The sequence below is a fragment of the Mesorhizobium sp. M1348 genome, assembly GCF_040317925.1.
Lineage (GTDB): Bacteria > Pseudomonadota > Alphaproteobacteria > Rhizobiales > Rhizobiaceae > Mesorhizobium.
This window is the reverse complement of the sequence record NZ_JAMYLH010000028.1, coordinates 1-57,671: the sequence shown is the minus strand read 5'-3', so window position 1 is coordinate 57,671 and position 57,671 is coordinate 1. Positions and strand designations below refer to the sequence as shown.

The 57,671-nt window shown below is 61.2% G+C and carries 46 protein-coding genes and 16 pseudogenes (1 of these 62 running past the window's edge); 50 read left to right on the top strand and 12 right to left on the bottom strand.

Translation table 11 applies throughout. The features are described from left to right. The 3 genes from NKH13_RS29240 to NKH13_RS29230 form a co-directional block, all read left to right on the top strand. Positions 1–38: the 3' end of a hypothetical protein gene (locus NKH13_RS29240; protein ID WP_352916150.1), read on the top strand. It extends 370 nt beyond the left edge of the window; the window shows 38 of its 408 coding nt (coding positions 371–408); its start codon lies off the left edge, out of view; its stop codon occupies positions 36–38. Between the two features lie 331 nt (positions 39–369). After that, entirely contained in the window at positions 370–717 is a 348-nt protein-coding gene (locus NKH13_RS29235; protein WP_352916194.1) for an SNF2-related protein, read from the top strand. Beyond that, complete coding sequence (locus tag NKH13_RS29230; protein WP_352916148.1) at positions 710–880, top strand: SNF2-related protein; 171 nt, start codon at positions 710–712, stop codon at positions 878–880. Before NKH13_RS29235 ends, NKH13_RS29230 begins: the two co-directional genes overlap by 8 nt. Before the next feature lie 83 nt (positions 881–963). On the opposite strand, the gene NKH13_RS29225 is transcribed toward NKH13_RS29230, so the two are convergent. The 3 genes from NKH13_RS29225 to NKH13_RS29215 all read right to left on the bottom strand — a co-directional run bounded on the left by NKH13_RS29225 (position 964) and on the right by NKH13_RS29215 (position 4,278). After that, positions 964–2,181, bottom strand: a complete 1,218-nt coding sequence (locus NKH13_RS29225; RefSeq protein ID WP_352916145.1) for an MFS transporter — start codon at positions 2,179–2,181, stop codon at positions 964–966. Positions 2,182–2,238: 57 nt separating this feature from the next. Then, positions 2,239–3,675, bottom strand: coding sequence for an RNA polymerase factor sigma-54 (rpoN, locus tag NKH13_RS29220; protein ID WP_352916142.1), 1,437 nt, complete (start codon positions 3,673–3,675; stop codon positions 2,239–2,241). A 69-nt stretch (positions 3,676–3,744) separates the two neighbouring features. After that, the gene (locus tag NKH13_RS29215; RefSeq protein WP_352565984.1) at positions 3,745–4,278 is read right to left on the bottom strand and encodes a peroxiredoxin; all 534 of its coding nucleotides are present in this window, start codon (positions 4,276–4,278) and stop codon (positions 3,745–3,747) included. 734 nt (positions 4,279–5,012) lie between these two features. On the opposite strand from NKH13_RS29215, the gene NKH13_RS29210 reads away from it, so the two are divergent. The 32 genes and pseudogenes from NKH13_RS29210 to NKH13_RS29055 form a co-directional block, all read left to right on the top strand. Then, a complete protein-coding gene (locus NKH13_RS29210) occupies positions 5,013–5,177 on the top strand; it encodes a hypothetical protein (RefSeq protein WP_352565982.1) in 165 nt (54 codons plus the stop codon). A gap of 388 nt (positions 5,178–5,565) precedes the next feature. Then, positions 5,566–5,811, top strand: a complete 246-nt coding sequence (locus tag NKH13_RS29205; protein WP_352565980.1) for a hypothetical protein — start codon at positions 5,566–5,568, stop codon at positions 5,809–5,811. Positions 5,812–5,955: 144 nt separating this feature from the next. Next, positions 5,956–7,158, top strand: coding sequence for a cytochrome P450 (locus tag NKH13_RS29200; protein ID WP_352509199.1), 1,203 nt, complete (start codon positions 5,956–5,958; stop codon positions 7,156–7,158). A gap of 92 nt (positions 7,159–7,250) precedes the next feature. Continuing rightward, positions 7,251–8,540 carry a cytochrome P450 gene (locus NKH13_RS29195; protein WP_352916138.1) on the top strand — a complete coding sequence of 430 codons (1,290 nt, stop codon included), beginning with the start codon at positions 7,251–7,253 and terminating at the stop codon, positions 8,538–8,540. Further along, positions 8,524–8,667 (top strand): annotated as a pseudogene (locus NKH13_RS29190) (ferredoxin); the annotation flags it as partial. The gene NKH13_RS29195 and the pseudogene NKH13_RS29190, both read left to right, overlap by 17 nt. Positions 8,668–8,835: 168 nt before the next feature. Then, complete coding sequence (locus tag NKH13_RS29185) at positions 8,836–9,681, top strand: SDR family oxidoreductase (protein ID WP_352916191.1); 846 nt, start codon at positions 8,836–8,838, stop codon at positions 9,679–9,681. After that, a complete protein-coding gene (locus tag NKH13_RS29180) occupies positions 9,681–11,024 on the top strand; it encodes a cytochrome P450 (protein WP_352483746.1) in 1,344 nt (447 codons plus the stop codon). The genes NKH13_RS29185 and NKH13_RS29180 overlap by 1 nt, the downstream gene beginning before the upstream one ends. Positions 11,025–11,178: 154 nt before the next feature. Further along, positions 11,179–12,171, top strand: coding sequence for a polyprenyl synthetase family protein (locus tag NKH13_RS29175; RefSeq protein ID WP_352916188.1), 993 nt, complete (start codon positions 11,179–11,181; stop codon positions 12,169–12,171). A gap of 146 nt (positions 12,172–12,317) precedes the next feature. Then, a complete protein-coding gene (locus tag NKH13_RS29170) occupies positions 12,318–13,868 on the top strand; it encodes a hypothetical protein (protein ID WP_352916135.1) in 1,551 nt (516 codons plus the stop codon). Beyond that, on the top strand, positions 13,865–14,767 hold the full coding sequence (locus NKH13_RS29165; protein WP_352916132.1) for a terpene synthase family protein: 903 nt from the start codon (positions 13,865–13,867) through the stop codon (positions 14,765–14,767). The genes NKH13_RS29170 and NKH13_RS29165 overlap by 4 nt, the downstream gene beginning before the upstream one ends. A gap of 84 nt (positions 14,768–14,851) precedes the next feature. Further along, positions 14,852–15,901: a type 2 isopentenyl-diphosphate Delta-isomerase gene (gene fni / locus NKH13_RS29160; RefSeq protein ID WP_352916129.1), complete on the top strand. Its 1,050-nt coding sequence runs from the start codon at positions 14,852–14,854 to the stop codon at positions 15,899–15,901. Positions 15,902–16,237: 336 nt separating this feature from the next. Then, positions 16,238–16,567 (top strand): helix-turn-helix domain-containing protein, encoded by a 330-nt coding sequence (locus tag NKH13_RS29155; RefSeq protein ID WP_502895940.1) that lies wholly within the window; start codon positions 16,238–16,240, stop codon positions 16,565–16,567. Then, positions 16,542–17,799: pseudogene (locus NKH13_RS29150) on the top strand (type II toxin-antitoxin system HipA family toxin). The gene NKH13_RS29155 and the pseudogene NKH13_RS29150 overlap by 26 nt, the downstream one beginning before the upstream one ends. Before the next feature lie 483 nt (positions 17,800–18,282). Continuing rightward, the gene (gene nifH, locus NKH13_RS29145) at positions 18,283–19,176 is read left to right on the top strand and encodes a nitrogenase iron protein (RefSeq protein ID WP_352706820.1); all 894 of its coding nucleotides are present in this window, start codon (positions 18,283–18,285) and stop codon (positions 19,174–19,176) included. 98 nt (positions 19,177–19,274) lie between these two features. Continuing rightward, positions 19,275–20,777, top strand: coding sequence for a nitrogenase molybdenum-iron protein alpha chain (gene nifD, locus NKH13_RS29140; RefSeq protein ID WP_352916126.1), 1,503 nt, complete (start codon positions 19,275–19,277; stop codon positions 20,775–20,777). Between the two features lie 128 nt (positions 20,778–20,905). After that, the gene (gene nifK / locus NKH13_RS29135; RefSeq protein ID WP_352916123.1) at positions 20,906–22,447 is read left to right on the top strand and encodes a nitrogenase molybdenum-iron protein subunit beta; all 1,542 of its coding nucleotides are present in this window, start codon (positions 20,906–20,908) and stop codon (positions 22,445–22,447) included. A gap of 56 nt (positions 22,448–22,503) precedes the next feature. Then, the gene (gene nifE, locus NKH13_RS29130) at positions 22,504–23,994 is read left to right on the top strand and encodes a nitrogenase iron-molybdenum cofactor biosynthesis protein NifE (protein WP_352916121.1); all 1,491 of its coding nucleotides are present in this window, start codon (positions 22,504–22,506) and stop codon (positions 23,992–23,994) included. A gap of 9 nt (positions 23,995–24,003) precedes the next feature. Beyond that, positions 24,004–25,386, top strand: coding sequence for a nitrogenase iron-molybdenum cofactor biosynthesis protein NifN (gene nifN, locus NKH13_RS29125; RefSeq protein WP_352916118.1), 1,383 nt, complete (start codon positions 24,004–24,006; stop codon positions 25,384–25,386). Further along, complete coding sequence (gene nifX / locus NKH13_RS29120; RefSeq protein WP_352916115.1) at positions 25,352–25,849, top strand: nitrogen fixation protein NifX; 498 nt, start codon at positions 25,352–25,354, stop codon at positions 25,847–25,849. The genes nifN and nifX overlap by 35 nt, the downstream gene beginning before the upstream one ends. A gap of 17 nt (positions 25,850–25,866) precedes the next feature. Continuing rightward, positions 25,867–26,346 (top strand): NifX-associated nitrogen fixation protein, encoded by a 480-nt coding sequence (locus NKH13_RS29115; RefSeq protein ID WP_352916112.1) that lies wholly within the window; start codon positions 25,867–25,869, stop codon positions 26,344–26,346. 26 nt (positions 26,347–26,372) lie between these two features. Then, positions 26,373–26,568, top strand: a pseudogene (locus NKH13_RS29110) (CCE_0567 family metalloprotein). Further along, a pseudogene (locus tag NKH13_RS29105) lies at positions 26,565–26,768 on the top strand (ferredoxin family protein); the annotation flags it as partial. The pseudogenes NKH13_RS29110 and NKH13_RS29105, both read left to right, overlap by 4 nt. Before the next feature lie 47 nt (positions 26,769–26,815). Then, a complete protein-coding gene (locus NKH13_RS29100; RefSeq protein WP_352916109.1) occupies positions 26,816–27,535 on the top strand; it encodes a response regulator transcription factor in 720 nt (239 codons plus the stop codon). A 607-nt stretch (positions 27,536–28,142) separates the two neighbouring features. After that, the gene (locus tag NKH13_RS29095) at positions 28,143–28,514 is read left to right on the top strand and encodes a universal stress protein (RefSeq protein ID WP_352916106.1); all 372 of its coding nucleotides are present in this window, start codon (positions 28,143–28,145) and stop codon (positions 28,512–28,514) included. A 703-nt stretch (positions 28,515–29,217) separates the two neighbouring features. Further along, positions 29,218–29,265: pseudogene (locus tag NKH13_RS29090) on the top strand (hypothetical protein); the annotation flags it as partial. Between the two features lie 58 nt (positions 29,266–29,323). Beyond that, positions 29,324–29,467, top strand: a complete 144-nt coding sequence (locus NKH13_RS29085) for a hypothetical protein (protein ID WP_352916199.1) — start codon at positions 29,324–29,326, stop codon at positions 29,465–29,467. 478 nt (positions 29,468–29,945) lie between these two features. Then, positions 29,946–31,178, top strand: a complete 1,233-nt coding sequence (locus tag NKH13_RS29080; protein ID WP_352916103.1) for a TlpA disulfide reductase family protein — start codon at positions 29,946–29,948, stop codon at positions 31,176–31,178. 222 nt (positions 31,179–31,400) lie between these two features. Next, a pseudogene (locus NKH13_RS29075) lies at positions 31,401–31,870 on the top strand (NifX-associated nitrogen fixation protein). A 25-nt stretch (positions 31,871–31,895) separates the two neighbouring features. Further along, entirely contained in the window at positions 31,896–32,099 is a 204-nt protein-coding gene (locus NKH13_RS29070; protein WP_352916100.1) for a CCE_0567 family metalloprotein, read from the top strand. Then, complete coding sequence (fdxB, locus tag NKH13_RS29065; protein ID WP_352916097.1) at positions 32,096–32,413, top strand: ferredoxin III, nif-specific; 318 nt, start codon at positions 32,096–32,098, stop codon at positions 32,411–32,413. The genes NKH13_RS29070 and fdxB overlap by 4 nt, the downstream gene beginning before the upstream one ends. A gap of 65 nt (positions 32,414–32,478) precedes the next feature. Continuing rightward, on the top strand, positions 32,479–32,763 hold the full coding sequence (locus tag NKH13_RS29060; protein ID WP_352916185.1) for an exopolysaccharide production repressor protein: 285 nt from the start codon (positions 32,479–32,481) through the stop codon (positions 32,761–32,763). 10 nt (positions 32,764–32,773) lie between these two features. Continuing rightward, positions 32,774–33,177: pseudogene (locus NKH13_RS29055) on the top strand (pyridoxal-phosphate dependent enzyme); the annotation flags it as partial. A 79-nt stretch (positions 33,178–33,256) separates the two neighbouring features. Here the strand turns inward: NKH13_RS29055 and NKH13_RS29050 are convergent. Continuing rightward, positions 33,257–34,153: an IclR family transcriptional regulator gene (locus NKH13_RS29050; protein WP_352916094.1), complete on the bottom strand. Its 897-nt coding sequence runs from the start codon at positions 34,151–34,153 to the stop codon at positions 33,257–33,259. Between the two features lie 659 nt (positions 34,154–34,812). Here NKH13_RS29050 and NKH13_RS29045 point away from each other — a divergent pair. Beyond that, a pseudogene (locus NKH13_RS29045) lies at positions 34,813–35,160 on the top strand (transposase); the annotation flags it as partial. Between the two features lie 12 nt (positions 35,161–35,172). On the opposite strand, the gene NKH13_RS29040 reads toward NKH13_RS29045, so the two are convergent. Continuing rightward, positions 35,173–35,424: a transposase gene (locus tag NKH13_RS29040; RefSeq protein WP_352916182.1), complete on the bottom strand. Its 252-nt coding sequence runs from the start codon at positions 35,422–35,424 to the stop codon at positions 35,173–35,175. 522 nt (positions 35,425–35,946) lie between these two features. On the opposite strand from NKH13_RS29040, the gene NKH13_RS29035 reads away from it, so the two are divergent. From NKH13_RS29035 to istB (NKH13_RS28995), 9 genes and pseudogenes are all read left to right on the top strand, one after another. Then, positions 35,947–36,585 (top strand): tyrosine-type recombinase/integrase, encoded by a 639-nt coding sequence (locus tag NKH13_RS29035; protein WP_352916091.1) that lies wholly within the window; start codon positions 35,947–35,949, stop codon positions 36,583–36,585. A 1,190-nt stretch (positions 36,586–37,775) separates the two neighbouring features. Next, positions 37,776–38,492 (top strand): Rossmann-like fold-containing protein, encoded by a 717-nt coding sequence (locus NKH13_RS29030; protein WP_352916088.1) that lies wholly within the window; start codon positions 37,776–37,778, stop codon positions 38,490–38,492. A gap of 89 nt (positions 38,493–38,581) precedes the next feature. Further along, positions 38,582–40,285, top strand: coding sequence for a GMC family oxidoreductase (locus tag NKH13_RS29025; protein ID WP_352916086.1), 1,704 nt, complete (start codon positions 38,582–38,584; stop codon positions 40,283–40,285). A gap of 81 nt (positions 40,286–40,366) precedes the next feature. After that, complete coding sequence (locus tag NKH13_RS29020) at positions 40,367–40,810, top strand: aminotransferase class III-fold pyridoxal phosphate-dependent enzyme (protein ID WP_352916179.1); 444 nt, start codon at positions 40,367–40,369, stop codon at positions 40,808–40,810. Beyond that, positions 40,804–41,695, top strand: a pseudogene (locus tag NKH13_RS29015) (IS256 family transposase); the annotation flags it as partial. The gene NKH13_RS29020 and the pseudogene NKH13_RS29015, both read left to right, overlap by 7 nt. 213 nt (positions 41,696–41,908) lie before the next feature. After that, positions 41,909–42,790 (top strand): IS1380 family transposase, encoded by an 882-nt coding sequence (locus NKH13_RS29010; RefSeq protein WP_352916083.1) that lies wholly within the window; start codon positions 41,909–41,911, stop codon positions 42,788–42,790. After that, positions 42,759–43,250, top strand: a pseudogene (locus NKH13_RS29005) (transposase). Before NKH13_RS29010 ends, NKH13_RS29005 begins: the two are co-directional and overlap by 32 nt. A gap of 392 nt (positions 43,251–43,642) precedes the next feature. Continuing rightward, positions 43,643–45,188, top strand: a pseudogene (istA, locus tag NKH13_RS29000) (IS21 family transposase). Between the two features lie 18 nt (positions 45,189–45,206). Beyond that, entirely contained in the window at positions 45,207–45,983 is a 777-nt protein-coding gene (gene istB, locus NKH13_RS28995) for an IS21-like element helper ATPase IstB (protein WP_352916080.1), read from the top strand. Between the two features lie 244 nt (positions 45,984–46,227). Here the strand turns inward: istB (NKH13_RS28995) and NKH13_RS28990 are convergent. The 3 genes and pseudogenes from NKH13_RS28990 to istA (NKH13_RS28980) all read right to left on the bottom strand — a co-directional run bounded on the left by NKH13_RS28990 (position 46,228) and on the right by istA (NKH13_RS28980) (position 49,700). Beyond that, positions 46,228–47,561, bottom strand: a pseudogene (locus NKH13_RS28990) (ISNCY family transposase). 9 nt (positions 47,562–47,570) lie between these two features. Further along, on the bottom strand, positions 47,571–48,443 hold the full coding sequence (gene istB, locus NKH13_RS28985; RefSeq protein ID WP_352916077.1) for an IS21-like element helper ATPase IstB: 873 nt from the start codon (positions 48,441–48,443) through the stop codon (positions 47,571–47,573). After that, positions 48,440–49,700, bottom strand: a pseudogene (istA, locus tag NKH13_RS28980) (IS21 family transposase). The gene istB (NKH13_RS28985) and the pseudogene istA (NKH13_RS28980) overlap by 4 nt, the downstream one beginning before the upstream one ends. A gap of 735 nt (positions 49,701–50,435) precedes the next feature. Between istA (NKH13_RS28980) and NKH13_RS28975 the strand changes: the two are divergent. Beyond that, a complete protein-coding gene (locus tag NKH13_RS28975; protein WP_352916074.1) occupies positions 50,436–50,633 on the top strand; it encodes a GMC oxidoreductase in 198 nt (65 codons plus the stop codon). 462 nt (positions 50,634–51,095) lie between these two features. Here NKH13_RS28975 and NKH13_RS28970 read toward each other — a convergent pair whose 3' ends face one another. Then, positions 51,096–51,593 carry a DUF3830 family protein gene (locus NKH13_RS28970; protein ID WP_352916071.1) on the bottom strand — a complete coding sequence of 166 codons (498 nt, stop codon included), beginning with the start codon at positions 51,591–51,593 and terminating at the stop codon, positions 51,096–51,098. A gap of 781 nt (positions 51,594–52,374) precedes the next feature. On the opposite strand from NKH13_RS28970, the gene NKH13_RS28965 reads away from it, so the two are divergent. Further along, a complete protein-coding gene (locus tag NKH13_RS28965) occupies positions 52,375–52,866 on the top strand; it encodes a hypothetical protein (protein WP_352916068.1) in 492 nt (163 codons plus the stop codon). A gap of 77 nt (positions 52,867–52,943) precedes the next feature. Here NKH13_RS28965 and NKH13_RS35750 read toward each other — a convergent pair. After that, positions 52,944–53,557 (bottom strand): annotated as a pseudogene (locus tag NKH13_RS35750) (IS110 family RNA-guided transposase); the annotation flags it as partial. A 285-nt stretch (positions 53,558–53,842) separates the two neighbouring features. Next, positions 53,843–54,049 carry a hypothetical protein gene (locus tag NKH13_RS28955; RefSeq protein ID WP_352916197.1) on the bottom strand — a complete coding sequence of 69 codons (207 nt, stop codon included), beginning with the start codon at positions 54,047–54,049 and terminating at the stop codon, positions 53,843–53,845. Positions 54,050–54,079: 30 nt separating this feature from the next. On the opposite strand from NKH13_RS28955, the gene NKH13_RS28950 reads away from it, so the two are divergent. Beyond that, on the top strand, positions 54,080–54,574 hold the full coding sequence (locus NKH13_RS28950) for a helix-turn-helix domain-containing protein (RefSeq protein WP_352916066.1): 495 nt from the start codon (positions 54,080–54,082) through the stop codon (positions 54,572–54,574). Between the two features lie 140 nt (positions 54,575–54,714). Continuing rightward, a pseudogene (locus NKH13_RS35745) lies at positions 54,715–54,893 on the top strand (ISL3-like element ISAzs13 family transposase); the annotation flags it as partial. Positions 54,894–54,980: 87 nt separating this feature from the next. Here NKH13_RS35745 and NKH13_RS28945 read toward each other — a convergent pair. Next, positions 54,981–55,254: pseudogene (locus NKH13_RS28945) on the bottom strand (IS3 family transposase); the annotation flags it as partial. Between the two features lie 720 nt (positions 55,255–55,974). On the opposite strand from NKH13_RS28945, the gene NKH13_RS28935 reads away from it, so the two are divergent. Beyond that, positions 55,975–57,303 carry an aspartate aminotransferase family protein gene (locus NKH13_RS28935; RefSeq protein WP_352916064.1) on the top strand — a complete coding sequence of 443 codons (1,329 nt, stop codon included), beginning with the start codon at positions 55,975–55,977 and terminating at the stop codon, positions 57,301–57,303. Positions 57,304–57,671 lie beyond the last annotated feature (368 nt).

The following is a 57,671-nucleotide window of genomic DNA, read 5'->3' as shown; positions in this document are numbered from 1 at the left end:
GGTCCGGCCGCTGCGCAGTGAGCGGCGACCACGGGTGAACGGTTATGTGCCCGACCTGTTTGCAATCAATGTCCCAACGACAGCCTCGCTCATTGGCGAGGCGAAACGAAAGCCGACCTGGAAAACGAACATAGCCGAAAGCAGATCAACGCATTTCTCCCTATCTTGCTCAGACACCGAAGGGCATCTTTGTGCTGAGCGTTCCTCTGCCGGCGTCCATGGCCGCTCGACGTCTACTCGTCGAGCTCAAAGCTCCCTTTCAAGATGCTCGAACACAAGCCGTCGTCATTGACGGCCTGGGAGTGAAGCAATGTTGAAGGTGCAGAATCGGCAAGTCTCGATGCCAAGCGCTCGGCATTCTCACATCAACTGGACGCTTTCAACGCCATAAGGGACCTTCCCTACGCAGCGATATTTCATGAGCAGGGGCTAGGAAAGACAAAGATCGGCCTAGACCTTGCGCTCTCATGGCTCTCACGCGACCTCGTTGACTCTGTGCTCATCATCACGAAGAAGAGTCTGATTGAGAATTGGCGGACCGAAATCGGCAGCCACAGCGACCTGCGCCCGCGCATCATCGGGCAGGACCGGAACGCGAACTTCTATGCCTTCAACAGTCCCGCGAGGATTTATCTCGCGCATTATGAGGTTCTAGTTTCTGAGAGAAAGCGGCTGGGAGCTCTTTCTCAAAACCTGCAGGGTAGCGGCCTTGCTTGACGAGGCGCACAAAATCAAAAATCCCGAAGCTGAAATCAGCTTGGCGCTGCACACACTATCACCAGGTTTTGTACGACGGGTCATTATGACTGGTACGCCGCGGCGAAGGTCGCTATGGCCCGGAGGTGAAGCCGGCGAGGCGCTTGCGCTGGTCCATGCGTAATCATGCAGAGGATCGCGCCGCGCCGTGCATGCGATTGCATCTCTCGTCCCGCTGCGCTGCTGAGACCTCTTCTGTCAGGCGGTCTAGGTTTCGCGCTTCGGGCCGAGCAGGAACACTGTCAGGGCGGCGAGGAACGTGGCAACAGCACTGTAGGCAATGGCACTGGTAATCCCGGCATTGTCCACCAATAGTCCGCCGAAAATCGCGCCGGCTGCGATTGCCACTTGGAACGCTACGACCATCAGCACACCGGCGCTTTCGGCCTGCTCGGGAGCGGCGCGCCACACCATCCACGTCTGCAATCCCACCGGCACTGCGCCGAAGGCAAAGCCCCAGGCGGCAACTGCAACCGCCGAGGCCGAGGCCGATGCTCCCGCCGTCAGCAGCGAAACAGCGGCAATCGCTATGAGCAGCGGTGCAAGGGCCGCGACTGCCTTGAGACTGTACTCGGCCAGCAGCCCGCCGGCCAAATTGCCGAAGAATCCGCCGATGCCAAAAGCAAGCAACACAAGCGAGATCGTCTCGACATCCAGCGCGGGAACCTTCTCGAGGAAGGCGCGGATATAGGTGAAGCCGGCGAAGTGGCCGGAAGCGACCAGCAGGACGACCAAAAGCGCGACCTTGATCGTCGGAATCTTGGCCACATCCAGCGGGCTGCGGAAGCTAGCCACTCCAACCGGAGGCAGCCTCGGAATGGTTATGAGTTGCACCAGCAGTGTAGCGGCGCCGACGACTGCGGCGACCATGAAGGCGCTTCGCCATCCCCAGATATCGCCGACATAAGCGCCGATTGGAGCTGCGCAAACGGTAGCAACGGAAACGCCGGTGAGGATGATCGACATGGCGCGCGGCAGGAGGTGGCTTGGAACGAGCCGCATCGCCAGTGCTGCCGACATCGACCAGAAGCCTCCGAGCGCTATGCCGAGCACGACGCGTGCCGTCAGGAGTACTGCCAGCGACCACGCGCCGGCCGCCAGAACGTCCGACAGGATTAGCAGCAGCGTCATCGCCCACATGACGATCCTGCGGTCCAGGCGCTTTGTGATGATGGCCAGCGTCGGCGCCGAGATCGCCCCGACGATAGCGGTCGCCGTCATCGCCTGTCCAGCCGCACCCTCGGTGACACCGAGATCATGCGCGAGGGGCGTGAGGAGGCTGACGGGCAGAAACTCTGCCGTCACCAGCCCGAAGGTGCCCAAGGAAAGCGAAATGACCGCGCCCCATGCGGGACCAGACGGTTGGTCGGGCTTTTCTGGGTCGTGCAGAACAGCGTCCATGACGCCTGCCGCGGATCGGGTCATGAACGAAGTCTCCACTTTGGATGCACTGCAACATGAGGTTGGCTGCCTTGACCCACATTAAAGACACAAGCGCATTTCGCGGCGGCGTTGCACGGAGGAGGGGATGTTCATTGCTTCGCGATATTTTGTGACGGTGCGGCGCGCAACATCGATGCCGGTTTCCTTCAGCCGGACAGCGATGTCATCGTCGGAAAGCACGTCGCCGGGAGATTCTGCGGCAATCATCGCTTTGATCCGATGGCGGACAGCTTCGGCGGAGTGCGCATCGCCGCCTTGGCAGGACGCGATCGCGACGGTGAAAAAATACTTCAGTTCAAAGACTCCGCGCGGGGTAAGCATGTACTTGTTCGAGGTCACCCGGCTTACCGTCGACTCGTGCACGCCGATCGCGTCAGCGACGGTTCTGAGATTGAGAGGCCGCAGGTGGGCGACGCCATGTTCCAAAAAGGCATCCTGCTGGCGCACGATTTCAGCCGCAACCTTAACAATCGTCTTGGCGCGCTGATCGAGGCTGCGGATTAGCCAGTTCGCGTTTTGCAAGCATTCGTTGAGAAATGCTTGATCTTTCGAATTTTGGACAGTTTGACGCGACACTTCGGCATAGTAGGTCTGGTTGATCAGCAGCTTGGGCAGTGTGGCCGGATCAAGTTCGATCTGCCACCCGCCTTCCGGCGAGGGCGTGACCCAGACGTCGGGTATGATTGATTCAGACGCACCGGATTGGAATCGGTTTCCAGGCTTGGGATCGAGCGCCCGAATCTCATGCATCATGTCGAGAAGGTCGTCTTCATCGACGCCGCAATGCTGCTTCAGTGCCTGAAAATCGCGTCGCGCAAGCATTTCAAGATTGGCAACCAAAGCTGCCATTGCCGGGTCAAACCGGTCTCGCTGGCGCAACTGGATTTCGAGGCATTCTCCGAGAGTTCGCGCAAAAATTCCCGGTGGATCAAATTGCTGCAAGGTTCCGAGAACCCGTTCTACAACAGCCTCACGGACATTCAGGCTCTCGGCCAGCTCCAAAAGGTTTGCCCGAAGATAGCCAGTGTCTTCCAGATCGGCGGCAAGCTGGCCAGCGATCAGCCGCTCCTGTGGTGTGAACGCAGTGAGGGCGATCTGACGAGCGACATGGTCGTGCAATGTCTCCGCGAGGCTGGCAAACTCGTCGAGGGAAGGGCCATTACCCGGCGGGTTGTTGGTCGTGTTGCGAAGTGATTTCCATTGCCCGAGCCGTTCAGGCGACCCGGCCCCGGTCGGTCCGTCAACGGCGTTTGCGCGTGGGCCGACAGGCTGATCCGCTCCCGAAATCGAAACATCGCCAAAAGGCCCGCCATCGTTTGACGCAGATTCCAAGAGCGGGTTCTTCTCGATTTCCCGCTCGACGAACTGATGCAGTTCAGTATGCGCCAGTTGCAGCAAGCGAATCGACTCAATGAGTTGAGGCGATGCGACCATGGATTGCTTCTGGCGCTGAAGCAGGCTTGCTGAGGATTGCATGGCGAGCGCGATAATCCTGTCGAGGAGCCTCTTGGGGCGGGCAATGGCACGAGTGAGACGTTTTCTAGGTCATGCGGCGGCTTTCAGCGTTTCGAGAACGTTTTGCGGGGATGAGACGCGATAGGGGTCGGCCTCGCAGTTGTCGGAGAAACCTTCCTCCTCGAACCACTGCTCCACCACGCCATTGTTGATCAGGGCGGCGTAGCGCCAGGAGCGCATCCCGAAGCCGAGATTGTCCTTGGCGACCAGCATGCCCATCTTGCGTGTGAACTCGCCTGAGCCATCGGGGATGAGCTCCACCTTCTGCAGGCCCAAGGACTTCCCCCACGCATTCATGACGAAGGCATCGTTGACGGAGACGCAGTAAATCGCGTCAATTCCCTCCTTCTCAAACTCATCATAGAGCTCTTCGAAATTGGGCAGTTGGTAGGTCGAGCAGGTCGGAGTGAAGGCGCCAGGCAGCGAGAACAGGATGACGCGCTTGCCGGCAAAGTAGTCGTCAGATGTCTTTTCTTCCCAGCGATATGGATTTGGGCCCTGGACTGACTCATCGCGAACACGCGTGAGAAAGGTGACGAAGGGAACCTTCTTTTGAACGGTCATCAACTTGCTCCTGAGGAAAAAACTGGCGCGCTGGATTCTGGTAGAGGCTGGCGCAATACCGAGCAAAGGCTCGTATGCTGGGCATGAAATGAGGCCCTCGCGGCTCGCACCCCCCTTTTTCATCCCGATGTAGGGGAACGTCTTGGCTGCTGGTCTTCGTCACCCGAACGCCATCGATCTGAGCAAGTGGAGGCTGTCGAGCCGCTGGGGCAATCTTTCCACGGCTATGGCGCCGGAAGCGGCATCCAACGCTCGCGCTCGTGCCCGGGACAAAGTGATAGCGGGCCCGAAGTAGCCAATATCGAACGCGTGTGGAGGCCTCAAATGTGACTTCACGCAAGAGACCCGCGTTACTGAGCTGGTTCGGCGTATTGTCGAAGTTTGCCAGTGACCCGCCGACCTTGGCTTCGGTGGCTCTTTGATGGGGCTGTTGGGCACTCACATGCTGATCAGAACCGGTAGACGGCAATTGCGCGAGCGCCATGTGTTGGCGTGCCGGCATCGGACCAGCCGTGCGCAAAGCGGCTACCGAGGAGGGACCTCCGGAGGAGATGATGTACCGATGTTCAGCGGGAACAGGCACCGTCTCCTCAGGCCACGGTCTAGAGCTTCGCGTGTCGGGCATGGCGCAAGTCGCTTTCATCGTGTTTTGATGGGCTCTGACCAGGAGCAGCAAGCGGCGTGCCATTTCAAATAGAGATGCTTTTGGAGCGATCCTTTTTCTTGGGAGGACCGTGTCTTCAAGACCGGGCGCGCCCTATAACCGCCTCGTCAGCACGCTCGACAAGGGTGCTGTATGGTGCGGATATGCGGCGCTTCCGCACCGGCTGGACAAAGACGAACCGAAAGCCGAGCCGATGCCCTACCTCACACCGGCGAGCACTGCAGCGATTTCGTAGCGTCTGCCGCAAACGTGTTCTTGCGTGCGCAGGCTCGGCTTTCGCGAACATGCGCCTGTCGCAGCAACCATGAGCGCGCGCTTCGGCAAGCGCCTGACTCCGTGAGGATCGAATTCCCCAATCGTGTCTATTTGCCACCCTCTTATGTTCGAAACTGGACCAGAATGTCGCAAGCCCGACCTAAAGGTCGCCGAGGCGTACTATCCGACACTGTTCTGTCCCCTTTGTTGGCCCGCGACACCGGCCTATTTCGCCGAGCTCTTGTCTGGCCTCAGGCTAACCCGATGAAAAGCAATCACAATTTTTTCTTCTGCTGGGTCGGCCAAATTGGCACGAGTTTTGAAGCTCCTTCGTTGCGGGCCGGGAGCTGCCGACCGACCTTCCTTTCGTGGATGGCACCGCGATCGATGGAACGAAGAAAGAAAAGCAAAATGTCAAATCCGCATCAGATAGCATTCTATGGGAAGTGGGCCTCGGCGAAACCGCCCCCTACCAAACAGGCTCGCCGCCCTTGTCGACCCTTGCGCAGGAAATCTTGATGGCCGGCTGCGACTCAAAGGCCCGCCACACTCGCCTTATCCTGAACTCGAAGGCGCAGGATAACGTTCTGCATCTCGCCGCGCGGTATGCCTAGGCAGTTACACGTTGGCCGACCTTGATAATCGAATCGGGCTACGCTGCGGAGGACGTCGTCTACATGCCTTCCTAAGCCATTCGCGGCCCGCAGCGCCTGCCGGTCACCTCCCGCCCTTCCATCGCTTAGAGATCAAGTGCCACCATGTCCGAACAACCCTTGCCGACGCTGCCGATGTGGCGCGTCGATCACATCGAGCCCTCGCCCGAGATGTTGGCGCAACGCGCCAACGGTCCGATCCACCGCGTGCGCTTCCCGTCCGGGCACGAAGGCTGGTGGGTGACAGGCTACGATGAAGCCAAGGCGGTGCTGTCCGACGCGGCGTTCCGGCCCTCGGGAATGCCGCCGGCGACATTCACCCCGGATTCGGTGATTCTCGGATCGCCGGGGTGGTTGGTCTCGCACGAGGGGGGCGAGCATGCCCGGTTACGCACGATCGTGGCGCCGGCCTTCAGCAACCGCAGGGTGAAGCTGCTCGCGCAGCAAGTCGAGGTGATCGCCGCGCAGTTGTTCGAGACACTGGCGGCCCAGCCTCAGCCCGCCGACCTGCGGCGCCACCTCTCCTTTCCACTTCCGGCCATGGTCATCAGCGCGCTGATGGGCGTGCTCTACGAGGATCACGCCTTTTTCGCCGGGCTGTCCGACGAGGTGATGACGCACCAGCATGAAAGCGGCCCGCGCAGCGCGTCGCGCTTGGCCTGGGAAGAACTGCGCGCCTACATTCGCGGCAAGATGCGGGACAAGCGCCAGGATCCTGGCGACAACCTGCTGACGGATCTGCTCGCGGCGGTCGACCAGGGCAAGGCGACCGAGGAAGAGGCGATCGGCCTGGCGACGGGCATGCTGGTGGCGGGGCACGAGAGCACCGTCGCGCAGATCGAATTCGGCCTGCTGGCCATGTTCCGCCATCCGCAACAGCGCGAACGCCTGGTCGGCGATCCATCCCTGGTGGACAAGGCGGTGGAGGAAATCCTGCGCATGTACCCGCCGGGCGCGGGCTGGGACGGCATCATGCGCTATCCGAGGACCGACGTGACCATCGCGGGCGTGGATATTCCTGCGGAGAGCAAGGTGCTGGTCGGCCTGCCGGCGACGTCGTTCGATGCGCGCCATTTCGACGACCCGGAAATCTTCGACATCGGACGCGACGAAAACCCGCACCTGGCGTTCTCCCATGGGCCGCACTACTGCATCGGCGCGGCGCTGGCCAGGCTGGAACTCAAGGTGGTGTTCGGTTCGATCTTCCAGCGCTTTCCCGCGCTGCGCCTGGCCGTGGCGCCCGAAGAACTGAAGTTGCGCAAGGAGATCATCACTGGCGGGTTCGAGGAGTTCCCGGTGCTCTGGTGATGCGGACGCCGCCGGGAATCGCGATCTTCTCCGCAATTTGCCGGCGCGCCTGGCGCGCGCCGGTCAGATCAGCCAGCCAACAGGTAACCAAGATGGACGTGCAAGAAACCACGGCAGCATGCCGGGACGCCTTCGCCGAACTGGCGTCGCCAGCGTGCATCCACGACCCGTATCCGTTCATGCGGTGGTTGCGCGAGCACGATCCGGTGCATCGCGCGGCGTCGGGCCTCTTTCTGTTGAGCCGCCACGCCGACATCTACTGGGCGCTCAAGGCCACGGGCGATGCTTTTCGGGGGCCGGCACCAGGCGAACTGGCACGCTATTTCCCGCGTGCGGCGACCAGCCTGTCGCTAAGTTTGCTGGCGTCCACTTTAGCGATGAAGGAACCTCCAACGCATACGCGTCTGCGCCGGCTGATCTCGCGCGATTTCACCATCGGCCAGATCGACAACCTGAGGCCGACCATCGCTCGCATTGTCGCAGCGCGCCTGGACGGCATGGCGCCCGCACTGGAGCGCGGGGAGGCAGTGGACCTGCATCAGGAATTCGCGCTTGCCTTGCCCATGCTGGTTTTCGGCGAACTGTTCGGCATGCCCCGGGACGACATGTTCGCGCTCGTCGCCGGAATCAGCGCCATTCTGGAAGGTCTAAGCCCGCACGCCAGCGATCCCCAACTCGCTGCGGGGGACGCGGCCAGCGCCAGGGTGAAGGCCTACTTCGGCGACCTCATACAGCGCAAGCGCACCGATTCCCGCCACGACATCATGTCAATGCTGGTCGGCGCACACGACGACGATGCCGAGATGCTGTCGGATGCGGAATTGATCAGCATGCTCTGGGGCATGCTGCTGGGCGGCTTCGCCACCACTGCCGCGGCCATCGGCCATGCGGTCCTGGCGATGCTGGCGTATCCCGAACAGCGGCACTGGCTGAAGGGAGATGCCGTGGGGGTGAAGGCATTCGTCGAAGAAGCCCTGCGCTACGACGCGCCCGCCATGTTCAGCTCCATTCCGCGTATCGCCCAGCGCGACATCGAACTGGGCGGCGTGGTGATCCCGAAGAACGCGGACGTGCGCGTTCTGATCGCGGCCGGCAATCGCGACCCGGACGCCTTCGCCGATCCCGACCGCTTCGATCCCGTGCGGTTCTACGGCACCAGTCCTGGCATGTCGATCGACGGGAAGATCATGCTGACCTTCGGGCACGGCATCCACTTCTGCCTGGGTGCGCAACTGGCCCGAGTGCAGTTGGCCGAAAGCCTGCCGCGGATCCAGGCGCGCTTCCCCACGCTGGCATTGGCCGAGCAGCCGACCCGGGAGCCCTCCGCGTTCCTTAGGACGTTCCGCGCGCTGCCGGTCCGGCTGCATGGGCAGGAGGGCTGAGATGCGCGTCCTGGTCGATCAGGATCTGTGTGGAACTACCGGGCAATGCGTGCTGACGCTGCCGGGCACCTTTCGCCAGCGCGAACCGGACGGCGTGGCCGAAGTGTGCGTGGCGACGGTCCCGCACGCGCTGCACGCCGCCGTGCGGCTTGCGGCCAACCAGTGCCCGGTCGCCGCCATTCGGGTCATCGAAAGCGACGCCGGCCATGACGAGCGCGCCAGCGCCGACCCGACGCCTTCTCCGGCGCAGGCCCAGCGGCATGCCGCGAAAGACCAATGCAATTCAGGAGACACGATGGGACGGTTTGAAGGCAAGGTGGCCGTGGTGACCGGCGCTGGCGCCGGCATCGGCAAGGCATGCGCTCTCGCCATCGCGCGCGGGGGCGGCAGAGTGGTGGTGGCCGACATTGATGGCTCCGCGGCCATAGCCTGCACCGCGCAGATCGCGGCCGAAGCAGGCCACGCGCTGCCCATAGCCATGGATATCGCCGATGCGCAGGCGGTGGCAGCGCTGTTCGAGACGGCGGAGCAGCACTTTGGTGGGGTCGACCTGCTGGTGAACAACGCGAGCGCCATGCATCTGACCCCGCGAGACCGCGCGATTCTCGACCTGGACCTGGCGGTTTGGGATGAGACGATCGCGACCAATCTGCGTGGCACGCTGCTCTGCTGCCGGCAGGCCATCCCACGGATGATCGCCCGTGGCGGTGGCGCGATCGTCAACATGTCGTCGTGCCAGGGGCTCAGCGGTGATACCGCGCAGACGTCCTACGCCGCCTCGAAGGCGGCGATGAACATGCTGTCGGCCTCGCTCGCCACCCAGTACGGTCACTCGCAGATCCGCTGCAACGCGGTTGCGCCGGGTCTTATCATGACCGAGCGTCTCCTCGCCAAGCTGGACGAGTGCATGCAACGGCATCTACGCCGGCACCAGCTCCTGCCGCGCGTCGGCCGCCCCGAGGACGTCGCCGCGCTGGTGACGTTCCTGCTCTCCGACGATGCTGCGTTCATCACCGGCCAAGTCGTGTGCATCGACGGCGGCATGCTGACGCATGTGCCGACATATGCCGATGGTGGCAACAGCCGCGCCGCGCGGCCAGCCGGCGACACCGCCGAAGCGGACGCTGCGCCAGGGAGGTGATGGACATGCTGCTCAACCCGCTCAACCGTCGGCGCCGGCTGCGATACGACATCCCGGTCATGCCCGGCGCTTTCCCCCTGGTCGGGCATCTTCCCGCCATAGTCTGCGACCTGCCGCGCCTGCTGCAGCGCGCGGAACGGACGCTGGGCAGTCACTTCTGGCTGGACTTCGGTCGTGCCGGACACCTGATGACCTGCCTGGATCCGGATGTGATCGCATTGCTCCGGCACAAGCACGTGTCCTCGGCGCTGATCGCAGAGATCGCGCCCGAAATCCTTGGCGGAACGTTGGTCACTTTGAACGGTAGCGCGCACCGGCAGGCGCGCGATGGGATCAAGGCGGCGTTCCTGCCCAGGGGGCTGACCGAGGCCGGCATTGGCGAGCTGTTCGAGCCCGTCATCCGGGCGCGGGTGCAGGCGTGGCGCCATCGCGGTGAAGTAACTATCCTGCCCGAAACCGGCGACCTGATGCTCAAGCTCACCTTTAGTCTCATGGGCATCCCCGCCCAAGACCTGCCGGAATGGCATCGCAAGTACCGGCAACTGCTGCAGTTGATCGTCGCGCCCCCGGTCGACCTGCCCGGAACGCCCTTGCGGCGCGGCCGCGCCGCCCGCGACTGGATCGACGCGCAGTCACGCCAGTTCATCCGCGACGCGCGCGCGCATGCCGCGCGCACCGGGTTGATCAACGACATGGTGAGCGCCTTCGATCGCAGCGACGATGCGCTCTCCGATGACGTCCTGGTCGCCAATATCCGCTTGCTGCTGCTTGCCGGTCACGAGACCACCGCCTCGACTATGGCCTGGATGGTGATCGAGCTGGCGCGGCAGCCTGAGCTGTGGGACGCCCTGGTCGAGGAGGCGCAACGCGTGGGCGCGGTGCCGACCCGGCACGCGGACCTGGCGCAGTATCCGGTTGCCGAGGCGCTGTTCCGCGAGACGCTGCGCATGCATCCGGCGTCCTCGCTCGTACCGCGTCGCGCGACGCAGGAATTACAACTCGGCCAGCGGCGCATTCCCGCGGGCACAAGTCTATGCATCCCGCTGCTGCATTTCTCGACCTCGGCGCTGCTGCACGAGGCGCCTGATCAGTTCCGCCTGGCGCGGTGGTTGCAACGCACCGGGCCGATCGGGCCGGTGGACATGCTGCAGTTCGGCAGCGGCCCACACGTCTGCATGGGCTACCACCTAGTATGGCTGGAACTGGTGCAGTTCAGCATCGCCTTGGCGCTGACCATGCACAAGGCCGGGGTGCGGCCGCGGTTGCTGAGCGACGCCGAAAAAGGCCGGCGCTATTACCCGACAGCACAACCCTCCATGAAAATCCGCATCGGATTCTCGTGAGCTGGCATCGCATACCCCGTGTGGCGAGGCAGCGGCGCCGGCGACGCGCGGCATTGCTGCACTCGGCGCGCGCGCTCGGTGCGACGCCGGCAACACTGCATCGGCTCGCCGCTCGCCGTGGCCGTCTGCTGTCAGGTACAAGGACATGAACGACATGCAGACCGGTTCCACGCTACACGACCACGGAACTGGCGTTCCCGCGCTCGGCGGATTGGGCGCGCAGGCGCGCGGCGCATCCGGCAGGCTGCTGCCGGAGATCTGGATGCAGGACGGCGCAAAACGGGTCGAACAGGCGCTGGCGCGTCTTCTCTGCGCCGAAGACGACGGTGAGACCGAGCTGATGGCGGCGATGCGCTACGCCACCTTGAATGGCGGGAAGCGCACCCGCGCCTTGCTCTGTATGGCTGCCGGCGCACTGGCCGACACGCCGGCGCACACGCTCGACGACGTCGGCGCCGCCATCGAGATGATGCACGCCTGTACCCTGGTCCACGACGACCTGCCCGCAATGGACGACGACGTGCTTCGCCGCGGCCTTCCGACCGTGCACGTCAAGTTCGGCGAAGCCACTGCGATCCTGGTCGGCGATGCGCTGCAGGCGCACGCCTTCCTGACCCTGGCGAGCCTGGATGCGCCGGGCGACAACCGTATCGCGCTCGTGCGCGAACTGGCGCAGGCGGTGTCCGCCGAGGGTGCCGCAGGCGGGCAGGCCATGGATCTGTCGCTGGTCGGAAAGCACGCCGAGCTGGACAGGATCGTGGCGATGCACCGGATGAAGAGCGGAGCACTAGTGCGCGCGTCCGTTCGCATGGGCGCGCTATGCGCCATCGCGGAGGATGCCGCGCACGCTGGGCTGTACGGTGCGCTCGATCGCTACACCGCCTGTTTCGGGCTGGCGTTGCAGGTGATCGACGACATTCTCGACGCGACAGCGGATACCGCGACGCTTGGCAAGACCCCCGGTAAGGACGCGGCGGCGCAGAAGCCGACTTGCGCGTCGATCATGGGGCTGCAGGCAGCGCGCCAGTTCGCGCTAGATTTGTTGCGCGACGCCGGGGAGGCCATCGTCCCGCTGGGGCCGCGTGCGGAACGGTTGGCGCAGATGCTGCAGCGGGCCAACGTGTATCTGTCCGCGCCATACGCATGAGCGCGCCCGTCCGCATGGACTCGCCCTATGCTGCTGCGACCGGTCGGCGGGCGATGCATGCTGCTCTTTGTCCGAGTCCGCGGCGCCGATCGCAGCGGTTGCCCGATCCTGGTCCTCGCCAACCGTCTGCAGAAGGAACATCCCGCGTGAACGCGCTGTCCGAACAGATCCTTTCCGAATTGCGCCACCTGCTGAGCGAGATGAGCGACGGCGGCAGCGTCGGTCCGTCCGTCTACGACACGGCGCGAGCTCTGCAGTTCCACGGCAACATCACCGGTCGGCAGGACGCATACGCGTGGCTCATCGCGCAGCAACAGGCCGATGGCGGATGGGGAAGCGCGGACTTCCCGCTGTTCCGCCATGCGCCCACGTGGGCGGCGTTGCTGGCATTGCAGCGTGCCGATCCTCTTCCCGGCGCTGCCGACGCAGTCCAGGCTGCAACCCGGTTCCTCGAGCGCCAGCCCGATCCCTACGCGCATGCGGTGCCGGAAGACGCGCCGATCGGCGCGGAGCTGATCCTGCCGCAGTTGTGCGGCGAGGCCGCATCCTTGCTGGGCGGCGTGGCGTTTCCGCGCCACCCGGCGCTGTTGCCGTTGCGGCAAGCGTGCCTGGTCAAGCTGGGGGCGGTGGCGACGTTGCCGAGCGGACATCCGTTGCTGCACTCCTGGGAAGCCTGGGGGACGTCGCCGACCACCGCATGCCCGGATGACGACGGCAGCATCGGCATCAGTCCGGCGGCCACCGCCGCGTGGCGTGCGCACGCCGTGACACAGGGGAGCACGCCGCAGGTCGGGCGCGCCGACGCGTATCTGCAGGCGGCATCGAGGGCGACGCGCAGCGGCATCGAAGGTGTCGTTCCCAACGTCTGGCCGATCAATGTGTTCGAGCCATGCTGGTCGCTGTACACCCTGCATCTGGCCGGGCTGTTCGCGCATCCCGCGCTCGCCGAGGCGGTGCGCGTGATCGTCGCGCAGCTCGACGCCCGCCTGGGCGTGCGCGGTCTGGGCCCGGCCTTGCACTTCGCGGCCGATGCGGACGACACCGCCGTTGCGTTGTGCGTCCTGCGCGTTGCAGGCCGCGACCCGGCGGTCGATGCGTTGCGCCATTTCGAAATCCGCGAACTGTTCGTCACCTTCCCCGGCGAGCGCAATGCCTCGGTATCGACCAACATCCACGCCCTGCATGCGTTGCGAATGTTGGGAAAGCCCGCCGCCGGCACCAGCGCCTACGTCGAGGCCAATCGCAACCCGCACGGTCTATGGGACAACGAAAAATGGCACGTTTCGTGGCTGTATCCCACCGCGCATGCGGTCGCTGCGCTCGCGCAAGGCAAGCCCCAGTGGCGCGACGAGCGCGCGCTGGCGGCGCTCATGCAGGCGCAGCGCGACGACGGCGGCTGGGGCGCCGGTCGCGCGGCCACATTCGAGGAAACCGCCTACGCGCTGTTCGCGTTGCACGTGATGGACGGGAGCGAAGAGCCGACAGGGCGCCGGCGCATCGCGCAGGCGGTGGCGCGTGCGCTGGAGTGGATGCTCGCCCGCCATGCGGCGCATGCTTTGCCGCAGACGCCGCTGTGGATCGGCAAGGAACTGTATTGCCCCACCCGGGTGGTGCGCGTGGCCGAACTTGCCGGATTGTGGCTGGCACTTCATTGGGGGCGGCGCGTCCTGGGCGAGGGAGCAGGGGCGGCGCCATGATCCAGACCGAACGCGCGCTGCAGCAGGTGCTGGAGTGGGGGCGTTCCCTGACGGGGTTCGCCGACGAGCATGCCGTGGAAGCGGTCAGGGGCGGCCAGTACATCCTGCAGCGCATCTACCCGAGCCTGCGCGACACCAGCGACCGCACCGGCCGCGATCCGCGGGACGAAACGCTGATCGTGGCGTTCTATCGCGAGCTGGCGCTGCTGTTCTGGCTCGACGATTGCAACGACCTTGGCCTGATCGCGCCGGAGCAGCTCGCCGCGGTGGAGCAGGCGCTGGGGCAGGGCGGGCCGTGCGCGCTCCCCGGATTCGAGGGCTGCGCTGTGCTGCGCGCTTCGCTGGCCGCGCTCGCCTACGATCGACGCGACTATGCTCAGCTTCTCGACGATACCCGGTGCTACTGCGCGGCGCTGCGCGCCGGACGCGCGCAGCCGGCAGGGGCGGATCGCTGGTCCTACGCCGAGTACCTGCACAACGGCATCGAGTCGATCGCCTACACGAACGTGTTCTGTTGTCTGTCGTTGCTGTGGGGGCTGAACATGGCGGCCTTGCGCGCGCGTCCGGCGTTTCGCCAGATCCTGCGGCTCATCTCCGCGATAGGGCGCCTGCAGAACGATCTGCATGGACGCGACAAGGACAGGTCGGCCAGCGAGGCCGACAACGCGGCGATCCTGCTGCTGCAGCGCTATCCGGCTATGCCTGTGGTGGAGTTCCTCAACGACGAGCTGGCCGGCCATACGCGCATGCTGCACCGGGTGATGGCGGAAGAACGCTTTCCCGCGCCGTGGGGACCGTTGATCGAGGCCATGGCGACCATCCGCGCGCAGTACTACCAGACCTCGACCAGCCGCTACGGCAGCGACGCTGCGAGGGGAGGCCAGCGTGCGCCGGCCTGAACGCGCGGGACGCGGCGGCGGGCGTGCGCTGCCGTCGGTCCGATCCGACGCAACGCTTCGCCCGATGCGACGGATCGAGCGAGCATGAGCGACACCGCCCTGAGCCGGCGCAAAGACGACCATCTGGACATCGTGCTGGATCGACGAACGGCGCCGGCCACGGTCGCCGCCGGCTGGGAGTACATCCGTTTCGAACACTGCGCATTGCCCGAGTTGGACCTGACGCAGATCGACCTGCGCGCCTCGCTGCTGGGCAAGACCATGCGCGCGCCGCTGCTGATCAGCTCCATGACCGGCGGCATGCCACGCGCCGAGGCCATCAACCGGCATCTGAGCGAGGCAGCGCAAGCCTTGGGGATCGCCATGTGCGTCGGTTCGCAGCGCGTGAGCCTGCTATCCCGCAACTCGCAGGGACTGACGCGCGCGCTGCGCCGCCTGGCCCCGGACATTCCCTTGCTGGCCAATATCGGTGCCGCGCAACTGCGCGAGGCCGACGGCCTGGACCTGGCGCGCCGGGCGGTTGATGCGTTGGAGGCCGATGGACTCATCGTCCATCTCAATCCGCTGCAGGAAGCGGTACAGCCGGAGGGCGACCGCGACTGGCGCGGCGTCCTGGCGCAGATCGCTCGCGCCGCGCGCAGAGTGGGCGTGCCGATCGTGGCCAAGGAAGTGGGTTCGGGCCTGTCCGCCTCGGTGGCCTGTGCGCTCGTCGAGGCGGGCGTGGCGGTGATCGATGTCGCCGGCGCCGGCGGCACCAGTTGGGCCGCGGTGGAGGGCGATCGCGCCCGCGATGCCGCCGACCGTGCAGTGGCGATGGCGTTCGCCGATTGGGGAATTCCGACCCCGGCCAGCGTGCAGGCGGTACGTCGGGCGCTGCCAACGGTGAAGCTGATCGCGTCGGGCGGGATCCGCGACGGCGTTGACGTGGCCAAGGCCATCCGCCTGGGCGCGGACATCGTCGGGCAGGCGGCCGGCGTGCTGCGCGCGGCTACAGTATCCACCGAGGCGGTTGTCGCGCATTTCGAGATCGCCATCCGCCAGTTGGCCGTCGCCTGCTTCTGCACCGGCTCGGCTGATCTGGCGGCGTTGCGTCAGGCGCGCTTGTTGCATTGGGCGCATCTGCCGGCCGGTTGATGCCGCGGTCGCGTCTGTTTCGCGTTCATAGGGCCCCGTCGGGCGCATCAGTGCTGAGGTTAAACTAGCCGTTCGCTGAATGTCTTTGCGTTGGCCGTTTTCGCAGCGACGTACGCACCGCTCGGTGAAAATGCCGTGGGCGGTGGCCATGGCAGCTGTTCTCGGAGGAACGTCCGCTGTGCGGCGGTAACCTGGGAGATCCTCGAATGAAGGACTGATCTCTTTGGATATCATTATCTTCATATATGATACGCGAACAGATCATTAAATTAACTTGCTCGCCGGATGAGATACCTTTGCATATCAATGGGGGCATTGGAATGAATCGTATAGGTAATGGTGGAATCTGAATCGGAAATTCTGCGCGAAATCGGTGGGCTTTTCAGGCAGGTGAGGCAGGGCGCTGCCATGACGCAGCAGCAGGTCGCTGGTTTGGCGGGTATATCCCGTCCCCGCTATCGCGACATCGAAAAGGGGGCCGCGGCGGCGCGTGCGACGACGCTCATGAATGTCGCTCGCGCGCTCGGTCTGGAAATGATGCTGGTTCCGCAAGTCATGGTGCCGGCTGTCCAGGCTCTGTTGCGTCCGCATGATGATGACGACCTGCCCGCCTTTGTTCCTCAATCTGACGATGACGATCATGGCTCCAGTCTTTCACGCACCTAAGACGATCCCGTCGCTGGACGTGCTCTTGAACGCACTGAAGATCGGCACAATCGTTAGGACGCCGGGCGATTTCAATGCATTCAACTTCGATGAGGCCTACCGCGCGACGGGCGGCTTTCCGGTTTTCAGCCTGTCGTTCCGGGCAGCGACCGGAGGATTGCGGAAAGGACCGAAGCCTCTGGCGGGCGCCTTGCCGGCCTTTTTCGCGAACCTCCTACCGGAGGAGAAGCTACGCGAGGCGATGGAAAAGCACCACGAAGGCAATGTCCGGCCAGGCAATGATTTCGATCTCTTAGCGGCGCTGGGCGCCGATCTGCCGGGAGCCGTACGGGCGTTGCCAAGTGACGGCGCGATAGCGGTTTCGCAGGATGCTTCAAAGGATAAGCCCAAGGCACGGTTCTCACTTGCCGGCGTGCAGATGAAGCTGTCGGTCAGAATGGAAACTGGAAAAGGCGGGGGCCTTACCTTGCCGATGGACGACGAGCAAGGCCGGTACATCGCCAAGTTTTCTTCAACGGTGTTTCCGGGCGTTTCGGAGAACGAATTCGCCAACCTGGCGCTGGCCGCAGCAATCGGCATGGAGGTGCCTGAATGCGAACTGGTCGAGAAGTCCAATTTTGAGGGCATTCCCGAAGAATTCAACACGCTGTCGTAGGGCAAGGTCCTTCTCGTCAAACGCTTCGATCGCGGCGCCGATGGCGAGAGGATACACATCGAGGATTTCGCTCAGGTCTTCGGTGTCTATCCCTCGCGCAAATACGAGGGAGCCGCTTACCATGACATAGCCTCGGCTCTTGGCGTGGCCGTCTCGCCTACGGCGGCTCTCGAATTCGTCCGCCGCCTGGTGCTGACTGTCATCACCGGCAATGGCGACATGCACCTGAAGAACTGGTGCTTTGATTTATCCCGGTAACGGCGACAAGCCGGTGCTTGCACCAATCTACGACCTACTGTCGACCGTGCCATATATTCCCGCCGACGCCACGGCGTTTTCGCTTGGAGGGGAGCGCTCGTTCAAGGCGCTAGCAGCACCGCGATGGAAGGCATTTGCGAACCGTGCAAGGCTTCCGGAGCCGGCAGTCCTGAAGGCAGTGGTCGAGACCGTCGAACTCGTCAATGAGCACTGGTGGCATCTGCCTGAGCGCGACGTTGTCGCGGGGAAAGTGCTCGAGCGGATTGACGCACATGTGAAGGCGATGACGCCGATACTGAACTCCTGCGCCGATAAGTGAGCCGAGTCGCCTTGGGTGTGATATGGCGGAATCATCGCCTTTGGCCCCGGATGGATGGCCGTGGATCGATGGTATGCCAGCGTGGCGCGCAACATTCCGCGCAGTTTCGATGAGGACACGCGAGACCAAGCACGTCAGCTCGCCGGAACAGAAGAGTTCGCAGCATCCCGCAATTAACGCAAGCGGGTCGAGATGCTGTTCGCTCACCTTCAACACAACGATGCGGTTCGAACGAATGCGTGACTGAGGATCGCGATCCGACGCTTTGTGTCGCCATTGTCGGGTCCGCTACACGACTTGTTCCGACGATCCTTTCTGCGGCTTCAAGCTAAATACCTGAAAAACAACCACAAAATTATTCTTCGACTCGACGAGCCAAATTGGCACGAGTCTTGAAACCTTGGGTGGGAGGCGGCGACAGCTGCCCGACCGGCATTCGTGTCGCGGCAGCCGCGATGAATGGAACGAAGGAAGGAAAGCTACATGTCAGGTTTGCGTCAGATCGCCTTTTACGGCAAGGGCGGCATCGGCAAGTCCACCACCTCCCAAAATACCCTCGCCGCCCTTGTCGACCTCGGGCAGAGAATCCTCATCGTCGGCTGCGACCCCAAAGCCGACTCCACCCGCCTGATCCTGAACGCGAAGGCGCAGGATACGGTCCTGCACCTCGCGGCAGAGGAAGGTTCGGTGGAAGACCTCGAACTCCAGGATGTGCTCAAGGTCGGCTACAAAGGCATCAAGTGCGTGGAGTCGGGCGGCCCCGAGCCGGGTGTCGGCTGCGCCGGTCGCGGCGTGATCACCTCGATCAACTTCCTCGAGGAGAACGGCGCCTATGACGATGTCGACTATGTCTCCTACGACGTGCTCGGGGATGTAGTGTGCGGCGGTTTCGCGATGCCGATCCGCGAGAACAAGGCTCAGGAAATCTACATCGTCATGTCCGGCGAGATGATGGCGCTCTATGCCGCCAACAACATTGCCAAGGGTATCCTGAAATACGCTCATTCGGGTGGCGTGCGGCTCGGCGGCCTGATCTGCAACGAGCGCCAAACCGACCGCGAGCTCGACCTCGCCGAAGCGCTGGCTTCCAGGCTCAATTCCAAGCTCATCCACTTCGTGCCGCGCGACAACATCGTCCAGCACGCCGAGCTCAGGAAGATGTCTGTGATCCAGTATGCGCCGGACTCCAAGCAGGCCGGGGAATACAGGGCGCTGGCCGAGAAGATCCATAACAATTCGGGCCAGGGCACCATCCCCACCCCGATCACCATGGAGGAGCTCGAGGACATGCTGCTCGACTTCGGCATCATGAAGACGGACGAGCAGATGCTTGCCGAGCTTCAGGTCAAGGAAGCGGCGAAGGCGGCCGCACGGTAACGACCGCTACTGACTGGTGGCGCGGCCTGACGTGGCGCGCCTTTCAAAGAACGGCGCCTCGTTGGTGAGGCGTCACCCTGAACCTTGAAAGGGGTCTCATGAGCCTGGAATACGAGAATGACGGCGCCCTCCATGCGAAGCTTATCGAGGAGGTGCTGTCGCAATATCCTGACAAGGCGGCGAAGCGCCGCAAAAAGCACCTCAGCGTCGCAAAGAGCGGCGACGAGGCTGGCGAGGAAAGCGAGGTCCTTTCCGAATGCGAGGTCAAATCGAATATCAAGTCCATCCCCGGAGTGATGACGATTCGCGGCTGCGCCTATGCCGGCTCGAAAGGCGTGGTCTGGGGTCCAGTCAAGGATATGGTCCATATCTCGCACGGCCCGGTCGGCTGCGGGCAATATTCCTGGTCGCAACGCCGCAACTACTACGTCGGCACGACCGGCATCGACACGTTCGTCACGATGCAGTTCACCTCCGATTTCCAGGAGAAGGACATTGTTTTCGGCGGCGACAAGAAGCTGGAACGGATCATCGACGAGATCGAGGAACTGTTTCCGCTGAACAAAGGCATGAGTGTGCAATCCGAATGTCCGATCGGCCTGATTGGCGACGACACCGAAGCGGTGTCCCGCAACAAGGCCAAGGAGCACGAAAAGACCATCGTGCCGGTGCGCTGCGAGGGCTTCCGCGGCGTCTCGCAATCACTCGGCCACCACATCGCCAACGACGCGATCCGCGACTGGGTGTTCGAGAAGAAGGACGTCGAGTTCGAGGCCAGCCCGTACGATGTCAATGTGATCGGCGACTACAACATCGGCGGCGACGCCTGGGCTTCGCGCATCCTGCTTGAGGAGATGGGCCTGCGCGTGGTCGGCAACTGGTCGGGCGACGCTACGCTGGCCGAAATAGAGCGCGCGCCGAAGGCCAAGCTCAATCTCATCCATTGCTACAGGTCGATGAACTACATCTGCCGGCACATGGAGGAAAAGTATGGCATCGACTGGATGGAGTATAATTTCTTCGGCCCCTCCCAGACCGAAGCCTCTCTGCGCAAGATAGCCAAGCATTTCGGGCCGGAAATCGAGGCCAAGGCCGAGGCGGTCATCGCCAAATACCGGCCCCTGGTCGATGCGGTCATAGCCAAGTACCGGCCGCGCCTCGAAGGGAGGACGGTGATGCTCTATGTCGGCGGGCTGCGCCCCCGTCACGTTGTCACGGCATATGAGGACCTGGGCATGGTTATTGTCGGCACTGGCTACGAATTTGGCCATAACGACGATTATCAGCGCACCGGCCACTACGTGAAGAAGGGCACGCTGATCTATGACGACGTGACTGGTTACGAGCTGGAGAAGTTCATCGAGGGGATCCGTCCTGATCTCGTGGGCTCCGGCATCAAAGAGAAGTACCCGGTCCAGAAGATGGGCATACCGTTCCGTCAAATGCATTCCTGGGATTATTCCGGCCCGTATCACGGCTACGACGGCTTCGCCATCTTCGCCCGCGATATGGATCTGGCCATCAACAACCCGGTCTGGGGCCTCTACGACGCTCCCTGGAAGAAAAAAGCCGAGCCGTCGGCGGCGATCGCTGCGGAATGAAACCTGGCCTCCCGAAAGCCGGGAAGGCCGATGAACACTTGCGGCCCTTTGTCCGCGGGAGACCTGAAACGTTTCGACGTCCCTGTGCCGCCGTATGGCGCGGCCAGATGGAGAAGAGGTAACTATCCATGCCGCAGTCGGCTGAAAAAGTTCTCGACCACGCGCCCCTGTTCCGCGAGCCGGAATACAGGCAGATGCTCGCCGAGAAGAGGCTGAATTTCGAATGTCCTCACCCGGACCAGGTCGTTACCGACCAAGGCGAATTCACCAAGACGTGGGAATACCGCGAAAAGAACCTCGCTCGCGAAGCGCTTGTCGTGAACCCCGCCAAAGCCTGCCAGCCGCTCGGCGCGGTGTTCGCGGCCGCCGGTTTCGAGCGAACCATGTCCTTCGTCCACGGCAGCCAGGGCTGCGTGGCCTACTACCGCTCGCACCTGTCGCGCCATTTCAAGGAGCCTGCTTCGGCAGTTTCCTCCTCGATGACCGAGGACGCGGCAGTGTTCGGTGGCCTGAAGAACATGGTCGACGGGCTCGCCAACACGTACCAACTCTACGACCCGAAGATGATCGCCGTCTCGACCACTTGTATGGCGGAGGTCATTGGCGACGACCTGCACAGCTTTATCGAGAACGCCAAGGACGAAGGCTCGGTCCCGCGCGACTTCGACGTGCCCTTCGCCCACACGCCGGCCTTCGTCGGCAGCCATGTCGACGGCTATGACGTCGCGGTCAAGGGCATTTTGGAGCATTTCTGGAAAGGCGAGGAGCGAACGAAAGCCGAGGGAACCATCAACATCATTCCGGGCTTCGACGGCTTCTGTGTCGGCAACAACCGGGAACTCAAGCGCCTGCTCGATCTGATAGGCGTGTCCTATACCTTCATCCAAGACGCCTCTGACCAGTTCGACACGCCATCGGACGGCGAATACCGCATGTATGACGGCGGCACGAAGATCGAAGACGTGAGGAAGGCACTCAACGCCCAGGCGACACTTTCGCTACAGCATTACAACACCCGAAAAACACTGGAGTATTGCGAGGGGGTAGGGCAGGCGACTGCCTCGTTTCATTACCCGCTCGGAGTCCAGGCGACCGACGACTTCCTGATGGAGGTCTCCGCGATTTCCGGGAAGCAAATCCCCGAGGCAATCCGCGTGGAGCGCGGCCGACTTGTTGACGCCATGGCGGACAGCCAATCCTGGCTGCACGGTAAGAAATACGCCATCTACGGCGATCCGGACTTTGTCTACGCCATGGCCCGCTTCATCATGGAGACGGGCGGCGAGCCGACCCATTGCCTCGCCACCAACGGCACCTCGGCATGGGAAGCGGAGTTGAAGGAACTGCTTGCATCATCGCCCTTCGGCAAGGATGCTCAAGTCTGGGCGGGCAAGGACCTCTGGGCGATGCGCTCGCTGCTCTTCACCGAGCCGGTGGACCTGCTGATCGGCAACTCCTATGGCAAGTATCTGGAGCGCGACACCGGCACGCCGCTGATCCGGCTGACGTTTCCGATCTTCGACCGCCACCATCACCATCGGTTTGCGCTTGTGGGCTACCAAGGCGGGTTGCGCGTCCTGACGACGATCCTCGACAAGATCTTCGACAAGCTCGATCGCGAGACAAGCGAGACGGGCGTGACGGACTATTCTTATGACCTGACCCGCTAAGCGTGACGGTCGGCTTTGGCCGGTCATCTTCCCGAGGGACTTTGGAGACCGACGCAATGTCCTTGCTCAGAGCCAAAATCCAGGATGTCTTCAACGAGCCTGCCTGCGAGAAGAACCGCGGCAAGGATGCCAAGGCGCGCAAAAAGGGCTGTTCGAAGCCACTGACCCCCGGGGCGGCCGCCGGCGGCTGTGCCTTCGACGGCGCCAAGATCGTGCTGCAGCCGATCACCGACGTTGCGCATTTGATCCATGCGCCGCTCGCCTGCGAGGGCAATTCCTGGGACAACCGCGGTGCGGCTTCGTCCGGGCCAACCCTGTGGCGCACAAGCTTCACGACCGACCTCACCGAACTCGATGTGGTGATGGGGCAGGGCGAGCGGAAGCTCTTCAAAGCGATCCGCGAGATCAAGGAAGCGTATGGGCCGCCGGCAATCTTCGTCTATCCGACCTGCGTGACCGCGCTGATCGGCGACGACATCGAGGCCGTCTGCAGGCGCGCGGCGGAAAAGTTCGGCCTACCGGTGGTGCCGGTCAATGCGCCGGGCTTCGTCGGCTCCAAGAATCTCGGCAACAAGCTTGCCGGCGAGGCGTTGCTCGAGCATGTCATCGGCACGGTGGAGCCCGACGATGCCGGCCCTTACGACATCAACATTCTTGGCGAATTCAACCTCGCTGGCGAATTTTGGCTGGTGAAGCCGCTTCTTGATCGGCTGGACATCCGGGTGCGCGCCTGCATTCCGGGCGACGCGCGTTACCTCGACGTTGCTTCCGCGCACCGCGCCCGGGCGGCTATGATGGTGTGCTCGACCGCGCTCATCAATCTCGCCCGCAAGATGGAGCAGCGCTGGGACGTCCCGTTTTTCGAGGGCTCCTTCTACGGCATCACCGACACCTCGGAAGCGCTCCGACAGATCTCTCAGCTGCTCGTGAAGAAGGGTGCCGATCCGGAGATCCTCGGCCGCACCGAGGCATTGATTGCAGAAGAGGAGGCGATCGCTTGGAAGAAGCTCGCGGCCTACCGGCCGAGGCTCGAAGGCAAGCGCGTGCTGCTCAACACCGGCGGTGTGAAGTCCTGGTCGGTCGTCCATGCGCTGATGGAGATCGGCATCGAGATCGTTGGCACCTCTGTCAAGAAGTCGACCGTCGAAGACAAGGAGCGCATCAAGCAGATCCTCAAGGACGACAACCACATGTTCGAGCAGATGGCGCCGCGCGAGCTTTACGCCATGCTCTCAGAACACAAGGCCGATATCATGCTGTCGGGCGGGCGCACGCAGTTCATCGCGCTGAAAGCCAAGACACCCTGGCTCGATATCAACCAGGAGCGCCAACATCCTTACGCCGGCTATGACGGCATGGTTGAACTCGTACGCCAGATCGACCTCGCCATTCATAACCCGATCTGGCGCCAGGTGCGGGAGCCGGCACCATGGGATTGCCAGCCTGCGGTGAGGGAGGAACTGCCGCGCACGAAAAGCGAGACCGCGACCTTGCGTGTTGTCCAGGAATTCGCCGGCACGACGGCCGACGATTTCGGCGAGTGTTGAGGAAAGCCGATGGTCCGCATCCTTCCCCAGACCAAAGCGACGGCGGTCAATCCGCTGAAGTCGTCGCAGCCGCTGGGTGCCGCCTTGGCCTTTCTTGGCGTCGACGGCGCGATGCCGTTGTTTCACGGCAGCCAGGGGTGCACCAGCTTTGCGCTCGTGCTGTTCGTGCGGCATTTCAAGGAAGCCATTCCCTTGCAGACCACGGCGATGGACGAGGTGGCGACGATCCTTGGCGGGGCAGACCATCTGGAAGAGGCGATCCTCAACCTCAAGGCCCGCACAAAGCCAACGCTGATCGGGGTCTGCACGACGGCGCTCGTGGAAACCCGGGGCGAAGACTGCGCAGGAGATATCGCCAATATCAGGCTGAAGCGCACGGAAGAACTCGCAGGTACGGAGGTGGTGCTGGCCAACACACCGGATTTCGATGGCGCGATCGAAGAGGGCTGGGCCAAGGCTGTCACAGCGATGACCGAAAGGATTACGCGGCCCGGCGAGCAGGCGCGGCAGTCGAAGAAGATCGTGATCCTGCCTGGCTGGAACCTCACTGTGGCTGATATCGAGCATTTGCGTGAGATGGTTGAAAGCTTTGGACTCAAGCCGGTGATTCTGCCGGACGTCTCCGGCTCGCTCGACGGTACGGTGCCCAACCGCTGGGTCACCACCACCTATGGCGGCACCAGTGTCGAGGATATCCGCGAGCTTGGCACGGCCGAGCAATGCATCGTCATCGGTGAGCATATGCGCCGCCCGGCCGAGCTGCTGCAGAGGTTGACCGGCGTGCCATACGTGCTGTTCCGGTCGCTGACTGGATTGAAGGATGCCGACCGGTTCGTCTCGCTGCTGTCCGCGGTTTCGGGCGCGCGCGCGCCGGCTGGGGTACGCCGTCGCCGGGCGCAGTTGCAGGACGCGTTGCTCGACGGACATTTCCACTTTGGAGGTAAGAAAATTGCGATCGCTGCTGAACCAGACCAACTCTACCAACTCGCGAGCTTCTTCATCGGAATGGGCTCCGAAATCGCGGCGGCGGTCACCACGACCGACATGTCGAAAATTTTGGAGGAAGTACCGGCGCAGTCGGTTCAGATCGGGGATCTCGGCGATTTGGAAGCTCTTGGCGCCGGCGCTGATCTTCTCGTCACCCATTCCCATGGCCGCCAGGCGGCGCAGCGCCTCGGCATTCCGCTCATGCGGGTCGGCTTCCCGATCTTCGACCGGCTCGGCAGCCAGCACAAGCTCACAATCCTCTACCAGGGAACCCGCGACCTGATCTTCGAGGTCGCCCACATTTTCGAAGCCAACCGGCACGCGCCGACGCCTGAGGCGCTTGATCCACTCCGTAAGCGAGAAATGCCAGATGAGCTCCGTTCGTCGCCTCTCGCTCGTCACTGACGAGGTTCACGCACCGACGCCGGAACGCCAAGCCGGCGCATTGCGCGTGGCGATCGCCACGCAGGACATGAAGAACCTCAACGCCCATTTCGGTTCGGCCAGGCGCTTTGCTGTCTACGACGTGACGCGCGAGGAGTGGAATCTCGTCGAGGCCGTGGCCTTCGATGACGTTTCCGACGAGAGCGGGAAGCACCGAACTGAGGGCGATGATCGCATCACCCCGAAGGTGGAGGTGCTGAAGGGCTGTCATCTCCTGTTTTGTCTGGCGATCGGCGGACCTTCGGCAGCCAAGGTTGTTTCGGCAAAAATTCATCCGATCAAAGTGCCGCAGCCCGAAACCATCCACGAGGTGCTGTTGCGCACGCAGATGATGCTCAGGACGTGTCCTCCCCCTTGGCTGCGCAAGGTGCTGGCTCAGGCAGGTGTCGCCGAACAGAAACCGTCCTTCGAGGACGAGGACTGAAATGAGGAGGACACGAAATGTCTGATGCCACGGTTACCTCCGCTGTCAACGAGAACGAGGCGGCCTTTGCCACCCCCTTTGTCAAATGCCTCCTGCGGCTGATCCGCGCTCAGGATTCCTACGGGTTATGGGAAGGCAAAACGGACGCCGAACTGCTGGCCGACTTCATCATCACCAAGGAACAGCGGCGTGCGATCCCGATCATCGGCGATCCCGATCCGGACGTACTGTGGAGGCTCCAGATTTTTTACGCCGCCGTCGGGCTTGCGATCGAGGAACGCTCCGGCCTGATGGCATCGCCGATTTTGGAGGTCAGCCCTGAGGGCTTCGGGCGCGTGGTTTTCACGGCAGGGCGGTTGGTCGTTCTGTCGAAAGCCCTGCGCGACGTCCACCGGTTCGGCTTCGAGACGTTCCAGAAACTCGCCGAGGCCGATACGAAACTGGTCGACGCTGCGATCGCAGCCATCGAAGCCTATCCCGACGTCGCACGAGCGTGATGGACCGGGTATCGAGAAAGGGGATCATGCCAAACCTCGAGGCGCTGCAAAAGAAGGTCCGGAAACTGCAGTCGCGCGCGGGGGCTGCGAAGATGGAATTGCACGACCTCGCCGAGGACCTTCCCATCAACTTGACCGAGATCAAGGCGGTCGCCGGGAAACATTTTTGCCGAGTTGGACGCTGCAAGGAGAGAGCTCGCTGCATTGGAGAGTTCACCATGACGAGTGCTTTCGTCACCCGAGGCTCCGGATGGATCCCGGAATATGCGACCGCTATCAACGCGACGACCTGCATCGGTTGCGGCCGCTGCTTCAAGATCTGCTGGCGCGGGGTCATGCACCTTCACGGCATCGACCATGCGGGCGAAATCCTCGGCCTCTGCGCCGGCAAAGGCGACGACTTCGATGGCGAGCTCAACCAACCGACGCGGCCGAGGCCGAATTGGCGTTTTGAGGCAGGGCAGCGCTGATGAAGCCACTGGTCCTGATCTGTTCGCAGGATCCGGAGTTCTATCTGGTCCACAGCCACATTCTGGAGGTGGATGGCTTCACGATTCAACTGGCCGGCGGCGTGGAGGAGGCGCTTGCATTGGCCAGTGAACGGGAGCCGAAGGCCGTGGTGCTGGACTGCCAGCCGGCAATCGCGACAGGATCCATCATCTGCGCCCGGTTCAAGGGGGAGCCCCGGACCGGCGGCCTGCCCGTAATTGCGCTGATCGCGCCCGGCGCCGAGAACCAGCACCTCGATCTCTTGAAGGCAGGTATTGACGAGAGCTTTGTGCGGCCCTTCGCGCCGGCCAAGCTGCTTGACTGTCTACGGACGAAGCTGGCGCTGCCGAAGTCGGGTTCAAACGGGATCGAAAACGGCAGCTGGCTCTGCTGCGGCAGCCTTGAGATGAAGGTCGATGCCCACCGAGTCCGCGGTAACGGCCACGAGATCCACCTCGGACCGATCGAGTTCAAACTGCTGCGGCTTTTGCTCGAGACTCCCGGCACGGTCTTCAGCCGAGACGAGTTGATCGTCGCGGCCTGGCCGGAAAATATCCATATCGGTCCACGCACCGTCGATGTCCATATTAGCCGGATCAGAAAGGCACTGAAGAGGGCTTCGCCCGGCAGCGTCATTCGTACCATCAGGTCGGCCGGCTACTCGCTCGAGGAGCCGGACACTGAACCAGACGCTGAATAGGTAGCCGGTGTGCTGCCACTCCGCATCTCCGTCGCGCTGGAGCGCAAGTCTAGCGGCTCGAACGCGCTTACAAGTACGACATACGCAGAAAACATACTCAGAGAGAAGCAGTCAGATGGCTTTTAAAAGCGTGCTCAGTGTGACGGGAGCTGACCACTCCGATCAGGACGTCAGAACAGCTGCCCGCTTGTGTGCCGAGGTCGGCGCGCATCTTTCCGTACTGATCATATCGCCTCCGCCGCTCGGCGATGGCATCCCCGTGGCCTCAACAACGCGGACAAGCCATTGCCACACTGGAAAAACGGTTTCGGCAAATCGAGAGACTTTCGCAGGACATGGCCAGACTGCAAAAACGGACCAGCGAAATTCGGACTCTGCTGAGAGGCATGCGGCTTTCTTATGACGTCGATACCGACTATGGCGATCAGGCCAACATCGGTGACGTGTGCGACAGCGGGCGCTCCGCGCCGACCCCACAGTCCTCGGCCCCGCACTTCTCAACGAGATTAACCTCGGACCCCTTGTTATCAACGGCAGCTTGTTCGAAACGGGAAAGCCGGTGCTTATTGTACCGAAGGGCGCTGAGGCGACTCTGAGGCCACGGCGCGTGCTGGTCGGCTGGAATTCGCGAGTCGAGGCGTCCCGGGCGGTTCGGGAAGCGCTGGATCTCCTATCCGGTGCGGAGGAAGTTCGTCTCGCACTAGTCGATCCGGAGGCGAGCTGCATCGGAAACGGCCGGAGCCGGGAGCCGGCATCGTTGCCTATCTCGCTCGGCACGGTGTTCGGGTGGCGATCGACCGGTTGCCGAACGCCGGTCAATCCGTGGCCACTGGTGCTGGGGCAGCACGCAATCGACACGTCTGCCGATATGATAATTATGGGCGCTTTTGGCCGCCGCCGGCTGCGTGAGGGGATCTTCGGTGGCGTGACGAGATGGATAGTTGATAAGCCGCCATTGCCGCTGTTTTTGGCTCTCTGACTGGTTTCGGACTAGCACCGATGCTGTTCGAAGCTCTACTCCCCTGGTCGATTATCCTGATGCCAATTCGGAGAAAGTGGCAGCAAACGCGCAAATTTCGCGAAGCTCTTCGGAGCCAATCTGCAAGCGCCGTCGCCGAGAACATCCCGGACGTCTCTAACGCGCGCTCGGGGGTTCTCCTCGCCCGAGATGATCCGTAACGCGGAGCCCAAAGACCGCGCAGAGGTACAGGCGCTCCTCAATGCAGTCAAAACCACGGCTTAGCAGCTCGGCGTCAGGTCGAGAAACAGAGTCGTTTCAGCGCGACAACCGAGTTCGGACCCGTAGCGGCATCGCATGGGCTCTATCACGATCTCTCCTGGCTACTGGCCGGAAGCTGAACAATGTAATGACCGAGCCGCGGCCAAGGCCCTCAACTTCGAGTCGGGACGGTCGGGCTCTTGCCGGAGCCGGCGGGAATCGCTGGCATCAATCACGTTGCTGTCGTCTGGGATGGTAGCCGGGTTAGCGGCGAGGACGGCCGCATCTTCAGCGTTTTCAGTCGGTCCCGCCCGACCCGCGTGGCGACCAAGCGGTCTTTGGGGCTGGTCAAATTGCGACAACGCTCACATTCGCACCAGGCGGTCCCCCTAGCGCCCGAGCACAGGCAACGAAGAAGATAACGACACAAAGCAGGAATCCCGGAGAGTTCACCGGCCGGCACATGCCGGCACTCGGCCTGGCGTTTTTCGCCACGATCATCATCGTCGATCTGACGATGGCTGTATTGGCGAGCTACAGCTGGACCGGCTTGGTCGTGAAGAACTCCCGTGTCGTCAGCCCAGGAATTCAATCGCAAGGCGGGCGAGGGGGCACAGGCCGCGCTCGGATGGAGCGGCCCCTTGCAATCCAAATGGCGAGATCGCTACCGCCTCAAGGACCTAAACGGCAAGACGCTCAAGCCGGTGGCGTGAAGCGGGCGATGATGACGAGCCTGGCGGGAGCCCACGCAGTCATGATGTCCATCGGCCTCGTCCCTCGGCCCGAACATGTTGAGTCGTCCGTGGCTAGGCTTTTCTGGCGACGCGAAGCGCGTGACGCTTGTCCAAAACCTGACAGCGGCAGAAAACATGTCGGGTTCAATACAGCTGGCTATCTTGGCAGATCGAGGCTTTTGAATGCGAAATCATGCGCTTACTGCGCACCGAGCGCGCTGGCACGGCCTTTGCTAATTGACCTTTGCTGATTGTGATGTGGCAACACTTAAGTGAAGGCTGACTGCATGCAGATGCGCGAGACGAGAGCCGCTCTCCTTCCTTGTAACCCTAGTGCCCCTCTCTACGCGGGAAACAAGCTCGCGCATAAGGTCGCGCAACCTGTGGCAACGGTTTTGGAGAGCAACATGGTATTGCAGATCGAGTCACCGGCGCCTTCGATCAAATGGGGGACTGGATGCGTGGCGAGCCCCTTACGAACTTCCAGCGCGGCAAGGTGTACATCATCGAATTTTGGGCAACTTGGTGCCGACCATGTGTGGCGGAGATGCTCCATTTGATGCAGCTGCAAGAGAAATATAAGCACGGCGGGCTTGAGATCGTCGGAGTCGCGGCGGATGAAGATGCTCCAACGGCCGTTGAGGCCCGAACCAAGTTGGACGCTTGGTTGATCGAAAAGTGCCCGAACCTGAATTATCGGATCGCGTTCGACTTCACAGGGAAAATGAACAGGCTTTGGAGAGAACCCAGCTTTTCTGTTGGGATTCCGACCTCGTTCGTGGTCGACCGAGACGGCCACATCGCCTTTATCTGTCATCCCAGCCAACTCGATGAGGTTTTGCCGAAAGTGCTCAACGGCAGCTGGCGCATCAGCGATAAAGCTAAAGCCACCGATACGGAGCGGATCGCCACAAGCGAACCCATGGCGCGCGAAGAAGCGTTGAAGCAGCCGATCGATGACAGATTCTGGGCGGCGGTGAAGTTAGAAGATTGGAAGACGGCGCTCTGGGCGATCGAAGAGGGCATCGCCTTGATGCCGGACGATATCAATTTCCGCCTGGCTCATGCGCATCTGCTGCTTCACAAAATCCAAGACATGTGGACCGGCTTGCCCGTCATGCGCCAATTGGTTCGCGACGCGATCGACAAAAACTCCGAGGACTGGATGGTTTCGGCGCTAGACCAACTTTTCCACCCGGCTAATGACCATTCGCGCCTTCCCCCTGCCGAGCGCTTCGCGATGGGCAAGGAACTGTCCGAACACATCCTGGCACTTAATCCCCCGCAAGGCGACAGCCCTAAGTACCGGTCTTATCCGGCTGTCGCCCGGTACTATCACGATAACGGTAACAACGATCGCGCGATCGAGTTGGTCGAATTGACACTGAAGTCGCTGGACGGTCCGGAGCCTATCCCGGACGAACTGAAAGAGCACCTTCTACCGGATTTGCTGCAGGCCCTGGCCAACTACAGAGGCGGGAAGGTTTGTTACGGCGCTGTGCGGCTCCGCAAATCAAGCTTCCCGGAGGTGCCAAAGCGCGGCCGGGCGAGAAGAATACTTAAGAAGGGGGGTGGTCGGAATGTTTACTGGCCGGTTCATCCATTGCCCTGGCGCGGCCGCAGCAAGCAGGCCCCATGCAGCACAGGGCGGATCGTTTGCAGCAGGTTCGAGGTTCGTATCTTGCGATGACCTGCGGCCGCATCGCGGCGGAAGTGATGTTCGACGTGAATTCTGGCCGTGGTGGAAGACCTCGCAGTCGAGGACGCGCTCAAGGTCGGCCACAGGAACGTCAATTGGGTGGTATCGGCCGCCCCGAGCCGGGCGTCGGCTGCGCAAGTCTGCCCGAAGTAGGCGTCTCCGAAAAAGGAAATCGTCCATCGAGGAAGAGGACTGCAATGAGGAGAATATGAAATGCCTGAAGCCGCGGTCAGCCCTGCTGTCGCCGAGGACGAGGCGGCCCTTGCCACCCCGTTCGTCAAATGCCTCGTGCGGCTGATCCGTGCTCAGGAGTCCTACGGCTCATGGGAAGGCAAATCGGACGCCGAGCTGCTGGCCGACTTCATCGTCACCAGAAAACAGCGCCGTGCGATCCCTGTCATCGGAGATCCCGATCCGGACGTGCTGTGGAGGCTCGACATGTTTTACACCGCCGTGGGGCTTGCGATCGAGGAGCGCTCCGGCCTGATGACACCGCCAATGATTGAGATGAACCCATGGGGGCTTCGGACGATTGCTTTTCACGGCCGGGCGGTTGGTCGCTCTGTCGAGACATCCACCGGTTCGGCTTCGAGACGTTCAGGAAGCTCGGGGAGGCCGGTGCGAAACTGATCGACGATGCGACCGCAGCCACTGAAGCCGGTCCCGGTGTGACGCCGGCGTGATGAAACCGATTTCGAGGAAGGGTTTATGTCAAAGCTAGATGAAATGGGGAAGAAAGTCCGAAAGCTTCAGCTGCGCGCAGCAGTCGCCAAGATGAAATTGCGCGACCTTGCAGAGGATCTCCCGGGAAAATGGACGGAGATAGAGGAGGTTGCCGAGGAAACGTCCGCCGTTTTTGCCGCGTTGGATGGTGCCAAGAGAGAGCTCGCTGCAATGAAGAAGTTACGATGACGAGCACATTCACCACCCGCGACGGCTCCGGATGGATGCCGGAATATCTCAGCGCTATAGACGGCACGACCTGCATCGGCTGCGGCCGCTGTTTCAAGGTCTGCTCGCGCGAGGTCATGCACCTTTACGGCGTCGATGATGCGGGTGAAATCCTCGGCGGCTGCGACGACGAGGACGATGATTTCGATGGCGAGCTCAATCGCATGATCATGGTCGTCGATCATGCCGGCCGCTGCATTGGCTGCGGAGCCTGCGCCCGCGTCTGCCCGAAGAACTGCCAGACCCATGTTGCGGCCGACCAGGTCGCAGCATGATCTGAGGAGACCAAACCAGGAGAACGGCGTTGCCCTTTAGAACCTTTTGTCGTGTCCTGGGGCTGGTGCTGTGCAGCACCGCACTCACTGTCTACTTCGCTTCTCATTCCATCGGCACAGTAGTCGTCACGGCGCTGACTTGTTCGCTGTTTTTTCAGCTAGCCTATTTCGGTAGCGTGCTCGTTCTGATCTGGCGGTCTAGCGGTGCTCGCGAAACTGGGCAAAGGGCTGAGCATTTCGGCAGTTGCAAGGACGTTGGATCCCAGCCGCCAGACCATGATGAGGTGACGAGTAAATCTGCAGATTTGCTCCAAAATCAAACGCTAGCGATATCGCTGTTGCTCCCTTGAGGCGCGGCCGCATCTCGGGGGAAAGGTGGAAATCTACGCCAAACGCGAGGACTGCAACTCCGGTCTCGCGTTTGGCGGAAACAAGCTGCGCAAGCTCGAATACATCATTCCCAGACGCGATCGCGTCAGATGCCGATACGCTCGTCACCATCGGCGGCGTGCAGTCCAACCACACCCGCATGGTCGCCGCGGTCGCCGCCAAGATCGGCATGAAATGTCTCCTGGTTCACGAGAGCTGGGTACCAGCTACGACCGGGTCGGCAACATTCTCTTGAGCCGCATCATGGGAGCAGAGGTGCGCCTGGTCGACGAGAGCTTTGACATCGGTATCCGCCGCAGTGGGGAAAAGCCCTCTATGAGGTCAAGGCAAGGGGCGGCAGACCCTATGCGATACCAGCCGGGGCATCTGTTCACCCGAAGCAGCCCCGATCTCTAAAGAAATTAGGCTAAATATAAACGAAATCTTGCAAACAAAATATGCGTAACTGACAAATTAATGATGCCTTACTAGTAAGGAGTCGAGACCCCGTGCTGGCTCGGTGCTAATCAGCGCTTGCGCAACAGACCGTTGCCGCGAAGCCTGAATATTTCGCAGCGGCCAAAGCGTCGCAAGAACATCTGCTGCCACGGAGATCAACCGCGATATTTCCAGAATCCTTCCACCGCTCAACCGAAGGATTGGCCCGGCGACACTCACCGTACCGATTGCTGGTCCGTCATTTGGACGTATTGCTGCGGCTATCGATGTCACACCAAGTTCAGCTTCATCTACTGCCAAGGCCCAACCCTGTTCTCGTGTGAGTTCGCGTTCGCGCATGACGGCCTCAATAGTCCGAACGGCATTGGGGCCATAGCTGCCGGGCTGCCCGAACCCGTTTTTCAGTACTACCTTGGCTGCGGCTCCCGCGGTTAAAGTGGCAAGCCAGGCCTTCCCGTCGGCAGTAACCGGTAAGGGCACTTCTGCGGTTGTCTCAGGCTCATAGATTAGACCAGCCTTCGCGCCTTGCGCGCAGGCAGTCCAAGCCAGCCCATCCTGTTTGACGGTAGCCATGCGCACGAGTTCTTTGCTGTCTTGGGCAAGGCGATCCACGATACATTGGCAGATATCAGGGATTTCGGTTGCAACCATGAATCGCTGCCCGAGAATAGCAAGTCGCAATGTCAGGCGATAAAAGCCGGTTTTTGAATCCTGCTCGACCCAGCCGATCAAGCAAAGGGTTGTTAGCAATCTATGGACTGCGCTTGTCGGCAGATCGAGACGCTCGGCGATATCTTCGAGACGCAGGCTCTTCGCTTCATCCGCCAAAAGTTCGATCGTGGCGAAGCACCGTTCTATAAGAAGATTTGAACCTATCATCGTAAACAATGTCCACTGGCGAATAAACTCCATGCTATTGTCCGGCCGTCACTTGTCAATCACATGAACCAGTATAGTCTAAAATATATTATTTCCTTATGCATACTTTAGCGTCAGGAAAGAGATCTGTGCGGTGTAACAAGCTTGTAAATACGGACGGCAGGTTCATGCCTGCGGCCGGGGAAAACTTTGCCTGCGCGTCGATGTTTTCGAGTTTCCTGAATGAAGTCCGCCAACGGCATCGAGCTGAAATCGGATGCATCAACGAATGACTGCAACTCGCATGCCATACGATCGACGCAACGAGTGTCACGTCAACTAGATGCGCTCACAATGGCGATCTGGCCGTCGACGATCCGCAGGAGCGTGAGAGCGACCAGTTGCGAAACTGCAGCACTAAATTAATAAAAAGATCACCCCCATTTTCCGATTGATAGGCCACACTGCTATCCATTGGACGTAACGGCGAGAATCGCCATTTAGGATGGAGGTTGCTATCATGGCAATTGTTAGCCACAGGCGTACACTCCTGCCTTCGCGCGGAAAAGCCAGCCCAGCAATATCCTGAATGCGGCAAAGACCATAGTGACAGGACAATGGTGATGCTTGAGCGGGCCAAGGCCATCATCCGGCAGGAGGCTGCCGCGCTGGAGACTCTTTCAAACAGGATCGACGAGCGTATCTGTATGCTCGAAGCTGGCCTGGCCGCGCTTGAGGCTTTCGAGCTGGCTACTGGGCCAGCGTTATCCGGCATCGCTCAAAGCTGGCGGCGCAACTGGCTTCATGTCGTGCCGTTCTTCGCCTTCCCCGAAAGCGCGCGGCGCATCGTCTACACCACCAATGCCATCGAGGCGTTGAACTCAAAGCTGCGGCGCGCCGTGCGAACGCGCGGCCACTTTCCCAATGACGACGCCGCCATGAAGCTGCTATATCTGGTGCTCAACCACGCGGCAGAGGAATGGAAACGCGCCCCGCGCGAGTGGTTCGAGGCCAGGACACAGTTCGCCGTCGTCTTCGGCGAAAGGTTCGTCAGCCAATGACGTTAACCGGCCTCACGCACAAGATTCCTGACAGTCCGCTGAGCGCCTGATTTTCCTGCCCCCTTTTGCGCCCGCCGCCGAGACATGGGCGCGAACCACCGTCGAATCGTCGAATCGAACATCCTGCACCAGATGCGCCGACGAGGACAGCATGGCGAGATGCTCGACGAACATCTCGAAGACACCGGCCTTGCCCAACCGATCAAAGCGCTTCCACACACTGTTCCATTTGCCGTAACGCTCCGGCAACGCCCGCCAGGTGATGTTGTGAACCGAAAGTAATGCAGCGCCTCCAGAAATAGCCGATCATCCCGGCCCTTGGCGCCGCGCCGTGGTAGCGACGCGCCGAACACCTCCAGCGCGTTCGCCCAATCCGTATCCGTCATCTTAGTGCACATGCCGACCTCCAAATCAGTCGGCACCGTATGAATCAGATAGAAATGCTCCGAGAGCCAGTAAACAAATTCGTCCACACCCTAGTGGCGATTATTCCAAGGATCACCTAGCACCGGCTCTCTTGGCCGTGTGGATCACAGAAGCGTTTCGCGATGCGCGCATTGGCGGATGACTTCGAGACTGTCTACCGGTCCGAACGACCACAAGATGTCTACTGCTACGCGCCGGGCATCGTTGTGACGAAGAATCGCAGAATGGTAGGGACATTTGATCTCGGCGGTGACGGGGTCATGCATCTCCCTGGGCCGAAGGGATCTCGCGCCGGTGGTACGCGCTTCGGAATTGGCAAGGTTTATGTGTCCGACGATGGGGCTGTTCCTGGGCTGAACGATGCACGTTTCCATTCTGGCATGGCCGGCCATTTATCGCTGGCCGGCGGCTCTACATCCTGGTCACGCCGGCGACCTCATGGTCATGGCCTCCGACGATGAAGGGGAGACGTGGAGCACGCAGGTCACGCTAACCTCGAACATGAAATGGCACGCGTCGTCATCTGTGGCACGATCCGGCCGGGCGGTCACCCACGATTTCGGGCGCTACCTGAGTGCGGAGCGTGGCCTCTCACCGGCGACCTTGAGCAACTATCTGCCGATTGTTCGAAGCTTTCTAATCGGGCGGTTTGAGAACAAGTCGATGCGGCTAGATGAGCTGCACCCAATCGATGTCCATCGTTTCATTGTCCGTTACGCTAAGACGGGAAGCCGTCGTCGGGCGCAGCTGATGATCACCGCATTGCGCTCGTTTCTGCGCTTTCTGCCACAGCGGGGCGCAATCGCGACGGATCTCGCTCGCGCAGTGCCCGGGGTGACCACCTGGAGCTTGGCGCACCTGCCCAAGTCACTTCCGGCTGAACAGGTCGAGCAGATGCTCGCGTTTGGCGATCGCGGCGCGCGGGTCGGCCAGCGCGATTATGCGATCTTGTTGTTCCTGGCCGCCTGGGGTTGCGCGCAGGCGAGGTCGTCGCCTTGACCTTGGACGATTTGGATTGGGAGCGGGGCCAGATTGTCGTCCGCGGCAAGGGCCAGCGGCTGGGTCGGATGCCATTACCGCGGACATCGGTGCGACGCTGGTCGACTATTTGCGCACGTTGTCCGATCTGCTCGACGCGGCGGGTCTTCGTCCGCATGCGAGCGCCATTGCATGGTCTGGTCGGCTCCAGCGCCGTCGACTGTGTCGTCTATCGCACGCTCAAGCGCGCCGGGCTGAACCCAAAGTTCAAAGGGGCTCACCTGCTGCGCTACCCCTGGCACCCGACCTGCTGCGTCGAGGCGCTTCGCTTACCGAGATCGGACAACTCCTGCGCCATAGCCAAACAGGACCGCAATAACAGCGCCCGCAGTCGCAAGTTCGGAGGCGCGCAGTCCGGTTTGGACGGCCAGAAGCAGCAACGCCCGATCGCGCCGCCCGCTCCAGACATTGAGGTCAGGGGCGGCGAGCAGAGCGGCCACTTCGGTCGGCGTGAGCAACGATTGGTCGTCGCAAATAGCGCTTGCTCGGCATCGCGAGCACGCGCTGGGCCAAGGCGCTGTGCTTTGGTGCGTGCGGGCCGCGTAGCGGAATGGATCGCGGCGAGGCGAACGTATCCTCGGTCTGCGCTGCAAGGACGTCGTGCTCGGCCCCGGCGCCCACGTACGATGTCAAGGCAAGGGGCGCAAAGTCCGCAACACACCCCTGTGCAACGAGACCATCGCGGTTCTGCGCAGTTGGCTTCAAGAACGCCAGGGCCAGCCCCCAGAACCTGCCTTTCCAACCATCACCGGCACGGTGCTGAGCCATGACGCCCTGCAATACTTGCTCAACAGATCGGTGCAGCATTTCGGCGCGAGATGCGCCTGCAGGATATCGCGCACCTCGTAAACCCCCGTTCCGTGGTGCACGACCTGGTTTGCGGCGGGCGACGAGGCGGCGCAGCCGATCGGTGCGCTCGTCCAGGACCCACACCTCCAGCAAAAAGCCACTCACTCATTCAATGCTCGTCACATGTGAAAGTCACCAGTTTTTGGTGTTACATTTGTACGCAAAAACATTACCAAAAATTCAAAAAATTCTGCCGCACGCCCCTGTAAGATCCAGAGGCATAAGCTTTGGCCGTCAGCAGACGGCAAAACTCGCCTATCTGAGCCTGTTATCTATCGTACAGCAATTAAACGGAGGTGGACATGAGCACTATCGGAGACATCGATCAGCTGAAAAGGCGTCTTGCTGATAGTCAAAAACGGGCCTTCCCATACCATATGCAAGCATTTGGGTTCGATCTCGTCATTCATGAGGGCGTATTCCCACCGTCTCATTTCTTCGCATGGCGGTGGTGTGTACAGAACTTTCCATCGGTCATGGGAGAGCGCGTCCTTGAAATCGGCTGTGGCATGGGTCTGCCCTCAATCTACCTTGCGAAGAACGGAGCGGACGTCGTCGTTGCAGTCGACATAGATCCCCGCGCGGTTGCAAATACCATCGAGAACGCTCAACGGAACAACATCGACAACATCTTAGTTCTGCAAAGCGACATGTTCTCTGCTGTGGAGGGCTCTCAAAGGTTCGACACGATTTTCTGGAATTTTCCCTGCACGTACGTTCCGGAAGACTACGAGTTTGCCAATGATATCGAGCGAGGGCTCTTCGATCCGGGTTATAAAATCCTCGGGAGCTTTCTGAAACAGGCGCGGTCGTATCTCGCAGAAGACGGACGAGTAATCCTGCAATTTGGCGGAGGAGACCATGCCACCATTCTGGTTGATTTGGCAAAGGCAAATGGATACGCCATCGAGCTGATCGCTCGAGGATCCCTCCCCGAGGGAGGGAGGAGAGTATATCAATTCCATGAACTCAAGACAGTGTCGGGCTCGGTTAGCAGAGACACGTCGCAACCGGAATAGAACCACGGTGGGCTAGCAGATCGCAGATCTTCTCCGGCATCATCGCTGACCGACATCTTGGGGCGTGCGAGCGATTTTGAGACTCTTAGATGGGACGCCACCATTTAGGTCGGCGTCGGTCCGAGCTAGGACAACTACCTACAGATCAAAGGGGCGTGCGATTGCGATCAAAACGGGACATGCATGGAACCGATCACGTTGAGTGTGACTTCTGCATTGTGGGGGCAGGGTCAGCTGGCAGCGTCGTTGCTGACCGTTTATCTGAAGATGGTCGCTTCAGAGTCCTGCTGCTTGAAGCTGGTCCAGTGGACACGAACCCATTGATTCATGTGCCAGCCGGGTTTCTCAAGCTTCAAAATGACAAAAGGATCAATTGGGGATTCCGCAGTGAGCCGTCTCCGGAGCTCAATGGTCGGAGCCTTGATCTGCCTCAGGGAAAGGTCTTGGGCGGGAGCAGTTCGACAAACGGAACGCTGTTCGTTCGCGGGAATCCGGAGGAGTATAATCGCTGGGCTCAGCTTGGATGCACGGGTTGGAGCTACGATGAGCTATTGCCCCACTTCCGATCGATAGAGCGCTACCATGTTCGAGATTCTCCAGACCGGGGAAGTGACGGTCCTCTGCCGGTGGTGGCTTTGGCAGTCCAGCATCCCCTATCTTCGGCCTTCATCGCGAGTGCTAAGTCTCTCGGCTTTCCCGTACTCGCGGACATCAATGGCCCGCGAGATGTCGGTGTCGGATGGTTTCAACAGAATCGTCAAGGTCGCTTTAGAGCAAGCACTGCCCGGACATTTCTGCGGCGGGCGAAAGCACGTTCAAACTTTCGGCTGATGACAAATGCGCTGTGCACGCGCGTACTCTTTGAAGATCGTCGCGCGAGAGGGGTTGAATTCTTACGAGCTGGCCAGCTATTCCAGGTAAAGGCAAAGCGGGAGGTTATCCTTGCCGCAGGGGCCCTCAAGTCACCGCAAATATTGCAGTTGTCTGGCGTTGGGCCTTCCAACCTTCTGTCGAGGCACGGCATTCCGCTGGTGCATCATGCGGCTGGTATTGGCGAAAATTTGAAGGATCACTTCCTTGTTAGAGTCGCGCACCGAGTTCAAGGCTGCGTAACGCTCAATGAGCGAGCACGGGGGTGGGGACTCTTGCGCGAGTCGTTAGTATATGCCTTTCTTGGACGAGGTCTCATGTCCTTAGGGGCGAGCAATGCAGTTCTCTTCGCTAGAAGCCGGGACGGTGTGGCCGCTGCTGACCTCCAGTTGAGCTTCACTCCAGGCAGTTACGCTGGCTTAGGCAATCTTGAGCCGGCGCCGGGCATGACAGTAGGCTTATGGCAATCATCTCCTGAAAGCAGTGGACGCGTGAGTATCGTTTCCGCTGACCCGAATGTCCCTCCTGCAATATCGCTCGGCTATCTCTCTGTACATTCGGACAGTGAAGCCCTCCTATCAGGCATAAGATTGGCACGCGAACTGTTCACAAGGCCCGAGCTCGCTCGATTTAGCGTTTGCGAAACCCTACCCGGCCGTCCCATAACAGGTGACGCGGAGCTTCTAGCTTATGCACGAGAATGTGGCGCGTCCGCTCTTCACTTCTCAGGCACCTGTCGAATGGGGGTCGATGAAAGAGCTGTTGTCGATCCCAAACTCCAGGTTCACGGAGTGAGGGCACTGCGAGTTGTGGATGCGTCGATCATGCCAAAAGCGTCGTCTGTCAATACGCATGCGGTAACAATGGCAATTGCTGAGAAGGCATCGTCGATCATTCGTTCGTCAGTCAATTCGCTACAATAGCCGCGAAGCGCATGGCTCGTCGGCGCTGCGACAATTTTTTGAGCAATAGACTTGAGATTTCGCTTGCTATTCTAACGCTCAATACTGTTTGGAACGCGGGAGCGAATTGGTCGACGCCGACGGCAACAGGTATGTCGACTTCGTCATGGGCATGGGCATGGGGATGGACCCGATGATCCTCGGCCACAGGCCATCGAAACCGCAATCATCGACTCCTTTGAGATCGGCCAGGTATTCGGGGGACAGAGCCGCCTTGAGGCGCAGCTGGCGGCGAAGATCGTGCAACTGGTACCTTGCGCCGAATTGGTACGGTTCACCAACACCGGCACCGAGGCTGACCTTCTGGCAGTGCGGCTCGCGCGAGCCGTTAAGAGACGCTCAAAGATCATCAAGTTAGATGGTCACTATCACGGTTGGGCCGACGGCCTGGCCGTGAGCATCAAGCCGCCGTTCGAACAACAGGAGGGTGGAAACTCAGTCCAGCCTCACCCTGAGTCGTTGGGGATGCCGCCCTCCACGCGCTGACCGCCGTCATCCAGGAGGCCTACGTCCAGGGTATCTCGACCTGCTCGGTCGACGACCTGGGTCAAGACCAAGGGCATGAGCGGCATCTCCAAAAGCCAGGTCAGCCGGCTGTGCGAAGAGATCGACGGCAAGGTCAAAGCGTTCCTTGAAAGACCCGTCGAGGGCGACTGGCCATATCTGTGGATCGACGCCCAGGCGCCGAATCGTCTCGGTCGCCGTCATCATCGCTGTCGGCGTCAATGCGGACGGCCGACGCGAGGTGCTGGGCATGGAGGTCGGCACGTCTGAGGCCGAGCCGATCTGGACGGAGTTCCTGCGCAAGCTGACCCGCCGTGGCCTGCGCGGCGTCAAGCTCGTCCTCTCCGACGCGCATGAGGGCCTCAAGGCTGCCGTGACCAAGGTGCTGTGCGCGACATGACAGAGGTGCCGCGTTCACTTCATGATAACGTGCTGACCCATGCCGGCAAGAGCGGGCGCCGCGTCGTCTCCGCTTTCATCGCCACAGCCTTCGCCCAGGAAACGCCCGGGGCCGCAAGCACCCAATGGCGCGCCGTCGCCGACCAGATCCGGCCGAAGGTGCCGAATCTGGCGACAATCATGGACCACGCCGAGCCCGACGTGCTTGCCTAAATGACTTTCCCCAAGGAGCACCGCGCCAAGCTGCACTTGACAACCCGATCGAGCGCCTCAACGGCGAGATCAAGCGGCGCACCGAGGTCGTCGGCATCTTCCCAAACGATGGCGCTATCGTCCGCCTGGTTGGCGCGATCCTGCTCGAACAGAACGACGAATGGGCCGTGTAGCGGGCGAGATACATGACGCTGGAAACCATCAGCCAAATGAGCGGATGATCCTCTGATCAGCCTGCCAGCCGTGGCACGCTGATCAGCCCGGCCCCATGCCGGAGAGCGCGGCGGCCAAGGCGCCAGCTACACCACTCCCTGGGACACGATCGAACTTAGTCCAAGAAATCGCCGTCTAACCCGTCTTATGCATGACAGTTTGTTGGAGAGGCTGGCGGATGTAGCTTAAGCGGTTGATTTGGCGTTCGGTTGCTTAGGCCAACCCTTCCACCAGATCTCGCGAGCCACACCCGCCATGACCGACGATACGTTGCCGCCGTTGTGTTTTCCTGCCGTCGGACGCAAGAAGATCACAGCTGCGTTTGATGGCGGACGCATCACATCGGATGGCAGCGCCATGCTTTTGGCCGGCGCCGAGCGGCGTTTGCGACTGGCCGACCGGCTTGCGGCTGCGATCCACGATCCCCGTCACCCGCAGCGGGTGAGGCACGCCACGGCCGACATCCTGCGCGCCCGCATCTTTGCGATCGCCTGCGGCTACGAGGATGCCAACGATCTCGAACCGGCTGCGCACCGACCCGGCCTTCAAGCTCGCCTGCGGACGGTTGCCCGACAGCGGGCTCGACCTGTGCTCGCAGCCGACATGCTCGCGCCTGGAGAACCTGCCCGACCTCAAGACCGTCATCCGGCTCGGCGATGTGCTGGTCGACCTGTGGCTGTCGAGCTATGCCGCGCCGCCCGAGAGCGTGACGCTCGACTCGACGATACGCTCGATGTCGTTCATGGCCATCAGCAGCTGTCGCTCTTCAACGCCCACTACGACGAGCGCTGCTTCCTGCCGATCCATGTCGATGACGCCGCCACCGGCCGCCCGGTCGCCATGATTCTGCGTCCCGGCAAGACGCCGACGGGCAAGGAGATCCGCGGCCATCTGCGTCGTCTTGTGCGGCGCATCCGCGCCCGCTGGCCGACCACCTGTATCCTGGTGCGTGGCGATGGCCATTACGGCCGGGCGCAAGTCATGGCATGGTGCGAGGACAACGGCATCGACTACATCTTCGGACTGCCCGGCAACACGGTTCTCAAGCGGCTCGTCGACGAGAGCGCCGACGACGTCCGCACTCGCCACGCTCGAGTGCAAGTCTGTGCTGCGCGGCTATGCCGAGATCGACTATAAGGCGAAGTCCTGGAAGCTTGAGCGTCGCGTCTGCGCCCGCATCGAGGCAACCGCGATGGGCCTCGACATCCGCTTCGTCGTCACCAATCTCGACAGTGGCTCGGCTGAGCACCTCTACGAGGTGATCTACTGCGCCCGCGGCCAGGCCGAGAACCTGATCAAGATGCACAAGAGCCAACTTGCCTCCGACCGCACCAGCTGCCGTTCGCCGATTGCCAACCAGGTCCGCCTCGTCCTGCACACCGCCGCATACTGGCTGATGCTCACCCTGCGCTAGGCAGTGCCCACATCCCATCATCTCGGCAGAGCCGAGTTCGCCTCGTTGCGGCTCAGGCTCCTCAAGCTCGGCGCCCGCGTCATCGAAACCGTCTCGCGCGTCCGCCTGGCCTTCGCCGCCGCCTGTCCCGAGGCCACCCTGTTGCTGGCGCTCGCCAGCAATCTGCAACCCGCTGGACCATGACCGCCGGGGCAGCAGCCCCCGTCGAACCAGACAACTTTGAACTCCAGCGCGTTCACAAGTCCAGACACAGCCGCGGTTGAAAAAGACGCCCCGCCGCCTTCCGCCGCTTAGCGCCAAACAAACCCAGAGGCGTCATGAATAAGACGGGCTAGCTAGTTTCCGTCCATAAACGCCCATTTTTGGTGAGCGTTTACAGAGGCTTGCCGCAGGAAGAATGCGTGTTTCGGTAATTCCCAGACACCCTTTTCGCTAAATCCCGGACAGTGATTTCAGTAATTCGCGGACAGCGATTCCGCTAAATCCCGGACAGTTTTCGGGAGCGGATTTAGCGGTCGGTTCTCGGCTGCGCCGTTCTGGCATTTTGGCCTCTCACGATCATGTTGAGAGGGGCCATGCCGAGACGGAAGCAAGCGAGACGAACGAGCGTGAGGGATATCCAAGCGATCTTGCGCCTGACCCATGAGCAGGGTCTTTCGGTGCGTGAGGTGTCGGAACGGCTCTAGATCAGTAAGACGACAGTATCTACCTATTTGCTGCGGGCGCGGGGGTCCGGGCTGTCATGCTGGCCGCTGCCGCCCGGCCATGACGACGCGACGCTTGAGCGGCTGCTGTTTGGCCGTGCCGGTCGTCCGCCGCAAGACCTGAGCGAACCGGACTTTGCGCTAATCGCCAGGGAGTTGAGGCGCAAGGGGGTGACGCTGACGCTGTTGTGGCAGGAGTATCGCGCCGCCCATCCCGACGGCTACGGCTACACCTGGTTCTGCGAGCACTTCGCCGCTTTCGAACGTCGGACGAGCGCGACATTCCGCAATCGGCATGCGGCGGGCGCGGTGATGCAGACGGACTATGCCGGGCAGACGGTGCCGGTGATCGATCCGGCGACCGGCGCCATTTACCCGGCGCAGATTTTTGTCGCGGTGCTGGGCGCCTCCAATCTGACCTTCGCCTTTGCCAGTTCCAGCCAAAAGCTGCCGGACTGGATTGAGGGCCAGGTGCGAGCGCTCGCCTTCTTCGGCGGCGTCACCAGAGCGATCGTGTGCGACACCTGAAGGCCGGTGTCGTCAAGGCGCTGTGGTTCGAGCCGACGCTGAACGCGACCTTTGCCGCGATGGCCGAGCATTACGACACCACCATCCTGCCGACCCGAAGCCGCAAGCCACGCGATAAAGGCAAGGTCGAGGGCGCGGTGCTGATCGTCGAGCGCTGGATTCTGGCACGGCTCAGGAACCGATCCTTCTTCTCGATCGCCGAGCTCAACGCGGCGATCGCCGAACTGCTCGAGGAGCTGAACAACCGGCCGATGCGCCATGTCGGCCAAAGTCGCGCGAATTGTTCGAGGAGATCGAGCGGGCTGCCTTGAAGCCGCTGCCGGCGGCACCGTTCGAATACGCCGAGTGGAAGTCGGCGAAGGTCCATCCTGACTATCACGTCGAGGTCGACAAGACCTTCTACTCGGTGCCGCACCGGCTGATCGGGCGCACCGTCGAGGTGCGGCTTACTCATCGAGTGGTCGAGATCTTCCACGATCACCAGCGTGTCGCCAGCCATGTGCGTTGCTCGCAGCGTTCCGGCCATGTCACCGTCAACGAACACATGCCCAAGGCGCACCAGCGCTACGCCAACATCACGCCGGCCAGCCTGATCAGCCGGGCGGCCAGGATCGGCCCCAACGCCGCCATTCTGGTCGAGCGCATGATGCACGACCGGCTACATCCGGAGCAGGGATACCGCTCGGCCATGGGCATCCTGTCGCTGGCGCCGCGCTATGGGCCGGAGCGTCTCGATGCCGCCTGCGAGCGGGCGCTGCTGATCAACGCGATCGCCTACTCCTCCGTCACCGCCATTCTCAAAGCCGGCCTCGACCGAGCCAGCTCTGCAGAACCGGCAAAGCCGACACCCCAGCACGCCAACATCCGCGGCTCCACCTATTACCAGTGAAGGAAAGGAAGAAAGAAAATGCTGACGAACCCCACCCTCAACCAGATGCAGGCCCTCAGTCTGGCCGGCATGGCTGCCGCCTGGCGCGAACTGGCCGAACGCAACAACGCCAACGAGCTCAGCCGTGACGAGTGGCTCGGCCTGATGCTCGACCGCGAGGTCGCCATGCGAGCCGACAAGCGCGTCCGGAACCGGCTCGCCTCAGCCAGGCTGCGCTTTCCCGAAGCTTGCATCGAGGACGTCGACTTTGCCGCGCCACGCGGGCTTGACCGGCGCAGCACCATGCCGCTCGCCCAGGGTGAATGGCTGAAGGCGCATGAGAACCTGATCGTCACCGGCCAGACCGGAACCGGCAAGTCGTGGCTGGCCTGCGCCTTCGGCCGGCAAGCGGCACGGCTCGATCATTCCGTGCTCTATGTGCGCGTGCCGCGCCTGTTCGAGGATTTGGCGCTCGCCCGCCTCGATGGCCGCTTCCCACGCCTCATCGACAAACTCACCCGCGCGCAACTGCTCATCCTCGATGACTTCGGAACCCACTCCCTCACCGATCAACAGCGCTTCCATCTGTTCGAAATCGTCGAGGAACGCTATCGCCGCAAATCCACCCTGATCACCGCCCAGGTCCCGGTGGCCAGATGGCATGACCTGATCGCAGACCCTACCGTCGCCGACGCCATTCTCGACCGGATCGTGCACAACGCCCACCGCATCGTGCTCCAGGGCGATAGCATGCGAAAGCAAAAGGCCGCGCCCCTCTTGACCGGCACCGAAAACGGCGAAATCAATCATCCATGAACGCAACAAGGCACCCGAGGACCGTCGCCGCCAAACTGTCCCGACATTAGCGAAACCACTGTCCGGGAATTAGCGGAACCCCTGTCCGGCTTTTGCGAAATGCGCAGGAAGAACGTCGTTTGCGGTACCGGGCCGACGCGAAGTCCAATGGATCGCGCCAGAAAGAACTCGCCGGACGGAAGTTAGTCATGGCTATGGAGCCGGCGCCTACCGGCGGGCTGCTGACCCGCGCAATAGCTCGACGTCAGGTCGGTTTGAGACGTGCGAAGAGGACGAGATTGTAGGCCACGACCGAGGACCAGACGTAGCTCTTGAAGTGATCAAGACCGCGCCAGGTGCAGCGCGCCAAGCCGTAAGCGCGCTTGAGGCACGAGATGTCGGCCTCGATGCCGGCACGGAAGTTGCGCAGCTTGCGGCAAACCCAATTGCTTCTAACCATGTCCTCAATCCTGAGGCCGGCTTTCGTGTGGAATGCCATGTCGCGAACGCCCAAGGTCTTCGCTGTAGCCAGATTGTCGCGACTGGCAAAGCCGCCGTCGGCCGCCGCCTGCCGCGGCGCCCGGCCCCAGATACCGACGTGGCGCTCCAGCATCGGCAGCAATCGATCGCTGTCGCGCGGATTGCCCGCCTCGATCACCAGATCAAGCATCATGCCGCTCCTCCCGGTGGTCAGGTTGAGTTTGTGGCCGTATTCGGTGTCGCGGCTGCCTTTGACGATGATATCAGCATGGGACTCGAGCAGGCTGACCAGCTTGTCGCTGGCTGGCACCAAGTCCCCGGCCAACACCCGCCGCTCGCTCTGTCTGATGATGCGTTCGATCAGCGGCCGATGGTGACGAACCTGGGCCTGCCACAGTGCGATGAGCGGACTGCCCGCCGCGACCAACCGCTCGGTCGCCTGCTTCAGATAGGCCAAGGTCGCGCAGGCGATCGCGATCAGTTCACGGTAGAGTTGGATGCGGTTGGGTGGGCCGCGTGTGAACTGGATCTTGCGGGCGCGTTTCTTGGCCGCGCGGCAATGATCCCGCCATTCCAAGCCGGCGCCACCGGCCAAGGCATCAGCCTGCTTCAACAGGCGCACCATGACCCGCACAGCGTCCCACAGCAGGCTGCTGTCGCTCGGTTCGTGCATGAGTGCCGAGGTCACAGTGCTGTCCAGCCGCACGACCGCACCGTTTTCCAGTTTTACCTGCCGGGCATTCGACAGCAGCGCCCGATTGATCTCTTCCCAGGTCCAGGTCGGATCGCGCTGATCGTCTTTTGCAGCACCGACTTCTGCGGGTTCCAGGACCACGGCAGGCGGGCAAAGGCGCTAAACGAGGCTGAGTCCTCGAGGTGGAATGCCAGTTCCTGATAGCTCAGTTGCCGGTATTGCTTGAGAAGCGCACAGCGCAACACCGCTTCGGCAGGTAGGCCTTGCCGTCCGGTGGCCCTGACGCTGCTCCGAACCAGGTCTCGCGCCACCAAGCCAAGCAGATTGTGGTGCTCGTCCAGCCACTGCGACATCGCCTTCAGTTCGTGGCCGATTGTCAATGCCGCTCGAATTTTCCCCAAAAGTGCCGAAGTAAAATTCCCCAGTTTCGCCGCTCAGACTGTCGCGGAGGGGTGTCCATTTTTCGGTGGCCGGCCGCGCGGCCGCGATGGTGGATTTATTGTCGGCGGCGTGATGGAGGCTTTTGATCGTAAGTGTTCGGGCATGAGCTCGGCGTGCTGGCGGAGCCGATAACTCGATCCTTCGATCTGGACGACAACCGCATGGTGAAGCAGGCGATCGAGAAGTGCGGTTGCGACGACAGGGTCGCCGAAGACCTCGCCCCATTCGGCGAAGCCGCGATTTGAGGTGAGAATCATTGCGCCCTTCTCGTAGCGGGCGTTGACGAGTTGGAAGAACAGATTGCCGCCACCGTGGACGACGGGCAAGTAGCCGATCTCATCGACAACGAGCAGAGCAGGCCGGCAGAAGAAGCGGATGCGTTCCTGCAGGCGGCCTTCGCGTTCGGCCCTTGCCAGCGCGGCGATGAGTTCGGCGAGCGTGCAGAAATAGACGCTCTTTCCAGCCTTCACAGCCTCGACGGCAAGCGCAATGGCCAGATGGCTCTTGCCTGTGCCGGGCGGGCCGAGGAAGTGGACGACCTCGCAGCGGGCGACGAAGCCGAGTTGGGCCAGCGTGAAGATTCGATCGCGGCCGAGCGAGGGCTGGAAAGAGAAGTCGAAGCCGGCGAGCGTCTTGATCGTGGCCAGGCGCCCCATGCGCAGTGCCGTCTTGATCCGGCTGTTCTCGCGCAGGGTCAACTCTTCCGAGAGGAGGATGTCCATGGCTTCGAGGGCGGCGATCTCGCCTTTCTCGAGCCGGCGCACGACATGATCGAGCGCTTCGAGCGCCCGCGGCATCTTCAGGCCGACGAGGTCGTGGCGGATCCGGTCGATGGTGGATGGCGTGGTGTCGAGCGCGTTCGTCATGGACGTTGCTCCTTCGCCATCACCCGGGCGACGGCGTCGTAAAAGGCCAACGGGCGCTGAGCGACCCTGTCGCCCGAGCCATGAAGAATGACCTCGTCGTTCCTCAGTCTTTGTCGGCGCTTGTGGACGTAGATGTTGCGATGACCCGGCTCGACATGACGCTGGTGCCGACCTTCGAGAATGGGATGTGGCAATCAGTGCGCCGTCCTCGAAGATGCGCAACTCTTCGGCCAGCGTGTGCACCTCGACGACACGGCGCCTGGTGGGGTCGGGCACGCTGTAGAAATTGCCGCGGACGCTGACCATGCCCTCCCGGCTGATACGTCGCTCGAGCTTCAGGACCGATCGGAACGGAGCCAAAGGCAGCGGCCGCAGCGCTGCCCGCTCCTCGGCGAAAGCTTCGTTGACGACACGCCGTGTGGTTGCGTGAACTCTCGGGTTTGCGACCGTGTCCAGCCAGTGACGCAACTGGGCATTCAGGTCTTCGAGGTTGCGAAAGGACCGGGCCAGGAAGAAGTCCTCGCGAATGTAGCGGAACGGTCGCTCGACCTTGCCTTTTGTTTTGGCGCGGTAAGGCCGGCAGGCCTTGGGATGGAAACCATAGTGGCGGGCAAGATCGACGAGGGCCCGGTTGTAGACGATGCCGCCGGTATCGCCTTCGCCGATCACAGCCGTCTTCATACGGTCGTAAAGCACTTCGCGAGGAGCGCCGCCCAGCGCCTCGAAAGCCCCAGCATGGCAGCGCAAGACAGTCGGCAGATCCTGGTGGACGACGAAGCGTGCCCAGATAAGGCGACTGAAGCCAAGCACCATGGAGAATAGCCAGACGATTCTCGGCGTGGTCGGCTCATCGGTAAAGACGACATTGAACTGGGCGAAGTCGACCTGCGCCTGCTCGCCGGGCGGGGTCTCGAAGCGAACCTCGTATCCACGCTCCGCCGCGGCAGGACGGACGTCGCGCAGGAAGTCGGTGACGGCCGTGTAGCCGCCGCCATAGCCGAGGTCCTTCAGTTCGCGGAAAAGCCGGCTGCCGGTGAGCCCGGGATATCGCGTGACGCGTTCGCGAAGATAGGCCGTGAAGGGATCGATCACCGCCTGACGCGGCTTGCGCGGTCCGTAAGCCGGAGCCTCGAGCCCGCGCGCAATGTATTTGCGCACCGTCTTGCGGTCGATCCCGCTCTCCCTGGCGATCGCCGACACCGACAGGCCCTGCCGATGCAAATCCAGTATCATCATCATCTCCCCGATCTTGATCACCGAAATCCCTCTCCCGATCATCAGGAGAAGCATCAACGATCACGCGCCGCCGGTCTCCCGGAGCGCGCTCCGGAAGACCGGCGACAGCGCTAAACTGGGGAAGATTCAAACGGCACTTCTGGGGAGTATTGAGCCGGCATCGACAGCCGATCTCGTGCGTGGCAAAAAGATCGAATATGGACGGTGCGTTCTTGGCGCAATGTCGGCTCCAGCGGTTGCAGATTATGCTTTGGAATCAGTGGCATGAGACCAAAGTGTACCTGAAACCGCCGGGCCTTGCCTGCGCAAAACTCCGATTCACGCAACAATATCAATATGTTGGCGTTTGCGGACGGAAACTAGCTAGAGGGATGGAAATACCTCACACGGAATAGGGGACTGCTCACCTTTGGGGACGAGTATGGCTTCCCTCTTATGCAGGAGTTCCCCATCAGCAAAATTTGCTGATTTGCAACTTATGTTCGCCCCAGTGAGTTTTTCATCTTCAGCTCCAGGCGCTCTTGAAAGTACAGGGGGGATGACGATCGGGGTATTCCTGACCTGTCCCGATAGCGCCGTGTTGGTTCGCTCCTCAGACCCGCAGGATTGCACACTGCTCGTCGGCGAGTATTTGCAACGAAGGCTCTCAAAAGGTGAAGTGTGGGCGAGACGACGCCCGGCCCCGACGGAGTCACGGGCGACGAACGATACGATTTTGCGCGGCGCGTAGGGCCGTAGGGTCAACGGCCGCTCACTATGCCGGCATGCCGTATGGGTCCAGATGACAGGAGCGTAACGGACACTTCGCTTCGCGTTCGCGGAGTGTCAGGGCTGAGGGTAGTCGATACTTCTGTGCTCCCCAGTCCGTTCTGGTGGGATGAATGCTACAGCAATCGCGGTTGCCGAGAGAGCTGGCAGACCTCTTCCGAGGACGTCTTACTGTTTCCTGATTGAATCTGGGACATGCATTGCGGCAGCTATTCTCGCACCGCAGTCCAGACCTCCTAAATTGCTTGGTTCAACTTGTTGGCCTGGACAAGGAGGTCAGCATGATGGACTCCGTCCGCGAGAGCGTTGTTACGACGGCTGGGAATATGCGGGTGTCGCGTCGGCGGGCGGCGGGCCGTTTTGGTTTGTGGCCCCCCAGACGGCGGCATTTCCAGCAGATTGTCGCGTTTCACGATTACCTTGTCCATGAAGTTTGGGAAGCCGCTGTGTTATAGAAGTATGGTTGGAGTGATCCGGGTATGTCGGCCAGAACACCACTGAAGTAGCTGCTTCCGGGGAACGAGCGGTTTTATGAATTCTCCATGAAGTGTTGGCGGACTTAAGCAATTAGCGGGAGCTGAACTTAGCCCCACGGTCTCCCAGCGCGGCGCCGGGAGAACCTAAGTGGGGCCATCTGCCAATGAACTATCATTGTGCCACCTCAAGTAGGAGTTCCTCCCCTACTGCACCTGAAAACCACACGTCTGCACATGCGTTTGCAATGACCTCGACACTTTCAACATCTACCGGAGTAGCGAAGATATTACCCAAATGCGGACCGGTCGGTCCGGCAATCAAGCTACTCCCGCGCTCATAGAAATACGCGATGTCTATCAAACCATTTGAGGTATCTATGGGAGGCGCGTTAGGATGAAGACGAATTCCATCGCGGCCGATGGGCAGGTACATAAGATCCCCGGGTCCCGGATAGGCGCAAGTCCACTCTGGCCTGTAGATTTCTTCTCGAACGGGCAGCAACGTGTAAACCTCATTGTTCGCCCATTTGGCGTGCCAAATCTGTGACGCGATTGGAAGTCGTTTTGTGATGGCTTCGCAGGTCCAAGGGGAACGATCCCACCGAAGCCTAAGGGTGATCCATATCCGCCGTTTGCGCAAACCGAGCCTAACAAATTTCACCTCTGTCATCGTGTTATTCCTATGCGAAAATCCACGTAGTATTGAAGCGGCCCCAAAGCTGCCGCGGTTCCCCTTGGCTTGCATGGACCGGCCGCGTTCCCCTTTGATCTTCTGCAGAATCTGATCTTGGATCGAGGTTTGGGTACATCAACTCATCTCACCTCTCGAAAGGCAGCAGCTCGACCGGCCAACCACCCAGACGAAAACCCCCATCCTAAATGGTGGCCATGGCCCAGAGAGCCGATAGCCATTCCGCCCATTGCGGGGTTCTTCTCTAGCACCAAAACTCGTCGGCCTATTTCATCCGCCTCTATCTAGCGGATAGACCAGCCCCCCGGCCCCACGACGATCACATCTGGGGCAGTCACAGCGGCATTGGCCAAGCACTTTCTCCCTTAAACTGAGGTTCGCTTCCTGGTGAGCCGAGCAGTGCTCCGAGGAGGTCGGTCGCGGAATAGGACGCAAGGTCCGTTATCATTCCATTTCCTGTCAGTTTAGCGTAGCTATCGTTCGCGTGAGCGCTGGCTGCCGGCCTTGCGCTTGCTGTCGAACTCAGCTGCGGCTGTGAGCCCTTCCGCGGACTCGCGAGTGCCGGCCTGCTTCGTTCCCGAGCCCTTTCCCAAGTTACCCGATACTTTTTTGGCAAGCCGGCTACCTCGATCATTGGTGGTTGAAACAATATTCCAGATAGTATGACATGTCAGAGATAGCAAGCGAATTCTCGAGAGCCCGTGCTCAAAACCTTGTCGCCGCGCACCGAAGCGGCGGAGGCGTCCCGGCCGATGCATCAATGCTGGAAGCGCTGAGCCGCGCACAAGCTTTGAGCATTCAGCATGAACTCGTGAACGCATTGTCACTTCCTGTTGCGGGTTGGAAGGTCGCGGCTTTGCCTGATGGAGACTTGATATCAGCTCCCATCATTAGGGGCGTCTTTTTCAAAGCCCGGCCTCCATTTTCTGCGGTTTATGGGCTCGGCGGCGTCGAATGCGAGATCGCCTTCTGCTTTGCAAGAGAGCCAATCCGCGGGAGAAACGGCTTCGCGAGCGAGCACATTATCGAGGCGATCGACAGGGCTTGCGCGGCAGTTGAAGTCGCAGATAGCCGATGGGCGAGCAAGTTCTCCATTCCTCGTAATGCGATAGTCGCTGACTTGCTGTCGAACGGCGCGTTGGTCATCGGATCGTTAAATAGAAACTGGCGAGATGTGGTCTTCGAAGCCCTTGGAGCTCGGCTTGGTGTTAACGGAGATACTGCCTGCCAAACTTCAGGGGCCGTCCCCTGACCTCGTTGGTCATGCGGCAAATGACTTTGCGTCAAACGTACGGCCCGCCCCTGTTGCAAGCGACGATTGGGTGACGACGCCTGGTCGTCGGTCCGGGCCATGGCTGCGAATTCAGCGTCAAAGGCGGCGATGCGGCGGTCCAGCTACTCCCAGCGTGTGCGCATGTCTTCCAGCAGGAACGCCATGCGCGTGCTCAACGCGTCCACGCCGGAATGCAGCAGTTCACCGAGTAGGAGGCGCAGTCGGGCGTGGTCCTGCGCCACATGTGCCCGCGCTCCAAAAGCAACCTCCTGATCTGGTTGGTCAGCGAGGTGCGCTCGCCAACCAGGCGGTCGCGCACTCGATGTAGCGTCTGAACGTCGAGTTGCTCCTCGCTCTTGAGTTCGACGAAACCCATGGTTGGCCGGGTCGCAGCTTCGGCGATCGCCTCGGCGTCACGGTCGTCATTCTTCTGCGCGTTGACGTATGGCCGCACATACTCCGGCGAGATCAGCCGAACCTCGTGTCCCAACGCCGCCAGCGACCGGCCCATGTGATGGGCGCCGCAGCAGGCTTCCATCGCCATCGTGCAGAGCGGTAGCTTTGCGGCAAACGCAATCACGCCATCTCGGCGCATCCGCCGTCGCACATGACATCCTACACAGATGTCGACGGGAGGGGCGGGCCATCCATAAAGGGGGATCTTCCGCATATTTCGTGCAGGTGCCGGGGATTGACGGGCGGTGCGATTGAGTCCATTGAGTCGGAATCGAAGTCGATGCCGATGAATCGCCCGTGCTCCATGCCTTCCGCTCGCTGGTCTCGCCCGAGCTTTCGATTGTCCAAATTCTCACACAGGCCGACAAGGTGGTGCTTGTCCGAAGACGAGAGAATCGTGCTGTCCCTCCTGCGGCGGCCGAACCGGCCGCGTCCACAGCCACTACATGCGGCGGGTGGCTGATCTGCCGTGGCAGGGACGGGTTGTCGAAATCCAGCTTCACGCCAGGTCCGTTGCACCAATCCGCAATGCCGTCAGCGGATCTTTACGGAACGCTATCCTGGCATCGAGATCATCGCTCGCGATCGCGCCGGCGTTTATGCTGACGGCGCCCGTCGCGGTGCTCCCGATGCAACGCAGGTCGCCGATCGCTGGCATCTTCTTCAGAACCTGGGCGAAGCGTTGCGTCTGGCCCTCGGCCGCCATCGCAAAGCGGTCAGTGCCGCCGGAAAGGCGATGATGGCCGAGATGAGTGGCGATGACGACGCCAATCCGGAACCATCAGTGGAGACTTCCCCGAAGCTTGATGGCCTGCGCCGGTCGCGCCGCAACCAGCGCAGTGAACTCTATGCTGAAGTCCTTGATTTGCGGACGACCGGCATGTCGCCGCGACAGATCGCGCCCCGGACCGGCATGAGCGTGAGAACGGTCGAGCGCTGGCTTGCAGCGGGCGGGGAGCCCGAGCACCGGCGCCCGCCCGCGCGCTCGGTTCTCATTGGGTCCCTTCCAGGAGTATCTCGAAGGACGCTGGCAGGCAGGCCAACGCAACCGGTTGCACCTGTGGAGCGAAATCAAGCGCCGCGGCTTTGCAGGCAGCAAGGCGACCGTCTAAAGGTGGACCGCCGCCCGCCAGCAGTGCTCATCGACCGCTCCGCCAAATGCGCGATGGCGGCCGCCGTCGCGCCGAAACTGTGCATGGCTGCTGAGCGAAGACCCGACTTTGCTCGATGAGCAGACCGAGCAATTCTTGGGCCATCTCTATGACTGCGCTCTTGAAGGCGGGTGACCTGGCTCGATGTTTCGCTGCACTGATACGCGGCGACGATGATGCCGGCCTCGAGCAATGGATCGAGGACGCCACGGAAAGCGAACTGGCTTCCCTTGCAGCAGGCATCGGCCGTGACATTGCGGCTGTTCGGGCCGCAATCACCCAGCCCTGGAGCACCAGTCCCGTCGAGGACAGATCAACCGTCTCAAGACCACCAAGCGCCAGATGTATGGGCGCTTCGGGTATCCGCTGCTGAGAAACAGGGTGCTGGCAGCCGCCTAACGACCGTAGAAACACGGGGCAACCAAGGGAACGCCGCCCCTGCACCAGATATGCGGAAGATCCCAGAATTGTCGCGCCACAAGGTTCCTTCATGTTGATGTCCCACCCTTCGCGCTTCAGCATCACGTGGACGCGGTAGCCATAGCGCACACGCGTCGCGCAGATGTCCTTGATCCGAGCCTCGATGCCGGCCTGGTCGCGGCGGCGGGACTTGCAGTGGTAGGTCGAGGTGTCGAACTCCAGAACCCGGCAAGCCCGCCGGATCGGCACGTCCCACTCACCGCTCCTCTCCGCCACCAGCTCGCGTTTGCGACCAGGCCTCACGTTTTCGGCGCATCACGTCTTGCAGCATCTCCTTGTACATTGACAGATTGCCATCGAGCTCGACCCGCTCGACCAGATTCTCGGTAGCGCCGCCGACGACCTAAATATTAGTCGGCAGCTCCTGGCTTACGCAAGAATGCAGCAGGAACTCAGGCCAAACACCATCGCGTCGCGGACTAGACAAACCCGACAGTAGCATGGATTGCCCTGCTGATTTCTCACGAATGCGGACTGGATTGCTCTGCAGAAAAAGCGGACTCCACGTCCCATACAACCGTATTGCGCACTGTCCAATATCCGACGATGCCGTATATCCGACATCGCAGTGTTAAAGACGTCATGCTGTTTTCAAAGAAGTTTCTCCTTTGGCATGGTCTATGCACGGTCATCCGCAAATGCGTCACGGACTGAGGAGAAATCGCCCCATGATTGCCCTCCGACAATGCAGTTGCCGCCGTCAAGACCGCTCTTTCCCGCGCCTGCGAGCCGGCGGCAGGCTTTTGCATCATGGTTCAGGCCAGCGGCTGCGCTTGCCGCGGTCGTAGGCTGCAAGCACAAGAGTATCACAGGCAATATTGATCTTCGCCTCGTTTGAGGCGACAAGCTTATAAGAATCGCAGAAGAGAATTGACGACCGAGAGTTTGCGGTCGGAGTGAGGATCTATCCAGACAAAGTCTGTGTACAACATAGTAAAAACTTACGTATCTAAAGTAGGTGTTCACCTAGTGTTTTCAATCAGACAACGGAGTGACCTTAATGACACATGTATTCCATCGTTCTCTCAATAAAAAGCTCCCTCTCCTGGCTTCCGGACACGGGTCGCATGTAGTCGACGAGGACGGAAAAACCTACCTCGATGCGAGCTCTGGTGGTGTCGTGGTGTCGGCGCTTGGCCACGGGCACCCCGAAGTGACCGAGGCCATAAACACGCAGCTGAATAAAATTTCCTACTTTCATGCCGGCGTCTTCTCGAGCCGGGTGATGGAAGACCTTGCCGAGCATCTCGTCACTCGCGCGCCAGCCGGGCTGACCAAGGCGTTCTTCGTCTCTGGGGGGTCAGAAGCTGTCGAGACTGCGATTTTGCTCGCAAGGCAATACGCCGTCGAGACCGGGCAGATGAAAAGACGGCGGATCATTGCCAGGCGAAACAGCTATCACGGCGCTACCCTGCAGGGACTTGCGGTTGGATACAATATAGCTCGCCGAACGCCATTCATGGATATCGCCCCTGACGTGCTGCATGTTCCGACATGCTATGCTTACCGAGAGCGTAGGAGTGATGAAACCGACGAACAGTATGGGCTACGTGTTGCCGATGAGTTCGAAGCGGCGGTCAAGCGGGAGGCGGAGGGCTCAGTCTTAGCTTTCGTTGTTGAGACCGTGGGAGGAAGTGCCTCTGGCGCGGTGCCTCCGGCAAAGGGTTATTTCAAGCGGGTCCGCAAGATCTGTGACCAGTATGGCATCGTTCTGATTTGCGACGAGGTCTTGTGCGGTCTTGGACGGACGGGGGACCTGCACGCATGCGCCGCCGAAAGTATAACGCCAGACATTCTTACCCTTGCGAAGGGATTAGGTGCCGGCTTTATGCCGATTGGTGCCGTGCTGACGACAGATAAGATCCACGATGCTATCCGGAATGGATCAGGAGCGTTTCGTGGAGGCTTCACATACTCTGGCCATGCTGTAGCTTGCGCGGCCGCTTTGAAAGTTCAGCAAATTGTGGAGAGAGACGGTATCGTTAACAATGCTCAGACGATGGGTGACGAACTGCGCCGGGCACTGACGCGCAAGTTCGGAAATAATCCCTATGTCGGCGATATTCGGGGTCGCGGACTGCTGCAATGCATTGAAATCGTCGCCGATCGCTCAACGAAAGCACCGTTTGATCCCGCGTTCAACGCGAGTGCCCGCATACGCGATGCAGCCATGGAGCGGGGACTGATAGTTCAGGCTGGCGGTGGAACAATTGATGGCCGCTCAGGGGATCACGTTGTTATTGCTCCCTCGCTTATCGTGACGCGCGAGCTTGTCTCGGAAGTTGTTGATCGTTTCGGCCATGCTGTCGAGTATGCGTTGGATCGTTAGCATATCGTCACTACCGTCTTATAGCCATGTGGAGAATTCAATACGGATTGCATGGCGCGTGCAGATGAAGCAAAACTTAACCCGATAGTTACGCACTGATTAACATTGCTTAACAAAGATGGCTAAGAATAGAGAAATCTTCAAATTGCCGAAAATCCGAAAGTCTTTCGGAGGAATTCACCGATCGATTTGGGATAACAGGCATGCTGTTGGGCGCGAAGACAATATAGATATATTTCCGTCTGTCCGTAAGAAACCCATCCCGATTCTTTACGCTCTACGAAGTTGAGCAATTCGACATCATTACAGGTGAGGAGTATGCCAAGCGGCTCAATGCCCCGACGCCGTGGACGAGGCGCGCAACGTCG

What these genes read in the sequence shown, in the direction of transcription:
- NKH13_RS29225 (WP_352916145.1), bottom strand. Translation starts at nt 2,181, where the DNA reads ATGACCCGATCCGCGGCAGGCGTCATGGACGCTGTTCTGCACGACCCA.
- rpoN (WP_352916142.1), bottom strand. Translation starts at nt 3,675, where the DNA reads ATGCAATCCTCAGCAAGCCTGCTTCAGCGCCAGAAGCAATCCATGGTC.
- NKH13_RS29215 (WP_352565984.1), bottom strand. Translation starts at nt 4,278, where the DNA reads ATGACCGTTCAAAAGAAGGTTCCCTTCGTCACCTTTCTCACGCGTGTT.
- NKH13_RS29200 (WP_352509199.1), top strand. Translation starts at nt 5,956, where the DNA reads ATGTCCGAACAACCCTTGCCGACGCTGCCGATGTGGCGCGTCGATCAC.
- NKH13_RS29195 (WP_352916138.1), top strand. Translation starts at nt 7,251, where the DNA reads ATGGACGTGCAAGAAACCACGGCAGCATGCCGGGACGCCTTCGCCGAA.
- NKH13_RS29185 (WP_352916191.1), top strand. Translation starts at nt 8,836, where the DNA reads ATGGGACGGTTTGAAGGCAAGGTGGCCGTGGTGACCGGCGCTGGCGCC.
- NKH13_RS29180 (WP_352483746.1), top strand. Translation starts at nt 9,681, where the DNA reads ATGGACATGCTGCTCAACCCGCTCAACCGTCGGCGCCGGCTGCGATAC.
- NKH13_RS29175 (WP_352916188.1), top strand. Translation starts at nt 11,179, where the DNA reads ATGCAGACCGGTTCCACGCTACACGACCACGGAACTGGCGTTCCCGCG.
- NKH13_RS29165 (WP_352916132.1), top strand. Translation starts at nt 13,865, where the DNA reads ATGATCCAGACCGAACGCGCGCTGCAGCAGGTGCTGGAGTGGGGGCGT.
- fni (WP_352916129.1), top strand. Translation starts at nt 14,852, where the DNA reads ATGAGCGACACCGCCCTGAGCCGGCGCAAAGACGACCATCTGGACATC.
- NKH13_RS29155 (WP_502895940.1), top strand. Translation starts at nt 16,238, where the DNA reads ATGGTGGAATCTGAATCGGAAATTCTGCGCGAAATCGGTGGGCTTTTC.
- nifH (WP_352706820.1), top strand. Translation starts at nt 18,283, where the DNA reads ATGTCAGGTTTGCGTCAGATCGCCTTTTACGGCAAGGGCGGCATCGGC.
- nifD (WP_352916126.1), top strand. Translation starts at nt 19,275, where the DNA reads ATGAGCCTGGAATACGAGAATGACGGCGCCCTCCATGCGAAGCTTATC.
- nifK (WP_352916123.1), top strand. Translation starts at nt 20,906, where the DNA reads ATGCCGCAGTCGGCTGAAAAAGTTCTCGACCACGCGCCCCTGTTCCGC.
- nifE (WP_352916121.1), top strand. Translation starts at nt 22,504, where the DNA reads ATGTCCTTGCTCAGAGCCAAAATCCAGGATGTCTTCAACGAGCCTGCC.
- nifN (WP_352916118.1), top strand. Translation starts at nt 24,004, where the DNA reads ATGGTCCGCATCCTTCCCCAGACCAAAGCGACGGCGGTCAATCCGCTG.
- nifX (WP_352916115.1), top strand. Translation starts at nt 25,352, where the DNA reads ATGAGCTCCGTTCGTCGCCTCTCGCTCGTCACTGACGAGGTTCACGCA.
- NKH13_RS29115 (WP_352916112.1), top strand. Translation starts at nt 25,867, where the DNA reads ATGTCTGATGCCACGGTTACCTCCGCTGTCAACGAGAACGAGGCGGCC.
- NKH13_RS29100 (WP_352916109.1), top strand. Translation starts at nt 26,816, where the DNA reads ATGAAGCCACTGGTCCTGATCTGTTCGCAGGATCCGGAGTTCTATCTG.
- NKH13_RS29080 (WP_352916103.1), top strand. Translation starts at nt 29,946, where the DNA reads ATGCGTGGCGAGCCCCTTACGAACTTCCAGCGCGGCAAGGTGTACATC.
- NKH13_RS29070 (WP_352916100.1), top strand. Translation starts at nt 31,896, where the DNA reads ATGTCAAAGCTAGATGAAATGGGGAAGAAAGTCCGAAAGCTTCAGCTG.
- fdxB (WP_352916097.1), top strand. Translation starts at nt 32,096, where the DNA reads ATGACGAGCACATTCACCACCCGCGACGGCTCCGGATGGATGCCGGAA.
- NKH13_RS29050 (WP_352916094.1), bottom strand. Translation starts at nt 34,153, where the DNA reads ATGGAGTTTATTCGCCAGTGGACATTGTTTACGATGATAGGTTCAAAT.
- NKH13_RS29035 (WP_352916091.1), top strand. Translation starts at nt 35,947, where the DNA reads ATGCACGTTTCCATTCTGGCATGGCCGGCCATTTATCGCTGGCCGGCG.
- NKH13_RS29030 (WP_352916088.1), top strand. Translation starts at nt 37,776, where the DNA reads ATGAGCACTATCGGAGACATCGATCAGCTGAAAAGGCGTCTTGCTGAT.
- NKH13_RS29025 (WP_352916086.1), top strand. Translation starts at nt 38,582, where the DNA reads ATGGGACGCCACCATTTAGGTCGGCGTCGGTCCGAGCTAGGACAACTA.
- NKH13_RS29010 (WP_352916083.1), top strand. Translation starts at nt 41,909, where the DNA reads ATGACCGACGATACGTTGCCGCCGTTGTGTTTTCCTGCCGTCGGACGC.
- istB (WP_352916080.1), top strand. Translation starts at nt 45,207, where the DNA reads ATGCTGACGAACCCCACCCTCAACCAGATGCAGGCCCTCAGTCTGGCC.
- istB (WP_352916077.1), bottom strand. Translation starts at nt 48,443, where the DNA reads ATGACGAACGCGCTCGACACCACGCCATCCACCATCGACCGGATCCGC.
- NKH13_RS28975 (WP_352916074.1), top strand. Translation starts at nt 50,436, where the DNA reads ATGCCGGCATGCCGTATGGGTCCAGATGACAGGAGCGTAACGGACACT.
- NKH13_RS28970 (WP_352916071.1), bottom strand. Translation starts at nt 51,593, where the DNA reads ATGACAGAGGTGAAATTTGTTAGGCTCGGTTTGCGCAAACGGCGGATA.
- NKH13_RS28965 (WP_352916068.1), top strand. Translation starts at nt 52,375, where the DNA reads ATGCTGGAAGCGCTGAGCCGCGCACAAGCTTTGAGCATTCAGCATGAA.
- NKH13_RS28955 (WP_352916197.1), bottom strand. Translation starts at nt 54,049, where the DNA reads ATGGCGGCCGAGGGCCAGACGCAACGCTTCGCCCAGGTTCTGAAGAAG.
- NKH13_RS28950 (WP_352916066.1), top strand. Translation starts at nt 54,080, where the DNA reads ATGATGGCCGAGATGAGTGGCGATGACGACGCCAATCCGGAACCATCA.
- NKH13_RS28935 (WP_352916064.1), top strand. Translation starts at nt 55,975, where the DNA reads ATGACACATGTATTCCATCGTTCTCTCAATAAAAAGCTCCCTCTCCTG.